The organism is Pseudoalteromonas arabiensis, assembly GCF_001550155.1.
In the GTDB taxonomy this organism is placed as follows: domain Bacteria; phylum Pseudomonadota; class Gammaproteobacteria; order Enterobacterales; family Alteromonadaceae; genus Pseudoalteromonas; species Pseudoalteromonas arabiensis.
Window position 1 is genome coordinate 692,057 of the sequence record NZ_LRUF01000008.1, and the last position, 57,671, is coordinate 749,727.

A 57,671-nucleotide genomic window follows, 5' to 3' on the forward strand; every position below is an offset into this window, starting at 1 on the left:
CAAAACCCGTGTCTTTCACAGCCATATCAGCAAAGAATAAATGATGGTTGATCACCACCACATCGGCTTCCATCGCATTTAAGCGCGCTTTACGAATATAACAATCTTGGAAATCGGGGCACTCTTTACCTAAACAGTTATCAGCGGTTGAGCTAACATAAGGCAGTACTTTGGCGTCTTCTTCAATACCAACACAATCTGCTAAATCGCCAGAACGCGTTTCACTGGCAAACTTTGCCACCATCGCCAGTTGATGCATGACATCTGGATCATCTGTTGGTACATGCGCAACGTGCTGACTTAAGCGATAGGTACATAAATAATTTGCACGGCCTTTTAATAGGGCTACTTTTTTCGTGGCACTGAGTGCTTTTACTAAGTTGGGTAAATCACGATGAAACAACTGTTCTTGCAGCGCTTTTGAACCCGTTGAGATGATAGTTTTGCCTTTTGATTTTAACGCAGGCGCTAAGTAAGCATAAGTTTTACCTGTACCTGTTCCCGCCTCAACCACTAATTGGTGACGTTTTTTCAAGGCATCATCAACCGCAACAGCCATGTCAATTTGTGGCTGTCTTGGGGTGTATCCATCAAGAGAAAGTGCAAGCGGACCCGTGGCACTGAAAAGTTGTTTGATAAACTTCGCCAATAAGATTAAAAGTGATGGGCAGATTTTACGTAACTGGTTAACCTAGGGCAAGACTAAATGAGGAAGCAAGGCTTCCTCATTATTAAAAACATGGCTTATTGTGCTTCTATAGTGAGTGTCACACCCAATGCAGAACTATAACCTTGCAAGTCTATATACCAAGTACCCGCTTGTGGATTACTAATCTGACATGTCTCTTCGTTGCCATTCTTATAAGGTCGACATTGATAATTTGAACTCGTCGAAGGTGAGCCGTAATTAACATATAAATCAGCATCACCACTGCCCCCTGACATAGTCACTGTTAGATTACTCATACCGCTTGGGATCGCTTGAGTAAACCTCTGCCAAGTACCACTGGGTACATTAACATTCGTTTCTGTGCGGTCTATAGGTGTACTGCCAGAGCCTTGGCTATAACTTCCCGTTAATGCAACACCGGCAATTTCATTCCATGCTTCAACCATAACGTGATAAGTCCCCGCTTGTATTGATGAAATCGCACAGCTTTCGTTACTTGAAGATGTTGTACTTTTACAATCAAAATCTTGTAAAGTCGGCTTGCTGGCAAATTTGACATATAAATCGGCATCACCTGTACCGCCCTGTGTCGTAAACTCAAGGTTGCTGCTCATTGCTGGCACTTCAAGGGTAAAAAATAGTTGCTGTTTTGCAGTCGCAGATAAACCGGTTTTTGCTACACCATTTTCAAGTTCATTACTTGGTTCGCTCACAACATCACCGGCATTTTTTGCCATTTCAGCAAGGTAGCTCACAGCCAGTTTGGCGAATTTGCTGGCATGTTGCGCGTCGAACTGTGAATCGTTTGAAGTATGGATGAGAGGGTTAATATCGCTCATTCTTGATTCAAATGGCATTGATGCAGCAAAACCTTGCTGATACCAAGATGCATGATCTGAACAGCCATAACCACATTGGTCAAACCCGTAGCTAACACTTGGTTGATAAGCATCAAGTAATTGCGATAAATACTGGTTTTGTGGTGAATTAGTGTAATCTGTCATCATCACAATGTCTGTGCTACTGCCGTTATTACCTGTCATATCAAATTGCACCATACCAACCACATTTTTAGCCTGTGATTTATAACTCTGGGCAATATCTTTAGAGCCCCGAAGGCCGACTTCTTCTGCAGCAAAGCCCATAATTTGGATACTCCGTTGAGGTTGATAGTTATTATCAACAATTGCTTTTAGGGCTTGGGTAAGCACAGCAATGCCTGATGCATTATCGTCTGCACCAGGCGCACGCCCATTACTTGGATTTGATTGATTTATTGAATCTAGGTGACCCCCAATCACGACAATTTCATCGGCTTTTTCGGCACCTGGAATAGTCACAACAACCGACGACTGTGAAAAACTATGATTGAAGTATTCGACGCTAATATCGCTACGGCTACTTGCTATTTGTTGCCAGTGATTTTTTAACCACTGAGCTGCATCTACACCGCTTTGCACTGAATAGTATCGATTATGGAAATTCATCATACTATTCACTGTATCAGTAAGCTCACTTGCATTAATTGATGAAAGCAACGCATTGACTGTCGTAGCGTTATCAATAGTGTAGCTTGCAAAGCTGCTCGTCGAAGCAAGGTGTGAAACACTATTTAGCTTTTGAGTATACAGTTCGGCATCGGCTAGAGATTCATGAGCCACAAAACCACCACAGCGATGGTAATTATCGTGCATAAATTCGCTTAACCCTGCTATATCTTGTTTATTGACACGCATAAAGTTTACATCATTTATAACTGACGATTGCAAAGCGAGGTTACGTGTTTGTTTTTGTTTACTTAGCGCATCTTGTTGAAAATGTTTTGCGGCTAGAGCATCAATTGTCACCCAGACTGTTTCATCATCTTGAGCGAAACACATTTGGCTTAACGACAGTGAGGCTACACCGACTAAGCACTGCTTAAGAAGGGTTGTCATAATGGGTCCTTTTCTTTGTAAGGGAAAGTAAAGGGAGCAAATGCTCCCTTTTTATGATTGGCTAATTAGCCGAGATGGAGAGTGTTACGCCACTCGCTGCGTTGTAACCACGTAAGTCAATATACCAAGTGCCTGCTTGAGGGTTGGTAAAGGTACACGTTTCGCTGTTACCATTTTTATACGGACGGCAATCATAGCTAGAAGTTGTTGATTGCGAACCAAACTTAACGTAAAGATCTGCATCGCCAGTGCCACCTGAAATAGTGACATCCAGTGATGAATAACCCGCCGTTAAATCTTGTGTGAAGCGTGTCCAGCTACCTGATGCAACACTTACATTTGATTCTGTACGATTGATGGGTGTCACTCCACCTGAACCATTATCAAAACTACCTGTTAAAGACACACCTGAGATTTGGTTCCATGCTTCTACCATCACATAGTATGTGCCTGCTTGTACATTACTGATTGCACAGCTTTCAGTGCTAGTAGATGACGTACTTTTACAATCAAAGTTGTTAAGTGTTGGTCTAGAGCCATACATTACATACAGATCGGCATCGCCACTTCCACCTGTGGTATTGAATTGCAGGTTTGTAGCACCACTCGGAACATCTAAAGTGAAGAACAGCTGTTCTTTGGCTGCGCCACTAATCCCTGTGCGCGCAACACCATTTGTTAACGCTTCGTCAGTCGGTGGCTCAGTTGTACCGCCACAGCTACTACCTGCGCTTAAGTTTGAACTAACACCTACCGCAGCAAGCGCTGCTTGAACATCGGCAGGATCGTAGTTTAAGTCACATGCCGCATCCATCACGCCATTACCTGCAAGGTCCCAGTTAGTGCTTGCTGTCCAATAAAGTTGGTTAGCGCGTGCCATAACCACAAATGCCTTTTGCGTATCCCAACCCGATGTGGTTGCAAGATTATAAAATGCTTTATTGAATACGCCTGAGCTGTAGTGAACATCCATACCAGAGTAGTAGTCATTTTGATGATCAATTGAGCTACCATCTTGGGTTGGATTATTCATGTAGCGAAGTGCACCATTACCTTTGAAGATCTCCTGACCAACTAACCAGTCGTTTGAGCCTTTCATGTAAAACTCAGCGGCTTCACCAGCCATATCAGAGAAAGCTTCGTTTAAACCACCCGATTTACCAGAATAAACAAGTCCTGAGTTTTGCTCTGTAAAGCCGTGGCTCACCTCATGAGCTGATACGTCTAGACTTACTAGAGGGTAAAACGTATTTTGGCCATCACCAAAGGTCATAGCACTGCCATCCCAAAATGCATTTTCGTAATTGTTACCATAGTGAACACGCATTTTTAATTGGAAAGTTAAAGGTGCAGTACCTAACCAATCGTTATACATATTAAAGATAACGTTACCAAAATAATGTGCATCATTGAGTGGCGAATATGCACCATTAATTTCTTTAAAGGTATTTTCAGGGCAAGTAAACGAATAAGCCGTAGAACCACTCGTACCGCCATTGAGGTTAATCGTTCTTACGTTGGCGTTATTCATCGTACATGTGTTGCCCGACTGAGAAACATCAAGACTACTGAAGTCACTGCCATAGAGGTACTTACCCGTTTTTAAATTGCCGCCAGGGCCTGTTGCACTTGCATGCTGGAGGTTATCCATACTAAAAAGTACTTCACCAGAATTGGCATCAATAATTTGATAAGGGCGAGACGGGTTTTCACCATAAGTAACGTATGACACTTCATAAACCAAATGCGCAACGCTATTCTCATCAAGCCAAATAGCTAAACGAGACTGCTCATTATGTCTCTCTAGGCCTGACGATTTTTTTGCAGCGGCTGAATTAGCAAGGCCATGCGCTAACGCTTTTTGCTTTGGTAAAGCAGGTGAAACAGAACCAATATCTGATGCAATGTCATAGACCGCGGCACCGTGTGCTGTTTTTAACTGTCCCGCATCATCAAAGGTAAGAATAACCGTATCGCCAATAACTGGAATATTCTTATACATTTGCTGGTAACGGCGGGTTGTCGTACCGTTATTGCTTTTTATTTCTTTTAAAACAGTTAGTTCATTTCCAGCTTCCAAACCAATTAAATGTTTCGGATTAGACATTAATACTGATGCAGCATTAGTCTGTAATGCCTTATTAATACCTGTTTGCTTGTTTAGGTATTTTTTATTTGCAGCTTCTGCATTTGTTGCTTGAGCTAATGCCAAAGCAGCAAGAGTAGCTATTGTGAGTTTTGATAAATTCACGTTTACGCTCCGTTAGATTGTTATTTAATATTTTCCTAATAATCGGGTTACACACCTTCCCGATTGCTAATCAGCCTAGCGCGATCAAAAAGAAAACAAAAATTAAACAATAAATTAACATTTAGAATGGCGGGATTTTCCTAAAATGCTTATTTTTTAGTAGGTTAAGAAAATAGTATGATAGATAAAGCTTAAAGATGGCGTGAAATTGTAAAAAATTAATTACAGATCATTAACAAATTTACTACATTAGTCCCTTTTTTATTGATTATTTCTTAGCGTTGTTTAATTAGCTCCCCATTCATCTCCTGTCCGTTGAGCACTTTAAAGCTGGGTACATAAATTGCAACGTCGACAAAGACTTTAGCTTATAGGATTAACTATGTTTAGCGAGCTGTCGCAGAGCGAATGGGTAAACAAACCATGGTTGCTAATAATTGGTGGCACTACCCTAGCTGCTATTATCTTGTATATAATAAGGTTTTTAATTGTTTACTGTTTAAAGAAGTGGACTAGACGAACAGACTTTGTATTCGACTCACTACTTGTTGACTCACTTATTACTCCGCTTACCTTGTGCACAATGATGGTGCTTGTGATCATATTTGGGCAGTTATTAAGCATCACCGGATTTATGACAAAACACCCCCTGCCTATTTCAGCCACTGCTAAAACAATATGCATTATTGCGTTTGTACTGTTTCTAGATCATTTTTTATTTGGCACAGTTGATTATTATAGTGCGCGTTCCGCAATGATATCGAATAGCCATAGCATTATTAAAGGACTCATACGCTGTGTGATTGTATGTGTTGGCCAGCTGGTTTTAATGGGTACTTTGGGTATATCAATCACACCTATTATTGCATCACTCGGTATTACGTCTCTTGCTGTTGCACTCGCTTTGCAGCCTACACTTGAAAACTTCTTCTCTGGCGTTCAATTGGTGATTGATAAACCGATTCGGGTGGGTGACTTTATAGAGCTTGAAAGTGGCGACCAAGGCTTTGTCGAGAAAATTGGTTGGCGCTCAACTTGGGTAAAAATGTTGCCAAATAACATGATAGTCATCCCCAACAGTCAGCTGTCTAAATCACGCATCATTAATTACTTTTACCCCGAAAAAGAGCTCAGTGTAGCTGTTGAAGTGGGTGTTCATTATGGCTCAGATCTAGAAAAAGTTGAACAAGTGACACTGGATGTAGCAAGGCAGGTTTTAAAAAGTCACAAATGGGGCGTAGCTGACTATGATACATTTGTGGTATTTCATACCTTCGATCAATCAAGCATCAATTTTACCGTGATGCTAAGAGCAAAAGAATACTTCAATCGATTTTGGGTAAAATCTGCGTTTATTAAGGCACTGCACACGCGTTACGCTGAAGAAGGAATTGTAATCCCTTATCCGATAAGGGCTATTAATACGAGTCAGGAATCGGCACAATTAAAAAAAGCGGATTGACCTAACTAAACTAATCCTCAGCGCACTTCTAGTCAGGTTTATTTTGTCTCTTTTGAGACATTTTTAACAGCAATTATACAATTGCAATCAGCCACCTGAATTTTTACTCTAAAATATCATAAAAATCGCATAAACACTGTGACATACATGAGATAGAGGCGTACCATATGCGGCCAGAAAGTGACAACTTTCTGCGTCTTGTTATACAAATATTTAAGGTCAAACAATGAATGCTTGGTACCTCATTTGTTTTCTTTCAGCATTAGCTATTTTTATTGCTTTTGCTAACCAATATATCCTCAAAATGCAAACCACAATTGCTATAACAACAGGCTCTGTTGTTATTTCTTTACTGCTTATACTTGCCGTTAAAATGCTCGGTGATAGCACCGCCCTCGAAATGACCCAAATAGTCTCTAGTATCAACTTTAATCAGTTGCTATTAAAAGGCATGCTCGGGTTTTTACTGTTCGCAGGTGCACTTGAAATCAACTTAGCAGCCCTTCGTAAACAACGTTGGGAAATAACCGCATTAGTGCTATTTTCAACCATTACCTCCACGGTCATTGTTGGCTACTTAAGTTACTACTTATTTGCTTTTGTTGGCTGGCCAGTGCCATTTATTTACTGCTTATTATTTGGTGCATTAATCAGCCCAACCGACCCAATTGCTGTATTAGCCATTATTAAACAAATGCGAGCCCCAGAAGGTATTTCTGTGCAAGTTGAAGGTGAGTCTTTGTTTAATGATGGTATTGGCTTGGTGATTTTCACTACCATATTTTCAGTTGCATTTTATGGTACCGAAGCTAATTTTACCGACATTGCTGAGCTATTCTTAGTCGATGCTATAGGTGGCATTGCATTTGGTTTAGTGATTGCTTTAGTTGGACATTTTTTAATTATTAATAGCCGCGATGTGAATATTCGCTTGTTATTAACGCTCACCATTCCAACCGCTGGCTTTGCTGCTGCAAATATTTGGGAAATCTCGGGCGCACTGGCGATGGTAACCAGTGGTATTTTACTTGGTAATATCACTCGCTCAAAAGCCACAGAGCGCACGGGTCCTGAAGATACTCGCTACGTAAAAGACTTCTGGCATGCCACCGATAGCTTTTTAAATGCCTTGCTGTTTCTGATCATCGGTATGCTCATTGTCACCATGCCTATCACACTTGAAGAGATTGGCCTTGGTTTACTTATGGTACCTGTGGTGCTATTGGCGCGCTTTGTAAGTGTGGGTGCACCGTTTGTGTTCTTTAAAAAATACCGTCAATACGACAAGCACTCGGTGAAAATCCTCACTTGGGGGGGCTTGAGGGGTGGTTTAGCGTTGGCGATGGCCGCAGCTATTCCACGTGATCAGGTGATGATTGCTGGCTCTGACTTGCACAATTTAATTGTAATTGTCACCTATGTGGTGGTAATCTTTTCGATTATCGTACAAGGCTTAACAATTTCACCGCTGATTCAAAGTAGTATTCAATCAGCACAGGCAAAGTCTTAAACATTGCTTTAAAACCATAAAGGCTCGTTTATCGAGCCTTTTTTACGTTTCTTGCACATACAACCACCAGCAGCTAACTTTTTAGTTACTAAATAAGACCGCAGACGAGAAAAATTCGCTATGCCCACGTATCAAGATGCTGATTGCCTTCTTCATCTTCTTCGGTGGTGTTTTTATTATTTTTATCCGCTTTTTGGGCTGTTTTTTTTCGTAACTCAATCTCTCTTTTTTGTCGCTTTTCAAGCTCAATTCGCTGCACGTTCGCATCTTTTACCCCAGCAATATGAAACGCGCCTTTACTTTCAAGTTGTAGGCGAGTTATACGCCCTAAAAAGGGGATCATGATATCCATATGTGCCTCCAGCTGTACCTGCTACCTATCCATTATATATCGACCGTTATAAGATATACTTTAATTTCGCAAAAAAATGCTTGCCAAAGATTAGCAAAGCATGTTTATCTATATACGTAACTTATTTAAACAGATTTACGCACTGGTTTATACAAACGAGTGCAACACAGGAAAAATTATGCGCTTCAATCTGACAACTATCCATCATCACCATCATTCATCGGAATAGCCTGTCAGGTTTTTCGCTGAGAGGTTATTCCTAAAAGGAACCTCTGGCGAGCAATCAACCAAATTATTTATTTTCGCCCTGAGGTTCCCTCGGGGTTTTTAGTTTTTGAATTAAAGGAAAATGAATAATGAGCAATACCAATCGTTTACGAATCGCCATCCAAAAAGGCGGTCGCTTATCAAAAGACTGCCAAGAGTTACTAAAGCAACTTGGTGTTAAATTAAACCTTCGTGAACAACGTTTAATTGCCCACTCTACCAACATGCCAATTGATGTGCTTCGTGTACGCGATGACGATATTCCGGGTCTTGTCATGGACGGTGTGTGTGACTTAGGTATCGTTGGTGAAAACGTACTTGTTGAAGTACAAGCCGAACGCGAACGCCAAGGCGTGGCATTTGAAGTAAATAAACTTTCTAAACTTGATTTTGGTTACTGCCGCCTAGCACTTGCATGGCCACAAGAACTTGGCCCGCAAGATAAAAGCTGGTTCGAAGGTAAACGCATTGCCACTACTTACCCAGAAATCTTAAGCCAATATCTAAAACGCGAAGGCATTAACGCAAGCACAGTCATGTTAACGGGCTCTGTTGAAGTCGCACCGCGTGCAGGTCTTGCTGATGCTATTTGTGATTTAGTGTCTACTGGTGCAACGTTAGAAGCAAACGGCTTAATGCAAGGCGACACCATCTTAGAATCAAATGCATGTTTAATTCAGAATAAAGACCTCACTGATCAAAGTAAGCTTGATTTAATCAATACGCTAATGCCGCGTTTACGTGGTGTTCGTCAAGCTAAAGAAAGTAAATACATCATGCTACACGCACCAAAAGCAAAGCTTGATGAAGTGTGTGACTTACTACCGGGTACTGGCCAACCAACTTTACTATCGCTTGCAGGTAGCGACGATTATGTTGCGTTGCACATGGTTAGCAGCGAAACTCTATTCTGGGAAACAATGGAACAGTTAAAAGCACTGGGTGCCAACTCAATTCTTGTTATGCCAATTGAAAAAATGATGGAGTAATTATCCATGTTTCGCTGGAATGAGGAAAATCAACAAGCACAGCAGGCGGTACTTACCCGCCCTGCTGTTACTGCCAGTAAAGAGGTTGAAGCAATTTGCATCGACATCTTAAATGCAGTCAAAACAGACGGTGACGCAGCGTTATTAAAGATGGCAAAAGAGTTTGATAAGCGCGAAACACCTCGCTTATTAGTGCCAATTGAAGAAATTAATCAAGCTGAGCAGTTATTATCAAACGAGTTAAAAGCCGCCATCGAAACGGCCTATGCCAATGTAAAACGCTTTCACCAAGCACAATTACCTAAAGACATTAAGTTAACCACGCAACCTGGCGTATTGTGTGAACTTAAATATCAAGCCATTGAAGCGGTGGGTATTTACGTGCCAGGTGGCAGTGCACCATTGCCATCGTCAGTGATCATGCAAGGGGTGCTTGCACAGTTAAGCGGTGCACAAACCGTTGTGCTTACTACACCTGTAAAAGCAGACGAAACAATCAACCCTGCCATTTTATATGCAGCAAAACTATGTGGTATTAAAACTATTGTAGAAAGCGGCGGCGCAGGTGCCATTGCAGCAATGGCATACGGCACAGAGTCAGTGCCTAAAGTGAACAAGATTTTTGGCCCAGGAAATAGTTTTGTCACCATGGCAAAACAACTCGTTGCGCAAACTATTCCGGGCATGGCGATTGATATGCCTGCTGGCCCCTCTGAAGTGTTAGTGATTGCTGATGAGCGTGCAAATCCAGAGTTTATTGCGGCAGATTTATTATCGCAAGCAGAGCACGGTGCAGATTCACAGGTTATTTTACTGTGTAATAGCGAACGCATCATTGAAAAAACACAGCAAGCATTAACTGAGCAGCTAGCAAAGTTAAGTCGTAAAGACACTGCCGAGCAAGCGCTTGCAAACTCAAGCTTGATATTAGTGGACTCGGTTGAGCAAGCCTTTGCAGTGTCTGCACAATATGGTCCTGAGCACCTTATTCTACAACTTGCTGATGCGCAACCTTATTTAAGCTTAGTAAAAAATGCCGGCTCAGTATTTGTCGGTGATTACACTCCGGAGTCTGCCGGTGACTATGCATCTGGCACGAACCACGTACTACCAACGTATGGTTACAGTGCGACCTATTCGAGCTTAAACTTACTGGACTTCTTTAGAACTTACACAGTACAAACCATCAGCAAAAATGGCTTACGTGAATTATCTAAAGCAATTTTACCTTTAGCTGCAGCAGAAGGGCTTGATGCTCACGCGAATGCTGTTTCAATTCGTCTTGAGGCTATGAACAATGAGCGATAATTCAAAAATAACGACACTGTTGCCAGATAACATTGCAGCGCTTACAGCCTACAGTTCGGCGAAAAGTGAAAAGCTGACAGGCACAACGTGGTTAAATGCCAATGAAAGCCCGTATTCACGTACGCCAAATATCAATTTAGCAGATTTAAATCGCTACCCAGATCCGCAGCCTCAGCAAGTGATCACTCGTTACGCTTGCTATGCTAATTTAGAGCCTGAGCAAGTACTAATGACTCGCGGCGCTGACGAAGGTATCGAACTATTAGTACGTACTTTTTGTAGCCCTGCTAAAGATAGCATTGCACTCTTTTTGCCAACTTACGGCATGTACAAAGTGACCGCTGATACCCACAACATTGCAATTAACGGTTTAACTCAAGAGCTGTTATTAAAAGGCACGGTTGATGAGATTGTCACTGCGGTTGCTGACTCAAAACTGGTATTTATTTGTAATCCAAATAACCCAACCGGCAGCATGACAAGCCAAGACAAAATCAGAAAAGTCACCCAACAACTTGCGGGTAAAGCGATTGTCGTGGTGGATGAAGCTTATATAGAATTTTGCCCAGAGCAAACTGCGGCAAGCCTGATCAACGAGTTTAGTAACCTTGTGGTACTAAGAACCTTATCAAAAGCATTTGCACTTGCAGGCTTAAGAACAGGCTTCACCTTAGCCAACAGTGAGCTGCTTGCGCCTATTCGTAAAGTGATTGCGCCTTATCCTGTATCAACGGTGGTTGCGAGCATTGCCGCAGATGCATTAAGTAGTGACAACATCGCTTCAATGCGCCGTCAGGTGACAATTCTAAATAGCTTAAAAGCCAAACTAAAAAGCTGGCTTGAGCAATCACCTGCCGTTATCAAAGTACTGAGCGGTGAAGGTAACTTTGTCACCTTAAAATTAAAAGACAAACAATCATTTAATATCGCACTTGAGCAAGGGCTCGTGATGCGTGCCTTCACCTTATATGGCGAAAATGATTGGTTACGAATTTCTATCGGTAACGAGCAAGAACTAGAACAAGTAAAAGTATGGTTAGATGGTTTATCACTGACCAGCAAAACAGTAGAACAGGAATTATCATGAGTAACCCGTATTTATTTATTGACCGCGATGGCACGATTATCGAAGAGCCTATCACCGACAAACAGGTTGATAGCCTCGAGAAATTAGTATTTTTGCCGAATGTGATCCCTGCTCTATTACAACTTCAAGCGGCAGGTTACCGCCTGGTGATGGTTTCAAACCAAGATGGTTTAGGCACAGATAGCTTCCCTACCGCTGATTTTGATATTGCTCAAGACAAGATGATGGATATCTTAAACAGCCAAGGGATTAAATTTGATGAAGTTCTGATTTGCCCTCACTTTGATGAGCAAAATTGTGACTGCCGTAAACCAAAAACCGGCTTACTTACTGAGCTGATGCGCTCAGGTAAAGTCGATTTAGCGCGCTCTTTTGTGATTGGCGACCGCCAAACTGACATCGGACTTGCCAATAACTTATGTTGTGAAGGCATTTTGTATGACGGCAGCTGGGATGCCATTGTTACCAAGTTGACAACTGCGAACCGTGAAGGTCGTGTCACTCGCAACACCAAAGAAACACAAATCGATGTGCAAGTTAATTTAGACCAAACAAAAAATGGCGAAATTAGCACAGGCCTTGGCTTTTTCGATCACATGCTTGATCAAATTCGCACACACGCCAATATCGGACTTAATATTCAAGCCACTGGCGACTTACATATTGACGAACACCACCTTGTTGAAGATATCGGCATTGCACTTGGCCTTGCCCTTAAACAAGCACTAGGTACAAAAACGCAAATTGGTCGCTATGGTTTTGCACTCCCTATGGATGAATGTAAAGCTGAAGCGCAAATTGACTTATCAGGCCGCGCCTCGTTTGTATTAAATGCTGATTTTAGCCGTGAACAAGTGGGCGACTTAGACGTACAAATGGTTGAGCACTTCTTTAAAAGTTTGAGTGATAATGCCGCCATGAGCCTAATTTTGTCGGTTAGCGATGGTAACTGTCATCACCAAGTTGAAGGCCTATTTAAAGCGTTTGCAAGAGCACTTCGCGCTGCGATTGCAAAAGATGCTTCGCAACAAACTGCCAGCTCTAAGGGGTGTTTATGATTGCTATAATTAATACCGGTTGTGCGAATATTAACTCTGTTCGTTTTGCCTTTGAACGCTTAGGTGAAACACCAGAGGTGATCACCTCCCCTGAGCAACTAAAAGGCTTTGAACGTGCGATTTTACCCGGAGTAGGTCATGCTTCTGTTGCCATAAAACGCCTAAAAGACGGTGGCTGGCAGCAAGCAATTGATGAATATCAGCGCCCGCTGATGGGCATTTGTTTAGGCATGCAATTACTTTGCGACAGCACAGAAGAAGGCAACGTTGATTGCCTTGGTAAAATTCCAGGTATTGTTAAGCACTTAGATGTAGGTGAATTAACTTCACCGCACATGGGCTGGAACGACCTAAGCGTGTTAAAAGAGCATGCCCTTACTAAGGGGTTATCAGCGCAAGATCAAGTGTACTTTGTGCATAGCTTTGCTCATACAGTGAACGATGCCACCCTTGTTAGCGGTGAATACGGGCAAGCTTTTTCAGCAATTGTTGCCAAAGATAACTACGCAGGCATGCAGTTCCACCCAGAACGAAGCGCCAAAGTAGGCACGCGACTTTTACAAAACTTTTTAGATTGGCAGCTGTAAGCGCAGCAAAAAATAAGAGAAATAAACGTGATTATTCCAGCACTCGATGTATTACAAAACCAAATTGTGCGCTTATACCAAGGTAAGTATGATACCGCACAATTTTACCCTTACGAACTTGGCGCACGCTTACAAGAGTACGCAAACAGCGGCGCAGGCAAACTGCACCTAGTTGATTTAGAAGGCGCGCGCGATCCAAATAAAAAACAGTGGCAGCATATTCAAGCCGCAACTAAAGCGCTTAATGTGCCTTATCAAGTGGGCGGCGGTATTCGCTCTGAGCAAGATGTTGCTGACTGGCTTGAAGCCGGAGCTAATCAAGTCGTAATTGGCTCAATGGCCGTTGAAAAGCGCGAGCAAGTACAAGCATGGATTGAAAAGTTTGGCAGCTCTCACTTTGTTATCGCACTGGATGTTAATAAAACTGACAACGGCTGGGCGCCAGCAACACATGGTTGGTTAAGTGAATCTGAGTTTGGTTTGTTCGAACTTGTTGATTTTTACGTGGCACTGGGTGTGGTTGATTTTCTGTGTACTGATATCAGTAAAGACGGCACCATGACCGGCCCTTCATTTGCACTTTATGAAGATTTAACCAACCACAACAGCGAGATTAAAGTTCAAGCATCAGGCGGTGTAAGTTCACTCGATGATATTGCTAAGCTGAAAAAACTGGGCGTTGGCGGTGTTATCTTAGGTAAATCATTACTTGATGGTGCCTTTAATGTTGAGGAGGCGTTAGCATGTTATCAAAACGCATAATCCCTTGTTTAGATGTAAAAGATGGCCAAGTCGTTAAAGGCATTAAATTTAAAGGCCATGAAGTGGTTGGTGATATTTTAACGCTTGCCAAGACTTACAGCGATGCCGGTGCGGATGAACTAGTTTTTTATGAAATCAGTGCCAGCGTCGAAAAACGCCTACTTGATGTTAATTGGGTAGAGAACATTGCGCGCCATATTGATATTCCATTTTGTGTGGCGGGCGGCATTAAATCTGTTGCCGATGCCGCTCGTGTTTTAGAACGTGGTGCAGATAAAATCAGTATTAATAGCCCAGCTATCGCTCGCCCAGAGCTAATCAAAGAGTTACACGATGAGTTCGGTAAACAATGCGTAGTTGTGGGTATTGATAGTTTTTATGATGAAAAAACTGGTGAGTATTTGGTGTACCAGTTAACTGGCGACCCAAATGCAACAAGCCGTACTCGCTACAAAACCGAAGAATGGGTTAAGCGCGTGCAAGACCTAGGTGCTGGCGAAATCGTCCTTAATTGCATGAACCAAGATGGCGTTCGTAAAGGCTACGACAATGTTCAGCTATCAAAAATGCGTGCACTGTGCGATATTCCACTGATTGCTTCAGGTGGTGCAGGGACAATGCAAGACTTTGTTGATGTATTTGGGCAAAGCCACGTTGATGGTGCGCTCGCTGCCAGCGTATTTCACAAGAACGTCATTGATATTGGCGAACTAAAACAATTTTTAATCGATAATAATGTAGCGGCAAGACTATGCAATTAACCAAAGACACTCTTACTCAAGTCGATTTTGCCAAAAGCGAATTGATCCCAGCTATCGTGCAAGACGCACGCACTGGGGTTATTTTAATGCAAGGCTTTATGAATCAAGACGCATTAGCTGCCACTTTCGACAAACAAAAAGTAACTTTTTACTCGCGTTCTAAAGAGCGTTTATGGACCAAAGGCGAAACATCAGAAAACTACCTTGAAGTAGTTTCTGTGCACACCGACTGTGATTACGACTCACTATTAGTGCTAGCAAACCCACTTGGCCCAACATGTCACTTGGGTACACAAAGCTGTTTTGGCAATGATGCAAAACCTAGCTTATCGTTTTTGGGCGAGCTTGAACAAGTGATTGTCTCGCGTAAAAACGATGATCCAAGCAAGAGCTATACTGCGTCTTTATTTGCAAAAGATTTAAGCCGTAGCTGTCAAAAAGTGGGTGAAGAAGGTGTCGAAGTTGCCCTTGCAGCCATGAAACATGATAACGATGAATTAACCAATGAATCGGCAGACTTACTGTATCACTTAACCGTGTTATTACAGCGCCAAGGCTTATCATTGGCCGATGTGGTGAGCTGCTTACAAGGCCGTCATAAGTAAATGAAGTACATTAAGATGCACCTTTTCAGGTGCATCTTAAATCTTATTGCCTAAGTGCTTTTAAAACATCACGGGTAAAGTCATGTTCATTAAAGCCTTTAAGACCCGCAAGATCATACCCTCGCCTAACAATAACTAGCTGCTCACTTGGAATAATCACCAAATATTGACCACGGTTGCCTCGCGCTGCGATGGTATCGTTTGGTAGTTCTGGGAAGCGCTCGTTATAAAGCCACCACTGCGCGCCGTATCCAGGTGCAGTTTCTGGGGGCTGAGCAGGGGCTGGTTTACTAATATAACTTAACCAATCTTTTGGTAATATTTGCTCACCTTGCCAACGACCATTATTTAGATGTAATAGTCCTAAACGAGCAAGATCTCGTGAGGTCGTCCACACTTGCGATGACAAAATAAAATCACTTTGCCAGTCAGATTCTAAAAAAGTATGCTGCATACCAATTTTATCGAGTAAGTTTTCATACGGATAACGTAAGTAACTCGCCTCATCGTTGAACGTTTCTCGTAAGGTCCGTAGCGCTAACATGGTGTCGTTATTGGCATATTTCCAGCGGCTGCCAGGCTTTACTTCAAGCGCAGTATGCGTTGCAGTATCAGACACTAAACCGCCCCCCATATACACACGATCCGTCCGGTTACCCGCTTTATTACTGTCTAAGCCTGATGCCATATGAAGCAAGTTTTCCAAGGTAATTTCACCTCGTGGGTCAAGCGGATGAGACCAATTTTTAAGTCCTGCTGGCTTAGTAACATCAAGTCGTTTTTGCTCTACCGCCACACCAATGATGCTCGCGCCAATACTTTTTGCAACGGACCAAGTACGCTGAGCAGTTTCTGGGGTAAAACCTGCCTTATATTGCTCTGCTAAAATCGCCTGAGGGCTCGCTATTAATATTGCTGAAGTACGTGCTCCTTCGCCATAATGACGTGTAAAAGCCTGAGCAATAACCCCATCAAGCGCCTCATTGCCCGTTGCTTTATTAACACCATTTAGCGTTTGCCAAGGCTTACCCTCATCCTTTTGGTAAGCTAAGTTTTCTTTAAACGGCGCTTGCACAAGTGATGCAGATTCTAGGCTAGCCCCTACCGGCAAATCAACACAGCCTAAACGAGGACGCCACACGGATATGCGCTGCTTATCTTTATCATAATCAACAGTGACTCGCTTATGCTCGGTATCAATGTTCGCTTGCAGTGTTTTTACCGTGGCTGCGATTAAAGGATAAATCCCCGTAAGTTCATCTGTAACGATTTGCTCAGTCGTTTTGCCAGCATTAAACGTGGCACTACAGGAAAAATTGGCGACGTACCCAGCAGCGTACGCGTTTAAGGTTGTTTCTGTTTCTTCACTACAAACAAAAAAGCTGGTGCACAGCAAAGCACTTAGGAAGGTTATTTTTTTCATTATTACTCCTTGGAGGCCAAAAAGTTTAAATTAGCAAAAGAAAAAAATAATGATATATTTTTACGGCAGTATTAACGCTTTTAACGATAAGAAGCTGGATACTAACAAAATAAACAAAGCAGAATTATTTTTTAAAAAGTTTTTAAATTGTTTAAACCTTTTATACCAGCACCTGCGACTAAGCTAATAACACCATACATATGAAAGGGAAGAACCATGTTAAGTACAGTAAAAACACTCTCGCTAATTGCTGCAGGTTTATTGTCAGCACACACATTTGCTTGGGGTGAAATGCCTTTGCAAACAACTAAAAACCTCACCCTTGATGCAGCATCATTAACCGCATTAAAAGTACAAGCTGGCTCTGGTTTTTTACACATTACCGGCACTGACGGTGATGAAGTGAGCGTTAAAGCCGAGATTTATCAAGAAAAGCCTCATGATGAATATTGCCTAACGCTTGAAGCTAAAGATAAGAGTGCTGCGCTTAGTGCAGGTCAATGTGAATATCAAACCAACAAGCAAACTCGCATTGACTTAACCGTTGCGATCCCTCGCTCATTTAATGTCGATGTGCATGATGGCTCTGGTGAGATTATTATTAGCAAAGTCGCTGATACAGTGATCAACGATGGTTCTGGTTCAATTACAGCGAATGACATTGCAGGCAGATTAGAAATCAATGACGGTTCAGGCAGCATAGATGCGCGTAATATCAGCGGTGATATTAAAATTCATGACGGCTCAGGCAATATTGATGTTGTAAAAGCTCAAGGCAATATCGAAGTACACGATGGTTCGGGTGGAATTGATTTAAATGATATTTCGGGTGATGTAGTCGTTTCAGATGGCTCTGGTAGCATCCGCGTTGATAATGCGGCAAACTTTGAGTTATTAACTGATGGTTCTGGCTCAGTAAAAGTAACTAATATTACTGGTAAAACGAAGATTTAGCGCTGTATTACTATTACTTTAAAAAGCGGTGCTAATTTGCAGCACCGCGCTTACTATTTATTCTATCCCGCCAATTTTTTATAGTGGCTAATTATCTTTTTCCGGTCATCCTCAGCAAATATTTTCAGCGGGATCTTACGCGTGATCGTTTTTTCCTTTGCCGCAACTTCTAAGTGCAAAAAATCTTTTATTATTTCAGCGGAGTTTATATCTTTGTTTTTGATAAACCACCTTGGTCTTGCAATAGCTAACTTGACCTCTGAGTAGTCTTTATAAAACCTCACTGCCTCTAACTTACTATGAAAGAAAAATATGGCTATCATAAAAATACCCATGCCGATTAAATGTGGCACAATAAGTAGTCCTATTACCAATGCGGCAATGCCCATATATAACAAAATGTTTTTATGTTTATCAGCAACGCCAAATGTTTCAAGCGGCTCGGCTGTAGCATCATATTCACTCACTACGTAAACTCCTTAAGAAATCACGTTTAATTTCATTATCCATCTCACTTCTCAAAGCAAAAACCCCGAGTGCGCCAATAGGCACAAAAACAACACAACCTAGCATTCCTGTGTAAGCTAACCATTTATTTTTAAAAATAAAATACAACCCCCCAAATAAAGATAACAGGATAGCTGGAGCAAAAATCAGTGCTAATGTCTGATAGTTCGGATCTTGATATAAAATGATAATTGCAAAGGTTTGGATCAATATCGTGAGGGTATATAAGTACTTCATCTAATTCCTTTAGTTTGAAAGTATGCGTCCAGCAATAGGCGGCAATTCTATACACGTTAGTGAAAAAGTAAATATCTGTGTATTAGATCAAGCCTAATTAATTCAAAACTAATATTTTTATGTCTTTCATAGCATTTTTACAAGGGCTTAGGTATCCTTTATAAAACGTTTAAGGAACTGCTATTTAAAAGGATAGCCTGATATGAAAAAGCCACTCGCCGCTTTACTAACCAGCCTTGTTTTAACAGGTTGTACGGGACTGACAACTGAACAACAAGCTGCCATTGATAACTTAACCCCTTGCGAGAAAATTAACGCCCTATTAGGTGCTTACGACAACCGCTTTGAAGGCTTAAAACGTAGCCGTGTAAACACTAAATACATGGAAACATGGACAGCAAAATACAACCTTATTGCTGATAACTGTCAAATTACCGCGCTTGATAAAGACAATGTCACCTACCGCTGTGTAGGCAACTATGAGCAACAGCAGCAAGCTGTGGCCGATCACACTCGTGCGGTTAATTTTACTCAAGCGTGTTTAGCTGGTAATAATTGGCATCAAACACAAAAAGAGTCAGCTGAATCGTTGCGCACGACCTTTGTGCTTGACGAAAACAACCCTGTTATCTCAATTCATTCGGGTAAAACCTTATCACGTAAACAGCCTTGGTCTACCACTCTTGAAATTGGTAAACCCGTTGAAGGCAAATAAAATACCCTTGAAGGCTAATAAAATACCCTTGAAGGCTAATAGACAATAGCCTTCTCATCACTATGACAAATTCAAAAAAACCAACCAGCCAATTCAAAACAGATTGCATCGGCCAATGTCATCGCCTTAATGGCTATTGTACAGGCTGTGGTCGCAGCAATGATGAAATTTTTGATTGGATCATTTTATCCGAGCAAGAAAAACAAACAATTTTAAATACCCCTCGCCCTGACATAAAAAATAAATAGTACTGACATTCAAGCGTCATTGACGATTGCTAGCCTGCTTTAAACGGCTATTTAGGTGATTATCATGACCGCTATTTTTGTAATTAATTTAGCAAGCTCTACTGAACGATTAAACCGTGTTAGCCATGAGCTAAATGCACAAAATTTGGCATTTGAACGCCTTGATGCAATTGATGGAAGAGAGCTGTCTGATACAGAGATAGCTAAGCACTATAGTGCTGATTTAAACCTAAAAAAATACCATAAGCCATTGAGTAAAGGTGAAATTGGTTGTTACCTGAGCCACCGAAAAGCATGGCAAACAATAGTCGATAGACAACTCGACTACGCTATTATTTTAGAAGATGACTTTGTTCTTGACCGCTCCATTCACAGTGCAATTGAAAACATTAATAGGTTACAGCAGCCTTGGCAGTTAATAAAATTGGCTGCTTACAAAGACCGTCAGCGCGACATTGCTTTTACCAAACCCCTAGCTGATGAGCAGCATTTAGTCATTCATAAAAAGCTGATGTCTGGCTGCTGTGCAACAGCTGTTAGCTTGGCCAGTGCAAAAGCGCTGTTAAAAGCCACTGCCACATTTGGCCGTCCCGTTGATTGCGATTTACAGCACGTTTGGGAAACAGGCGTTTATGGTTACTCTTTGCTGCCCTACCCGGTATCGCAACCTGAAAATTCACAAAGCGATATTAGGGATAGATCAGACAAAGTTAAAAAGTCATTTTGGCGACGTAAAAAGCAGCAACTCCACAGTGCATTATTAAACACAAAGTACACTAAGCAGTTTGTGAAAGCGCAGCAAACACCAAACAAAAAGAAAGGAGCCGCAGCTCCTCTCTTACCAGTCAAAAATCATTAAACATTAAATTGGCTGTTATTTTTCTTGGTTTGGGTGATCAACACCCATCCATGCTTTAAACAATGCCATTTGAGCGGGTGTTGCATCTTTTAATGCTTTTACCTTTTTCTCTTTATCAAAGTCTTCGCTCAGTGTCAGCGTCGTGCTTTGCAGGGCATCACGTCTAATGAAATCAACAGTCACGGTGTCGCCTGCTTTAAATGTTTCAAGGCTAGCTGTTAAATCTTTACCAACATGCTTTTTGTTGAATGCAACAATTTTGTCATCTGTCGTTAAACCCGCTTGCCAAGCAGCACCACCACGGCGAACGTGAGTCAAGGTAAGTAACTCACCACTGTTTTTAGCGAACGAATCAATACTCGGTACTGATTTTGCCCCTTCAGGGCGAATTAAACCTAAACCGACTTTTTCAAGCAATGCATCGAAGTCGATAGCTGCTGGTTCATCCACATTCGCTTGCCACCAAGCGCTGTAATCGCGACCTGTAAGCTCTTTTAAAATCGCTTTAACATCATCTGGTGTAAAACCATCTGGTAAACGGTGCTTGTTGTAAAGTGCACGGTGAACATCACGGTAGCTAATTTTGCCATCGCTTTTTTCAAGTAAATCAATATCAAGCGCCATTGAAATCAATGACCCTTCTAGATAGATATTAGTGCTGTAGTTGCGAGCGTGGTCGCCGCCTTGGTTGATCCACTTATCAAAACTGGTTTCGGTTGCGCTTTGTACTTCGCGACCCGGTGTTTGTAAGTGACGATTAATCGTTTTAGTTAGGGTATCAAAAAACTCATCGGTTGTTTCAATACCCGAGCGCACCATTAAGTGATCTTCAAAGTAGCTGGTTGAGCCTTCTGCTATCCACAATGTTTTCGTGTAGTTAATATTTGTGTAATCATAAGGGGCAATCCCCTTTGGACGATACGCTTTAACATTCCACGTATGAATAAATTCGTGGGCAGCAGTGCTAATAAACGCGAGGTAATCTTTACGAGAACCAAAACGGTCACGTGGACGCTGGATAATGGTTGAGTTTAAATGCTCTGTTGCACCGCCTGCACCTGATGTGGCATGTACCATAAATACATAACGTTCATACGGGTAGCTATCCCAAATAACATTGCCAGTTGCCACTAGCTTTTTAAGATCGGTTAGCATTTGGTCTACGTCGTAGTTGCCATCACCCCAAATAACGAGTTCGTATTCACGACCATCAACAGTGAACTTGTGTAGCTCATTGATACCACTTTCAATTGGCGAATCTACTAAGATGTCGTAATCAGCGGCTTTGAAGCTATGTTTAGAACCCGCATTTTCCATACCTGACACTGAACGCCACGCTTTTGGTACGTTTAGATTCACAGTAACAGGGTCTTGGCGAAATGATTCACTGAACATGAAGAAGCCCGAGGCATCAATAAATGCATGGCTATCATCAATGTGACGAGCACGCTTACCAAGCTCATTGGCATAGACTTGGTAATCAACATTTACTTGCGTTGGCTCATTTAGGTGAACACGCCAAGTGCTGTGGTCAATTTTTTCCCACTTTAACGCTTTACCGTCATCATCTTTTGCATCGAAAAAGCGTACGCCATTGGCAAGATTTAAAATTTCGTAACGACCTGTCCGCCAAGCGGGAAGTTTAATATCCAAATGTGCTTGTGCAGTTTCAGGAAACTCAACACGCACATTACCTAAATGGTGTTCAGGTTCAGTAATAGACAGTGAATAATTAACATCAGCAAATGCACTGCTTGAGCACGCCGCTAATATTGACATGGCCAACAACTTTTTCATAATAACTCTTTTTTCTTAGTATCAAAATTACAAGCTAGCCTACCAACTGAGTAAAAAAATGTGAATTAAAAACCGATAAAGTCCCAATGCAATAAGCTTGATAAACAAATTCGCTAAGTTTTTGACTTCGCGCCTACATTTCGCATTAATTTGTTGTAAACTTAGGGTATTGAAATTTGAATCTAAATGGCGGTATTACTCGGTGCAACAGCAGCATGATGTTCTTAATAAAAAGTTAAAACAAGCGATCGACGCACGCATGGTCGTCGAAGACGCTCGTAAGCATCAAGTTGAATTGCTCTCACAGTTTGCGGCAAAATTATCGCTCAGCTGTAAAGGGCTAGACATTGAACTAGACAACCGTCTTGCCAAATACCGTAATGCATTAAGAAAAGGGGTAGACTTTCAGCTACTCGAACCCTTCATCAACGATATTCTTGGGCTGTTAAAAAATCAAGAAACGAAACAAATGGCGCTACAACGCGAGTTGAACGACACTGTCCTTGATGCCGGTAAGCAACTTCAAAAAGTAAAAGGTTTACCAGACGATGCGCGCAGAACACTTCGTCATTTACTCGATCATGAATTAAATAATATCCAGTCAAATCATGACTTTGTTCCATTACTTTCAAAGTTGATTGTAATCTACCATCAAGCATTGCAAGCGAAACTCTCCACAGCAAATGAAGCTGAGGCACTCATAAAGCCAGAACTTGCCAAGCAATTAATGCTACTTGCTAATGACCTTGTGCTAGAAGATGAAAGCGCTGAACAAATAAAGAGTATAAAAAACAAAATTACCTACAATGACAGTGTTGATGATCTGCTAGATACAGCAATCGATATTATCACTATCATTACACGTAATATGAGCAAAGAGCGCCAATCTGCGCAAAGCTTTTTAATCTCATTAAACCAAACAATCGAAGACCTACATCACTCGATTGTATCAACCAGCAAGCACTCAGAATCACTCAGTGCTGAATATGAAACGCTCAATAAGCAAATAGAAAGTAAAATTAAAAACTTACATAAAAAAACACAAGATGCGACATCTATTTCAGTGCTTAAAGAGTTGGTAGAAGAAGAGCTAAAATCACTAAGTGATGACTTAATTGCAAAAGAAAAGCTTGAACACTCTGAACGTGAAAACTTATTAGCTAGTTTCAACGATATAAATAGTCGAATTGGTCATTTAGAATCTAAACTGACCACTTACAAGCAGCGTTTGAATGAACAAAGGTTCAAAAGCTTGCTTGATGGGTTGACTAAGTTACCTAACCGCGCTGCATTTGATGAGCGCTTTAATCATGAATTTCATTTATTTGATGCCCATGAATCCGACCTGACTTTGGTTGTGATTGATGTCGACCATTTTAAATCAATTAATGATAAATATGGTCATAGTGCAGGCGATAAAACCTTGCAAGTTATTGCTAAAGCTTTGCAAAAATCAATTCGTAAATCTGACTTTATTGCCCGTTATGGCGGTGAAGAGTTTGTCATGTTAATGACAGGAGTGTCTCTTGAAAATGCATCATTACCGCTTGAAAAACTGCGTAAAACGATTCAAGCCATTCCATTTAAATTTAAAGATACTCAAGTTGAAATAACCATTTCAATTGGTGCTACACAACTTAAAAAAGGTGACACACCTATTATCGCATTCGACCGTGCTGACGATGCACTCTATAGTGCCAAGAACGAAGGGCGTAATAGAGTGTGCGTCAGTCGATAAATGAATTATACCAATTTACTTAATTAATTGGGCAACCTACCCCTCAAAATGATTAAGTATTATTGCGAAAGGTATTAGTTTAAGTCTTGTACATACACAATGATATAGGCTCATAGATGAGCTAGGAGAGTGCTTATGTTAAAACAATTGAATCCTACAGGCGTACTGGATTTATTATCACAACTAGAAGTAGACTTACTCGAACAATCATCCACCAGCGAGCGTTATAAACTTTTTAGAAACTGTGTGCTTGCCGTCCTAAATGTGGGCAGTCATACCGACTCAAGCTCTGAGATATACGATAAATTTGAAGATTTTGATATTCGCCTTCTAAGCCGTGAACGTGGTATTAAAATAGAACTTGAAAACCCTCCTGAATCGGCGTTTGTCGATGGCGAAATTATCACCGGTATTCATGAACATATTTTCTCAGTTATCCGCGATATTTTGTTTATCTGCCAAAAATATGAAAAAAACCTGACCGAACAAAAAGCCATCACGCATATGGTGTTTGACATGCTAAGAAATGCGGGTGCGCTCCGCGTCAACAGTGATCCTAGTATGATTGTTTGCTGGGGCGGTCATTCAATTAACGAAGTTGAATATAAATACACCAAGCAGGTGGGTTATGAGCTTGGCCTACGTGGTTTAAACATTTGTACTGGTTGTGGCCCTGGCGCAATGAAAGGGCCAATGAAAGGGGCAACTATCGGGCATGCTAAACAACGTATTTCAGATAACCGTTATTTAGGGTTAACAGAACCTAGCATTATTGCTGCTGAGCCACCGAACCCGATTGTAAATGAATTAGTTATTTTACCCGATATCGAAAAGCGCCTAGAAGCTTTTGTAAGAACGGCACATGGCATTATTATTTTCCCTGGCGGTGCAGGAACAGCTGAAGAGCTATTGTATTTGCTGGGTATTTTGCTCCATCCTGATAACGAAAAACAACGTTTACCTGTGATACTCACGGGCCCTAAAGAGAGTGAAAATTACTTTATCGAGCTTTGCAAGTTTGTTGAGAAAACACTCGGTAAAGTCGCTCTTGAAAAGTTCGAAGTCATTATTGATGACCCTGCCCGTGTCGGTAAATCGCTAAAAACCCAAATGGCCGAAGTTCGCGATTACCGTAAGAGCCAAGGTGATGCCTACTACTTCAATTGGACATTGAAAATTGATAATGATTTCCAGCAGCCTTTTGTTCCAACACACGAAAACATGGCCAGTTTGGACTTACATTTAAATCAACCTACACAACAATTAGCAGCAAACTTACGCCGTGCCTTTTCGGGTATTGTGGCAGGTAACGTTAAAGATGAAGGTATCCAAGCCATAAAACAACATGGTCGATTTATACTCAGCGGTGAGCCTACATTAATGACCGACATGGATAAGTTGCTTGCAGCCTTTGTTGCACAAGGTCGAATGAAACTCCCTGGCAGCAAGTATATTCCTTGTTATGAGATTAAAGCGTAACAAGGAGACTGTGTGAGCACCCAGTTACTTTTAATCGATGCGCTTAATCTAATCAGGCGCATCTATGCTGTTGATAGTAATCAAAGTCACCATAGTGAAGAGCATATGATCAAAGCAAGTTGTGCCCGTGTGGCTCATGCTTGCAAAAAGTTACGTGCGCAATGTAACGCCACCCATGGCGTTGCTGTGTTTGATGGTGACAGAAGCTGGCGCTATCACTACTTTAAAGATTACAAATCTTCTCGGGCTCCAATGCCTGATTTACTTAAGAAGAACCTTGCATTATTTAAGCAAGCGATAGAACACACTGGCATTGTTGTTTTCTCCCCTGATAACGACGAAGCAGATGACATTATTGCGACTCTCGCCTACAAGGCCGCCTCAAATAAAGTGCCCTCAACCATCGTTTCAACTGATAAAGGGTTTTTACCATTTTTATCTGAATACATAAGCGTTTTTGACTACTTTAAAAAACACTTTATCAGCCAAGATGATATTCATAAGCGTTTTTCAGTGCCACAGCACAGGCTAATTGATTTTTGGGCTTTAGCAGGTGATAAAACCAATGATATCCCAGGCGTTAAAGGTATTGGCAACAAATCAGCACAACAATTGATAAATCAATATAATGTGATTGATGATGCCATAGACGATAAAACGCTTAACGCGACTTTAAAGCGAAAGCTCATTGCCGAGATGGATTTGTTTGTCATTTCCAAAAACTTGGTTACCTTGCGAACAGATATAAACTTAGGCTTTAGTTTAAAGCAGTTAAGGCTCAATTAGTCGCAATCCATTAGCACTGTAAAGCAACTGATCGTATACTGAAAGCAGCGTTCGTATTGAAGAGTGACACATGTTTAAAAAGGTTTTCCAATATCTGATACTAGGATTGGGTGTTTACGCACTTATAGCGGCCCTAGTTATCACTTTTTATAAAGATGATCCTCAAGCAATGATTTGGCAAGATCGTGAAGCGTTCAATAAACGTTATATTGCCAAGCTTTCAATCGATAAACCTGAAAACCTTAATGCCGTACTTGATTATTTAGGTAGTCCAGACCTAACCTATGCGAAACGAGCAGAAGATGTTGTATGGCAAATTGTTTTTTATCGCACGCAACATGTTAAATCTGATGGCATTACAACAATTGATGAGTGTACAGGTCTATTATTTAAAAACGGTCAACTTGTTTTATGGGGCCCCAGTGCCTATGAAAGCTATCAACAAGAAGGCTAACACGCTATGATGGATCCAGTCACGCCACGAGAATTAGCGCGTTTGTTTGATAGCACTCACCAACTATTAAAGCTTTATCATCACAAAAACAAATGGCCACAGATATACCCTCTATTAACTAACCTTGCTGAACGTTACTACCTCATTTATCAAGCTTGTCCTAAAGGCCTGCAAGCGCAACTAAGCTTATATGTTCCAGATCATGGTTATACAACTAATTTAGTCGTTAACCAATGTGTACTCGCCTGTGTGTTATGTCGAGCCCTTAACTACAACCAAGCAATCAGCGAACAAATTATTGCAACCTGCTTGGCTAATTATTTATGTGTGCAATCACAAAGTAATAAGTTAGCGTGTGCACAGACTCTCACCACACAAGATAAAAAACTGTGGCAATGTCGCCATCAGCTCGCAGTAAAGTTATTGCATGCCTCTGGGCCTATGACATTAAGTGTGCAGCATATACTTGCACGCCTTAATAAATACAAACAAGCCTTACTGAGTGCGCCAAAAACAATGATTTACGATGGTGCGACGACCCTTGTTGCCCTCGCTAATATCATTGCGATGAATATAACTTATCGTCAAACAGGCGAGCACATTAGTTTACACAAAGCACTGGCTGACATTTACTTACGAACCCCAAATGAATTTGCTCAAAAAGCGATTAAAAGCTTTATTGCTCACACCGGCTCATACCTACCTGCCAGTGAAGTAAATTATGCCGAGCAGTCACTCGTTTATTTAGCAACGGATGATCGTGCACGGCATATACTTGTCGATGTTTCTCGCCCTGAAAAGGTGCGTTGGCATAGAGTGAAAGCAACGCTTAGCACGTTTGAGAAACAACGAGCATGTGATGATAACCGCTTACTCTATACAGTTTGGTTCAGCGACAATATAAATTTTGCGCACCCTGAAGACATTGCTAAATCTCAGCGACAAAAATACCTCAATCTCATTAGCCAATTAAAAATATCGAAAGAATACTGTTTTAGCGCTCTTAATAAGTTACTGAGTCCATTTCCAGAGCTCATTTTGCAATTAACTTTAGCCGTTAAACCCTATAACAAAGAGCATCAACGTGCTAAAGACTTACGCCATTGTTTATCAATGGTGGGCTACGACAATGCCCCTGCTATTATTCAAAAAGTACTTTTTCAGCGTTTAGTCGCAACCATTTCACACCCATTAGAACAGCATCTAGTTAAGCGACTAGAAAATATTGCTGTTATTATTCAAGCTTTTTTTAAGCACTCAACTATTCAACAATTTGAACAAGTTACCCTGCCCTTATACGCGTACTGTGTATTCTTGTGTGAAAAGCATGCTACGGCTTTATCCCGAAAAACATTATTTGAACCAGCAGAATTAAACAATGTTAGTGCCCCTTTAGCTTGTTTATTTGGCGTAAGTGCAATTGATCAAATACCACTTAGTGAATACCTTATGCAATTACTCGGTGATAACCCATGGACTGGATACTTACTTAACAGTGAGCAAAAGGAAAAGCAACAATTAGGTAGTGAGGAAAAACACTGGATTGCGATAAAATTATTCGCTTACTATGTTTTTCAACCCAACGCGGTTTTCAGCAGTTGGCAAGAACAAATCATGGCACAAAGCCTCAATCTAGTTGGCTGGCAATCAAAAGCGGATTTTTATTCATATCTAGAAACCTGTGAGTTTGCCGATAATTTTTAGATTGTGTTGTTAAAACGTGCAAGATCGTTAAATAATTATGAACTTTCGCCTATTTATAGTCAGTATTCACAGGATAAACTGGCAAAAAGCTGAATAAATTGCTATAAAAGCCGCTTAAATTTTCAAACACATCCACGTAAGTTTCTAACAAGTAAAGTCGTGCTCAATTTCGCGATATATTTACGTGTATATCTACTCATAAATAGGAAAAGTAAATGGCTAAACAAACCATCACAGTGATCAAAGGCGACGGCATTGGTCCTAGCATTATTGATTCAGCACTTGAGATCCTTAAAGCTGCAGGTTGCGATTTTGATTATGAATTCGTTGATGCTGGCCTTGCTGCCCTAGAAAAAACTGGTGAGTTACTTCCGCAAGAAACCATTGATACGATTGCGCGTAACAAGATCACTTTAAAAGGTCCTTTAACTACACCAGTGGGTGAAGGTTTCACATCTATCAACGTTACATTACGTAAAAAGTTTGGCCTATACGCAAACGTACGTCCAGTTAAATCTTTTGCAGGTACGAAAGCTCGTTACGATGATATCGATATCATCACTGTTCGCGAAAACACACAAGGTATGTACTCAGGTCTTGGTCAAGTTGTATCTGAAGACGGTAACGAAGCTGAAGCGATGTCGAAAATCACACGTGAAGGTGCAGAAAAAATCGTTACTTTTGCATACGAATTAGCAGTACGCGAAGGCCGTAAAAAAGTAACAGCAGTACACAAAGCTAACATCCTTAAATCAACGTCTGGTTTATTCTTAAAAGTTGCACGTGAAGTCGCTGAGCGTTACCCGCAAATCGAATCAACTGAGATGATCGTTGATGCAACATGTATGAAGCTAGTAATGACGCCAGACGAGTTTGATGTAATTGTTACAACGAACTTGTTCGGTGACATTCTATCTGACCTATGTGCTGGTCTTGTTGGTGGTTTAGGTATGGCACCAGGTGCAAACATCGGTGAAGATGCAGCTATCTTTGAAGCTGTTCACGGTAGTGCTCCTGATATCGCAGGTAAGAACCTTGCTAACCCAACTTCAGTTATCTTAGCGTCAATTCAAATGCTAGAGCACCTTGAAATGGGTGAAACAGCTGAGCGTATTCGTAACGCTGTAGCAGACGTTATTAAGACAGGTGACCGTACTACACGCGACCTAGGTGGTAGCCATGGTACAACTGATTTCACTCAAGCAGTAATCGACCGCCTATAATTTTAGTCTCAAACTAATTTTTAAGAAGCCAGTCATTCGACTGGCTTTTTTTATGGCTAGATTATGCATAGCTAAGCAATAGTTATATTATTTATTACTGTTAAGCCATAAACCAACACAATCAAATTAATGCATAGTTATTCCTAAAAAACCGCCAATAAAAACAAACAAAAGAACAAAAACAACTATAAAAACAAAAATAAGAAAAAATAATGCAAAAAAAACCTTTTACAGTTGACATCCCCTGCTAAAAAGCTTAAAAATAAGTCAATCATTTTTTAGGCAGCAACTCTATTTAGGAGTTGTCCTTTTATAAGAATTTAAAAACTATGAATATTCGCAGTCACCTTTTAGTCGTCAACGTTCTCGTACTGGTCTTTTTAACAAGCCCAGCGGGGAGCTATTAAAAGGTGAAAGCATGCTTTTAAAAAACCCCCGCCCTATGCGGGGGTTTTTTTATGCTCTCGCAGCTAGCACACAGAGGAATGAGGATGAGTAAAACACAATACAATGGGTCAGAACTAGTCGTTCGGGCGTTAAAAGAATTAAAGGTTAAATATATTTTTGGCTACCCAGGTGGGTCTGTACTAGACCTATATGATGCACTTTTTCAACAAGATGATATTGAGCATATCTTAGTGCGTCATGAACAAGCTGCTACACATATGGCAGATGGTTATGCCCGCGCCACGGGAGAGGTCGGTGTTGTGCTTGCAACTTCAGGCCCAGGGGCTACAAACTGCATTACCGGTATTGCTACCGCTTATATGGATTCTATTCCTATGGTGGTTCTATCTGGCCAAGTGCCTACAGGCCTAATTGGTGACGACGCTTTCCAAGAAACGGATATAGTTGGCTGCTCAAGGCCCATAGTAAAGCACAGCTTTAACTGTCGTAGCGCTAAAGACATCCCAGCCATTCTTGCAAAAGCTTTCTATATAGCTAGCACAGGTCGCCCTGGTCCTGTTGTCGTTGAACTACCAAAGGATATGCTAAACCCAGCACTTACTTTCGAATTTGAGTTTCCTAAATCAACTGAGCTAAGAACCTATAACCCCAATACTAAAGGGCATTCAAAACAAATAAGAAAAGCCGTTACTGCGATTCTAGAAGCAAAGAAATTAGTTATCTACTCTGGTGGTGGTATTGTGCTATCTAATACCTCTGAGCAGTTAACCCGACTTGTTGAGTCACTCAATGCGCCTATCACGAATACACTAATGGGTTTAGGTGGCATTAGTGGTACACACCCGAACTTTATTGGAATGCTTGGTATGCATGGCAGCTTAGAAGCCAATAAAGCAATGGCCAACGCAGATGTTATTTTAGCGCTTGGCGCCCGTTTCGATGATCGGGTAACTAATAACGTTAAAAAGTTTTGCCCAAATGCAACTATTGTCCATGTAGACGTAGATCCAACATCAATCTCTAAAACCATTAAAGCCCACATCCCAGTTGTTGGTTGCTTAAACACGGTTCTTGAACAACTTCAAACAGCGATTGATAAAAGTGCTATTGCGATAGACCGCTCAGCACAAGAAGATTGGTGGCGACAAATCATTAGCTGGCGCGAACAAAAGTGTTTAAGCTACAGCACAGATGGCGATAAAATTAAGCCGCAAGCTGTAATAGAAGCCATTTATAAAGCAACCAATGGTGATGCTTATGTTAGCTCTGATGTAGGCCAACACCAAATGTTTGCAGCTCAGTATTACCCGTTCAAACATCCACGCCAATGGATTAATTCAGGTGGCTTAGGCACCATGGGCTTTGGGTTGCCAGCTGCTATGGGCGTTAAACTTGCTTTCCCTGATAAAGAATCTATCTGTGTGACAGGTGATGGTTCAATTCAAATGAACATTCAAGAGCTATCAACCTGTTTACAATACAACTTAGCTGTAAAAGTAGTCTCACTTAATAACCGTTCACTTGGCATGGTGCGCCAATGGCAAGATATGATGTATTCAGGACGTCACTCATCTTCTTATATGGAATCATTACCTGACTTTGTAAAACTAGTAGAAAGCTACGGCCATGTGGGTATTCGCGTCGACCATATCGATGAACTAGAACCAGCAATCGAGAAGGCTATGTCAATCAATGACAGGCTCGTTTTTTTAGATATTTGTGTTGACGAGAAAGAACATGTTTACCCTATGCAAATCAAGCTAGGAGCTGTAGACGACATGTGGTTACGTAAAGGAGTAAAAGCATAATGCGCCGTATTTTATCAATCTTATTAGAAAATGAACCAGGCTCGTTATCACGCATTGTTGGCTTGTTTTCACAACGAGCTTACAACATTGACAGCCTAACCGTTGGCACAACGGATGATCATTCATTATCAAGAATTACCATCACAACCATGGGTGATGACCGTATCGTTGAGCAAATCACGAAGCAAGTTAATAAACTTGTTGATGTACTTAAGATCATTGATCTAACTGAGATGGCACATATTGAGCGCGAATTGTTACTTGTGAAAGTGTTTGCCCAAGACGAAAACACCCGCGCAGCGGTCACTCGTGTGGTTGATGTATTTCAAGGCGCGATTCTTGATATGGGTCGCCATAGCTACACGTTACAACTAGTGGCTAGTACTGAAAAAATAGAATCTTTCCTTGATACACTACGTCACGAGACAGATCTTATTGAAGTTGTACGTTCTGGTGCGGTTGGCATTGGTCGAGGAGACAAGGCGCTAAAAGCGTAACCATTTTTTGAGCTAAAGCAAAGAAACAAAAAAAGGGCTAGTAAGCCCTTTTTTTAATAATAAGCAATTAGTCTTATTAAGGATTAACTTGATCTTTAAGACCTTTACCCGCTTTAAAGCTTGGGATAGTTGCTGCTGCGATTTGAATTTCTGCACCAGTTTGTGGGTTACGGCCAGTACGCGCTGCACGTTCTTTTACTGAGAATGTACCGAAACCAACTAATGCTACTGAGTTACCTTCTTTAAGAGAGTTAGTAACCGCGCCAGTGAACGCATCAAGCGCACGTGTTGCTGCCGCTTTTGAGATTTCTGCATCAGTAGCAATTTTTTCAACTAATTGAGCTTTATTCATTGTTAGATTCCTATTCGTTATTATTTTGCCTTCGCAAAACCTATCTTTATGTATTTTTGAAAAGTTAGCAACAGCAAATTGCTATTTTTACGTAAATTCTTCAAAAATGACTACATTTTAACTATCTGTCACTAATCTAGTGACTTCAGGGTTAATAAAGACTGAATTTAACCATCTTTCAAATGGTTTAGAGACAATTAAACTATCGTTCGATTTTCTCGATAACCAAGGTCACTTCCCCGACCTCGATGCCAAACTTATCAATAGCAGTACGGTTAATCAAGCGTGATTGTGTTACCAAATACATCCAATCATCAAAATTCACTACTAAAGTACTACCATCATAAGGTAATTCTACCGAGTAGGTCCAATGAAAAACACTGCCATTGCTGTCACCGTAGGCTGTACCAACAACATCTGATGCCGTTCCCTCAATGCTGCCATCCTCTTTTAGGGTGATATTCCAAGTGCGAGTTTGCGTTTCACCGTCATCATAGACGAACTGTTCATCAATAATGCCCTGATTGCCTTGCCAGCTCGCTTGCATATCCACCACTAACTTACGTGTTAGCTCGCCTTTATGGTCTTGGACAACACCATAGGCTTTCAATTCGCCATTAAAGAAGCGTTTAAAATCAAACTGTGGCTCTGTTCCTTGGTAATAATCAACATCAGGCGCAGAACAACTGGTGACTAACATTACCATGGCAAAAATAAAGATTACTTTGAGCTTAATCATGTTTCCCTCCAATAAGCTGTTTTCGAAGTGAAGGCTCTGAGGTATCGCTACTGAGCCAAATTGCTAAAAAATGGTCTGCAAACTGCTTATCTTCAACAACACCAAGCTTGTCGTTATTGAAGTAAAAAGTACCTATCCCTTGTGTATTCGTTTCGAATGACAAAGAGTCGTTTTTTTTGATATTTGGCCAAAGCGCTAACAATTGTTCGTCATACGCATTAACCATATCCACCAAACCTAGATGCTGCCATTGCTCGTTGGTCGCTTTTACGATGTCTTTTGCGTCAAAATTGCGCAGATAAGTAAGTGTTAATTTCACCGGATGTTCACCAAACTCATAGCTTCCTGTTGGAGTTTCTAGTTTCGCGTTGTAAACATCCCAGAATAAATATTCCATTTTTGCTTCGCCAACGGTCTTAAATCCGTTAGCACTGGCATATGCTGACAAAGTCAACGAGATGGAAAAAAGCATCAAATGTATTAACTTCATAATTGCTTGCCTAAAAGTCAGTTTGTAGACACTACGATTTAAGCGTAAAAGTTGATCATTTCTTGGCAAGCATTCTGTTATTTAAGATCAGAATAGCTAGAAACATTGACGCCCAACCTGCGCCATACATAATCCAAAACTGCCACAAGGGTAACTCGATGTTTAATACTTCAAAACGTGCCCCTGCAAAGTAACTAGCAGGTGCAAATACAGCGCAAAGTAACCATGCTAAGTACCAAGGAAGCTTTTGCAAAAATTGCATTGAAGTATTGACGGTAAGCAGTAACGCAGACCAAAGTACCACCAGCCAAAAAGGAAATGGAGCCTCTTTAAAACTCAGCAAATTAAGTGCTGTAGCCAGCCATTCAAAAGTCAGCGCAATAGGTAGAGCAAAAACCAGTAAAAAAACATCTTGTCTTCGTTGCAATGACAGATACATCATCAACGCAACACAAACGAGGGCCGGTAAAATAGACTTTTGTTCAAGGAGTAAGGCCATAAACCAAACCCCTTGGAACAAGGCAAAATTAATAATTGAGCGCAATGTCATCGCCAGAATGCACAAATCGCGGTCTGCGGGCAACAAGATGAACCGTGCTTATTGCACGCGTTCTAAAAGCCCCCTCGCAGTAAGCAAGATAAAATAACCACAAACGATAGAAGCGTTGATCGAACTTTACTTTATCGATTTCAGGCCAACTAGCAATAAAACGTTCACGCCAATCGGCAAGGGTTCTAGCATAATGCACACCTATATCTTTTACACTGTGTACGACCATGTCCGTTTTCAGTTTTATTTGTTTGTTCATCTCGTCTAAACACGGCAAACAGCCACCTGGGAAGATGTACTGCTGAATGAAGTCAGAATTTTTTAGGTAATGTTTATAACGCTGGTCGGCAATGGTAATCGCTTGAATTAACATAGCGCCATTTTCTTTTAACAGCGACTGACACTTAGCAAAAAAGCCAGGTAAATACTCATGACCCACTGCTTCAATCATTTCTATGGAGACAAGCTTATCGTAACGCCCTTCAAGCAAACGGTAATCTTGTTTGAGCAAGGTTATTTTACTTTCTAAGTTTAGCTGTCGAATTTTCTCAGCTACATAAGCGTGTTGTTCATCAGAAATCGTCGTAGTTGTAACATGGCAATCATAATGAGTGGCAGCGTATATTGCGAAAGCCCCCCACCCTGTACCAATTTCAATTACCTTGTCGCCCGCCTGCAAATCAACTTGCTCGCAAATAAGCGCTAGCTTGTGCGACTGAGCTTGCTCTAGTGTTGCTGTTTGCGATGGATAGACTGCACAAGAATATAGCATTTCGTCACTTAGAAAAGAGCTATACAAATCATTGCCTAAGTCATAATGAGCAGCAATGTTCTTTTTAGAACCTCGTGACGAGTTTTTATTTTTTAAATGATTAATGCGATGCGCTAAGCCACTTAAAAAGGCAAATTTTTTCTCAAACGCGTCAAGCTGATCTTGATTTAATGCAAATATTTCAATCAGCTGCGTTAGATTATCGCACTCCCAATAACCTAGAATATACGCTTCTCCGGCCCCCACACTACCAGATAATGCAAACAGCTTATACATTGCAGGGTCTTTGACAGTCACTGTCACGTTTAAAGAGCTACTTGGGTTGCCGAATTGAATACGTTCATTTTCTTCAACAAGTGTGATGCAACCAATATTGATGCTATTAAAAGCACCGGTTACAAGCTTTTTGTAGATTTTTGTTAACCAACTCGTTGTATGAGTCTGTGTTAAGTTTGATACCTTTTCCATCACATCACCTAGTTTGTTTCTCTTGCTTGCCCGAGTGACCAATAAAAGGCACACGTTTACAGAACAACTTCAGCGCATGAAAATAAATCCCCTTGAAAATACTGAGGGTCATCGCTGGGAAACGTTTAAGTACAGCACTTACTTGTTGTTTAGTAAGCGGCTGCCTTTGCAGTCTCAATGTTGCGTCAAACAAGAGTTTTTCGTCTTTTTTATTTTCAATATGAATCATAGTGTTATCAGAATTTTGTCTGACACTCCAATAATAGTTCATATCTAAGTTCATGAAAGGTGATACGGAGAAAACCTTTTTAAAGTTCACTTTTTTTTGCAGGGGTACGACATAATAATGACGTTCATTCCAAGGGGTATTACTCACCTCAGCAAGCATGTGGCTAAATTCGCCATTCGGTGTCTGATAAAAGAAAAAGTTTACAGGGCTAAAATAAATGCCGAAACAGCGCATTTGTCCAAGCATGAAAACATGACTGAATGTTTGCGTGACGCCGAGCTGTGCGATTTTATCGAGTGCGCGCTGTTTTACAGGTAATTGCATGTCAGTTTGATAGTTAAAATAGTCGCTTTGATTGAACTTCAGCGCTTTAAAACCATCACAGCCAAGCCAAGGATGAATACCGTTCAATTCTTCAGGCCGTGATAAATCAACCCACATCATATAAAGTGGGTATTTGAAGTGGTGCTCCTTCACCGCAAATCGTCGGTGGCGAATATCACCGACATAAATTGCGCTATTCAAACTCAACCCCGAGTTGCTGTGCGACATTAACAGCACTTCTAACACCATCTTCATGGAAGCCGTTATACCAATAAGCACCACAAAAATAACTGTTATTTTTTCCGTCTATGAGTGACTTTTGCTTTTGAGCCGCAATAGATTGTTTATTAAAAACAGGGTGATGATATGTAAACTCTCTGAGAATTTTATCTTTACTGATCCCTTCCCGGTGGTTCAACGTGACACAAAATTGCGTATCACTTTTGATACCCTGTAAAATATTCATTTGATATGTTACTACAGCCGCTTTATCCGTGTTGTCATTCAGTAAGTAATTCCAACTGGCCCAAGCAGCTTTACGTTTAGGTAAGAGCGCAGTGTCGGTATGTAGCACCACTGAATTGGCTGTGTATGGCATTGCAGCTAGCACTGCTTTTTCATCTTCACTTGGGTCTAGTAATAATTTGAGGGCTTGATCTGAATGACAGGCAAACACCACTTTATCAAAGGTTTCAGTATGACCATCGTCAAAATGAATATGAGCACAGTCTTCAGTACGTGAAACCGAGCTAATGTTGCTATTCAGACGAATTTTATCCGCAAAACCTTGTATCATAGGTTTAATGTACTCGCGCGATCCACCTGGTATTACGTACCACTGTGGGCGATTAGTAATGTCCAATAAACCATGGTTATAGAAGAACTTAACAAAAAACTCAACGCCGACTTGGGTCATCTCTTTTATGCTAGTCGACCAAATAGCCGCGCCCATCGGTAAAATATAATGGAAGCGGAAAAACTCATTAAAATTGTGCTCGTCTAACAGCTCGCCCAGCGTTTGATTTTCTGTATACGTTTGTTTTGCATGCAGCGCTTTACAGACATCATTGAAGCGCACAATATCTTTCAATAACTTCCAAAATTTAGGGCGGAAAATGTTGCGCTTTTGAGCAAATAAACTGAAAAAGGTATGACCATTATATTCAAAACCTGTGCCTTCATTATGTACACTAAAGCTCATTTGCGTTTTTTGGCGGTCGACACCTAAACGGTCTAATAACTTCTCAAAATACGGGTATGTTCTATCGTTAAATACAATAAACCCCGTATCAACAGCATATTCAACGCCACCAAGATTAACGTCAATGGTTGCAGTATGGCCGCCTATGTAATCGTTTTTTTCAAATACAGTTACATCATAATGTTTGTGCAGTAGGTGTGCGCAGCTTAATCCTGCTATGCCAGACCCAATTACAGCCACTTTTTTCAACGTGATAATCCTTTTGCAAGCTTCAACCATAATGGCATAGGAAGCATTCTTAAAAATTTTAAAATGAAGGTAAAACGATGGGGGAAGTGCACTTCTTTGCGCCTTTTCTTAACCCCTTTGTAAATATAGTTCGCAGCCTGTTCAGCCGTTACAGCCATAGGCATCGGGAAGTCGTTTTTATCTGTTAATGGTGTTTTCACAAACCCAGGGTGAACAAGAGTGACATCCACATCAGTTAAATCCACCGCGAGGCTATTTGCCAGATAACTCACTCCGGCTTTAGAAGCTCCATATGCTTGACTTCGTGGCAAAGGAAGATATGTCACACTGGAACTTACAATAACAAGCTGACCACCAGATTTAATTCTTGGCAGCAATGCCTCTAAACAATACCCCATGCTAAGTAAGTTGGTGGTAACAACACGCTCAAACAAGCTGCTGTCGAAGTTACGTGCATCATCAATATATTCACAATTACCTGCGTTTAAAATAACGCGGTCAAACTCATTGTAAGCAACTGTACTGGAACGTATATCCTGTAAGTTTGTGGCATCAAATTGACAGCTTTCGATGTGGCTATGTTTACTCAGCTCAGCAAGCTTCTCTGTATTTCTACCACAGGCAATAACGTTTTCACCCTGCTCTGCATATAGCCTAGCAAGTGCTTCACCAATCCCTGAGGTTGCTCCTGTAATTAAAGTAGTCATTATGCACTTGTCCTTTTATCAATATAACGTATTGCCGTACCAAGAAGCGGAATATGCCTATACAGAAGTGCGCCTACATCAAAGTAGTCCTGATGATGAACTATTTTATCTCCCTCAAAAACTAAACGGCTGTGCCCCTCAACGGCAATGCTTTTGCCATTATTTAGTTTTGGGTGGCGATAATGCATCGTCCAATAGATAAAGGCTTTGTTGTTGCTACTTTCAGTGTCTTTTATCGAAAACTGGCAAGACAACACATTAGCGTATAAGTTTTCAAAGTAATGATGAAGTGACTCAAGACCGTTCACGGTATGCAGTGGATCAATAAATTGGATACTTGGGTGATAAATATCATCAAGTAGCTGCAAGTTGTTTTTGTTCAGTGATTGGTAAATTTCAATAAACCTATCGAGAGTCACCTTGTCCATATCACACCTTAAATGCGTTTAGTGCACGTTCTCGTGCTGCTTTATGATCAACAATTGCTGGCCAATAACTGCTAGACTTTCCTTGCTTAGCTAAATAATCATGAGGAAAGTGGATTTGTTTCGCAGGTATTTTTTCCAGCTCTGGTAAATATTTACGGATAAATTCACCATCTGGATCAAAACGCTCACTTTGAGTAATGGGATTAAAAATACGGAAATAAGGTTGTGCGTCACACCCTGTGCTTGCTGCCCACTGCCAGCCGCCATTATTTGAAGCCAAATCACCATCAATCAAGTGCTTCATGAAAAAGCGCTCACCCTTTCGCCAATCAATAAGTAGGTGCTTTGTTAAAAAGCTTGCAACCACCATACGTAAGCGGTTATGCATCCAACCTGTTTGCACTAACTGGCGCATTGCAGCATCAACAAGAGGATAACCCGTTTTCCCCTCGCACCATGCTTTAAAGTCACTGTCGTCGTTACGCCACTTAACCGCATTATATTTGTCGTTAAAGTTTGCGTACTTGCTTAGGCGTGGAAAAACCGATATGAGGTGTCGGTAAAATTCTCGCCAAATTAACTCATTGACCCAGCAAAACAAATTGCTTTTCGCACTTTTTAATATATCAGGGTGACGCTGTTGAATCAGCGCAAGAAGCTGATGAACACTAATAATACCTAACGCTAAATAAGGACTCAGACCTGATGTACCTTTAATGCTTGGGATATCTCGCTGCTCTTGATAAGAGGCAAGCTTTTCATCTATGAAGCGGGCACAGACATGACTTAAGGTCTCATCATCAACGGGCCACTTTTGTGAGCTTCCATCTGATGTGAGTAATTTACTTTCTTGCCACTCGATTTTGTCATGCATCTTAGGCAGCTCAGCAAAGTAGAAGTGTCTGTCTTGATACTCTTTGAGCCATGCATTTTTAAATGGAGTAAAGACCTTAAACATCTCACCACTTTGATTTTTGATACTACCTGGGGGGGCAATAACATCACCATCGTAAGTGTAAAATGAAACTCCTAGGCTATCGGCTTTATCTACAAAGGCACGATCGCGCTCAACTTCATTTAGCTCATACTCGTTATTAACGTAAACATTTTTTACTGCATTTTCTTCGCAAAAATCGGCTAGTTTGTCAACGCAACCGGTATAGTCTCCAGCATCAATGAGATGCAACTTTATACCTTTACTTGCTAATAACTGGCCTAAAAAAGCAAGCCTGCGTTTTAATAAATCTAGCTGAATATCTGCGACATCATGAGCCTGCCACTGCTTTTCAGTTATAAAAAATACAGCATGTTGGCAGCCATTCTCGATCGCTTGATACAGAGCGTCGTTATTAAAAAGGCGCAAATCGCGCCTAAACCAGAATAGTGTGTTCATTAAATTCCGTAGCGTAGTTTAAGTTCGTTCGGATAAGGGTCTAAGTACACTTGTTGACTTAGGTATTCATTTGGATGAACTTTGAGGTGATGCTTTATCAGCGTTAATGGCACATACAGTGGCACCAACCCTTGCCGATATTCGTCTATCGCATCGCGTAACTCTTGCTTTTCAATCTTAGAGAGTGACTTTTTAAAATAACCTTGCAAGTGCATAAGCGTGTTCGCATTATTTTTGCGAGAAGCAGGCTTTTTCAAAGCAGTCATCAAACCAAAAATATAATCACTTGCTAATGCTTGAATATCATGACCATCAAATGTACCCAGTAAATTGCCTAAATTACGGTATGCTTCGTAGTTGTGAGCCATCAAAAGATACTTATACTGAGCATGAAATTGGGTCAAACGATGCACGGTTAAAGGTTGTTCATTAAGGGTTTGCCAATGTTTGTAAGTGTATACACGCATAACGAAATTCTCTCGTAAATGCATGTCGTTCAAGCGCCCGTTCTCTTCACATGGCAATAGTGGATTATGGGCCATTATTTGCTCAGCAAAAAAGCCCACACCTTCAGAGGTGTTACCTGTGCCTTGTTCGTTGTAAATTTTGATACGCTCCATACCACAGCTGGGGCTTTTGGCGCAAAAAACAAAACCGCTTAACTCAGCTGTTTGCTCCGTAGCAACTCGCTTTCCGTATTCTGTAAGTTTTGGTCCTACATCCCCCGTGCCGTCAGGGCGACAAACTTTAATTGTGTCACCCACTCTCACTTGGCGGATGGTTGGTCGTGGGATTGGTAGTCCCACAGCAACTTCAGGACAAAACTTCTTATACTCAACATGGTTAGCGAGCTCGTCCATACAGAAGTTAGATTTTTTATGACCACTATCAAAACGAACTTTATCGCCAGCAAGACAGGCACTAATACCTATTTTAATTGTTGATTGCAGCATAGGATCCCTAATAAATTAAATTACCAATTGGGTTAAGTAATTTGCTAATACCTTTGTTAAAATGCAGCGCACTACTAACCACTGTAAAACACAAACACCCTTCAGTTGTTTTTGGTGTATGGTTATGGCGTCCATCCAGCATCATAAAATCCCCTGGGACATAACTGCCATCTTCATCACTAAACTCACCATCAAGTAATAAGGTTAGCTCAAAACCTGTGTGAGTGTGGTCCGGAATTTCACCACCGGCATCGATATGTAAAAGACTGGCTCTGAGCGCCCCATCATCCAATGCAATTCGTGAACGTGCTAGTTTACCTATTTGCATAAAGCTACTGTGCCCAATGCGAGTTAGCGCCCTTGGTAAGGTGTACTCTTTTCCCTTAACCTCTACTTTGATAGCCGGTTGATCATATACTTCATCAATACTCTCATCCGAGGTGATGTTGTCGAACATAAGCTGGTCAAAGCAAATATCATCGTCGTTAACTACGTCTTCAAATGCAGTGTTTGCATTTTTAGCTTCAAGTGTAGCGAGTTGCTTTTGACATACAGGACACATCTCAACATGAATAGCAACCGCGACACTTAGCGTAGCCGGCAAATTGCCCTCACTAAATTGCACTAATAATTCGTTGCTCGGGTGATGCTTAATCATGTTGCTCTCCCATTTCGTTGCGTAACTTCTGCAAGGCTAGACGAAGTCGAGACTTCACTGTACCTACGGGAATGTTTAAATGCTCTGCAAGTTGCTCTTGTGACATATCTTGAAAATAAACGCCGCGTACCACTTCACGTTGGGCTTGTGGTAAACGGTCTAGATATTGTTTAATTTGCTTATCTTCAAGATGATCGCTGAACTCGTGCTGCCCAGGCTCAGCTTCATCAATGAGCGGCCAGATATCTTCACTTATACACTCTTCTTTGCTGCTTTTCATTTTTCTGAGCATATCGAAAGATGCATTTCGCATCACAGTGTATACCCATGTTGTCGCAGCACCTTTTTCAGGATGGTATAAGTGTGCCTTTCTCCAAACCGAAGTGAGCGTTTCCTGTACCAATTCCATTGCTTGAGCCTCAGAACCAAACTGTTTGATTCCAAAACGCTTTATTTTGGGCGAAAAATATTGGAAAAGAAAAGCAAATGCACGCTTGTCACGGGAAGTGGCAACAGCGAATAGCGAATTAGCAAGCTCTTTGCTCGGTGTCTCTGGCATGGCAGTAAATTGACCTGTTTTAGGTTTACAACCTGTTTGAAGTTGTTGACTTACCATTTTAATGTCATCCAATTATTGTCGTAAGATGCAATACGCATTCAGACATGGTTCGGATCATATTAATCAGTAAATTCTGTGTTAATTAGAGTATGGAGGAAAGTGAGTAAGTTTTCAAAGTTAGATTCAAAGGCAAGTTGTTGTTTTTTAACTAGTGAAATAGGTAGAATTTCGAGCCAACGCGCAGCAACCCACGCCAAATCATCGTATTGCGGTGTTGGATAAAGTGCAGACAAGTCAGGCTGACTAGCAAACACTGAACGAAGCGTCTCGCTTAATAAAGCATTGTTCTGATCCAAAGGTATTTTTTTATACCAAACAGGCTCAATTACTGCTTCTACATCAGCGTAACGCAGCATATTTTTGTCTTGAAATGGATTGTGGATTGTGACAGCAGCTTGTGCATAAACATCTATCAAGAGCTGACCGCTGTCGTCTTGATTAAAGTCATTTATTTGCATCAAGCAACCTAGATTAGGCAAGTTGAACTCAGTGTCGTGCTGGTAAGTACATAGCACAAATCCCGTATTATCTTTCGCGGCTTCTTTAACCATATCAAGATAACGTTGCTCAAATATTCTAAGTTTAGTCGCCCCTTCTGGAAGAATAAAAACCGGTAGGGGAAAAATCGCACGCTTCATAAAGTCTACTATTTAAAATACCACATGCCTCTAATTACGTGCGCTTTTCATTTGCCGATCAATATTTCATGAAATCTTCATTTATGCCCAGTAAATTAAAAGTTGAACCATTGTGCAACGTTTCTAAATAATTCGATTGACGCGTACGCACTCAGTAAACTCAAAACGGGTGCAACCATAAGTAAAAATAAACTGATTTCACTACTCATTAGATGTTTCCTTACTGCTTATTTTCTACAACAGGTGCTTTAGCAATAACGGTTGATTTGTCATTTTCCTTAACAACCTCTTCGCTCATGTATTCATTGAGTAATTGCTGAGCATCAAATTCAATACTGTTTGTCACATTTTGTTTAAGCTCATTACTCGCTTGTTGAACATAACTTTTTAGCGATTGAGTAATTGTGTTACTAATATCTAATTCAAAGTCAGTCGCACTTGCTTGAGTAGACCCTAATACAAGTAACGCAGCTGTTGTAAGTTTAAGTGAGTTATTCATAATGATATTCCTTGTCTCTTTAAGTAATTAGTCGTAACTACTTAATCAAAGGTTGTGCCAGCATGGAAATATTTTTCAACCCATTAATTTTTAATGATTTTTTGTAAATTTTAATTTTTCACCCTATTCAGCAATGGTTAATAAAACCAATCAATTTAATATTTTTGACTAACTATTAGCGAAAAAATAAACGTTGATATTTTCAGCGTACACTTGTACACTGAAACTGTTTTTACAATCACTTTTAGAGAGTTTATGACTGCTCAGTTACCTTACTCGCGTCAAGAAGAACAACTCAATGTACTCACTCATAGCATGGGCGTGTTATTTGCTTTTTACGTACTGTGGGATTTGATTTCGCAATCAAAAGCTGTGTCAGCAACAGTCAGTGCGATTGTTTATGGTTCGAGTTTACTGGTGCTTTTTATGGCATCAACACTTTACCATGCAAGTACCAAAGCGCGTTTGCGTGCCATCTATAAAAAATGTGATCATTGCGCTATTTATTTGCTAATTGCTGGTACTTACACACCATATCTCGTCATATCATTATCGGGAATGTGGGCAATTTCAGCGCTGGTATTTATTTGGAGCTTAGCAATAGGCGGGGTCATTTATAAATTAGCGGTAAAAAATGGCAATAAAAAAGTATCACTTGCAACCTACTTATTAATGGGCTGGTTTGCCCTTGCCCTTGTCTACCCTCTGTACTTAAATTTAGATCACAGTGCTTTGTGGTGGTTATTAGCAGGAGGCGTTGCTTACAGTCTTGGTACTTTTTTCTACAGTGCTAAAACACGCCACTATAGTCATGCTATTTGGCACGTATTTGTACTTGTTGGGTGTGTATGTCACTACTTATCAATCAGTTTATATGTTTTTTAATGCCATTGGTGTAAACGCATATTGATTTTAGCTTTATTAAAGCTCACCCCTTCACTGATTAATTTTTGCCGTTGTTCAAGGTGTTTACTTGTCCCTTCTGGAAAAGAGATTTTACCTTGGCTATTTACAACACGATGCCATGGAATAATTGAATCACTGGGCATTTCTTTTAATAAGCGGCCAACCAATCTGGCATTTTGCGGGTAACCCGCAAGCGTAGCAACTTGCCCATAACTTGCTACTTTACCTGAAGGGATAGAGGCTATTATTGTAAAAATTAATTCTTCTTTAGTTGCCTGTTGCATGGGCTTGCTCCGTATATTCTTTACTTACCTCACTAAAGGCTTGCCAAATTGATCTTGCAACTGGACCATGATGCACTGAATGTTGCCTAAACACGCGAATTTCTGCGCCAAACTGGTGCTCTCTATCCGTAATTTTTATTTGCTGTAACAAACCTGATTCTATTTCAGCCTGACAGTGTTGCAGACTTATCATTGCCCAACCAGCACCCGAGAGTAAAAACGACTTAACACTGGTAATATCATCTATTTTCATTAAAGCTGAGCCAAGGTTGTAAGATAGCCTGTCAGAGTCAAAACTCAGATCACTTTCAAACATAGCCAGACATGGGTAATTTTGTATCTCGGCAAAACTAATCTCTCTTGGCACGACATGAGGAGCACTCACTATACCAATATCAAACTTACCTATCGGTAAACTTTCGAGGTCCCCTGTTGCATGAAACAAATCAAACCATGGCCCAATGCCTAAATCTGCCTGCAAGCTATTAACTTGTTCTAAAGACACAAATCGTTTTCCTGAAGAAATACTAAACTCAGTACTTGCAAAGCACTTAAAGGTTTCGCTTATCACTTGATTATAACTATGCTGATGACACAGCTGCTCGTAGCAAATTCTGTAACTGGCTTCATTACCCAGCGCAAGTTCTTTTGCTAAAGAAGCCAACTCACTGTTTGCATTGAGTAATTGACGTGCTTCACGATAAAAAATGCGCCCTTTCTCTGTTAAACATAAGCGATACTGATTTCGGTCTAACAATTCAAAACCAAGCTCTGACTCAAGCTTCTTTATAGCAAGCGTCAATGCAGGTTGTGTTTTGTGTAATGTCACAGCTGCTTGGCTTAAACTAGAGCTTTGCACGATTGCATCTAAAATTGTTAATTGATTTAAATTCATTAATCACCAAAACCATTAAAAAAACTAATGATGTTTCTAAAATTTAATAATTTTTATTTTATATCTTTGCAGCGTATCCTGCATCAAATTTATGCTTTCATATCTATGGAGAAGACAATGAGATTGGCATCCGCCGTATTAATGAGCAGCGTGTTTTTGTTACTTACGGCATGTACAGAGCAAGCAGCACAAAGTGACGTTGAACAAGTTGTTCGCCCTGTTAAACTTTTCAATATAAACAGTAACTCAGATCAAGCAATCCGCAGCTTCCCCGCTGAAGTTGTGGCTAACCAAGGCTCTTATCTTGCTTTTAGAGTTAACGGAGAGTTACTTGAGTTCCCAGCACTTGCAGGTCAACATGTTGAAAAAGGAGAGCTTTTAGCCAAACTCGATCCAGAAGATTTCGAACTTCAGTATGAAGAGCGTAAAGCACGTTTTGAACTTGCTGAATCGCAACTTGAACGTGTACAGAAATTATTTGACCGCTCCATTGCCAGCCAGTCAGAGTTAGATCAAGCCACTGCCAATAAACAAGTGGCAGAATCTGCAATGAAAATTGCCAAAACCAACCTAGATAACAGTGAATTACGCGCTCCGTTTGCAGGCACTGTCGCAAAAGTATTTGTGAAAAACTTTGAGAATATCCAAGCTAAACAAAATATTCTACGACTTGAAACCCGCGACTTAATGGATGTGGTCATTCAAATACCTGAAAAGCTCATCGCTCGTATAGATAAAGACGTGCAATACCAGCCAGAAGTCGTCTTTGATGGTTATCCAGATAAATCTTATCAGCTGACAATAAAAGAGTTTGATACCCAAGCCGACCCGACTACGCTAACCTATAAAGTAGTATTTTCGTTACCTGTGCCAGAAGATTTTAACCTACTTGCGGGTATGACAGGTCGTGTAGATATTGATTTAAGCAAAATCACTAGCTCACAATCAGCCTACACATTACTGCCAGTTGAAGCGGTATTCTCTGAGCCTACAGAGCCTGAAGGAAAGAATAGTTATGTATGGGTTTTTGATGAAAATAGCGGCCAAGTACATAAACGAGCTGTAAAAGTCGGGCAATTACACCGCGATGGAATTGAAGTACTTTCAGGCATTGAAAAAGGCCAAACAGTTGTCGCGGCAGGCGTTCACTTTTTAGAAGAAGGTATGAAAGTTCGTCCATGGCAAAAAGAGCGAGGCTTATAATGAGTTTTGCAGCACTGGCCATTGAACGTAAAGTCGTAAGCTGGATGTTTGCCCTGTTTCTGCTAATTGGTGGCACAGTGGCCTATTTTGGCTTAGGACAACTTGAAGACCCTGAGTTCACTTTAAAAAAAGCGATGGTGATCACCGTATACCCAGGCGCATCTCCCCAGCAAGTTGAAGAAGAGGTCACCTTTCCTATAGAAAATGCCATTCAACAACTCCCCTATGTTGATTATGTAACAAGTATTTCATCTCCTGGTAAGTCGCAAATAACCGTTGAGATGAAAAGTAGTTATCGCAAACAAGACCTACGTCAAATTTGGGATGAACTGCGCCGAAAAATTAATGATCAAGCATCGTCAATGCCTTCTGGGGTATACCCTAGCAAGATCATGGATGATTTTGGGGATGTATACGGTGTAATGTACGCCGTAACCGGTGACGGCTATTCTTATGATGAACTCAAAGATTACGTTGATTATTTAAAGCGCGAACTGGTACTGGTCGAGGGTGTGAGCAAAGTCACCATAGGCGGTGAGCAACAAGCCCAAGTAATGGTTGAAATCTCTACGCGTAAACTTGCCCAGCTGGGTATTTCACCAAACCGTATTTACCAACTGTTACAGACTCAAAATAGCGTCTCTAATGCGGGTAAAGTACGTGTGGGTGATGAATCAATTCGTTTACACCCGACGGGTGAATTCAAGGATGTTAAAGAGCTTGAAAGCCTGCTTATTTCAAAGCCAGGTGAAAACGAACTTATTTACCTAGGTGATGTAGCAACCGTGTTTCGTGAATATGCCGAAGTCCCCACCAACATCATTCGCTACAATCAACAACAGGCTTTATTGGTAGGCGTGTCTTTCAGCTCAGGCGTTAACGTTGTTGATGTAGGCATGAACATTGATGAGCACTTAGCTTCTCTAGAATACCAACGCCCCCATGGTATGGAAATTAACAGTGTATATAATCAACCTGCTGAAGTTGAAAAGTCTGTCAGTGGCTTTATTATCAGCTTACTTGAAGCTGTTGCCATTGTAATTGTCGTGCTGCTGCTCTTTATGGGCTTTAAAAGTGGTGTGTTAATTGGCGTTATTTTGCTTTTGACCGTACTGGGTACTTTCATATTCATGAAGTTATTTGCCATCGATTTGCAGCGTATTTCACTGGGTGCGTTAATCATTGCGCTCGGTATGTTGGTTGATAATGCAATTGTTGTCACCGAAGGCATACTCATCAACCTAAAGCGCGGGCAAACAAAACTACAAGCCGCAACCAATATTGTTAATCAAACAAAATGGCCTTTGTTAGGTGCAACGGTTATTGCGATTACTGCATTTGCTCCGATTGGTTTAAGCTCAGATGCAAGTGGTGAATTTGCCGGAAGCCTTTTCTGGGTACTCTTTATTTCATTATTACTTAGTTGGATTACCGCAATTACACTTACTCCTTTCTTTGCTGATTTAATGTTTAAACAAGCGAAAGAGAAAGAACCGCACCATGACGAAGACCCCTACCAAGGCGTGATTTTTAATGTGTATGAAAGTGTTCTTCACACCTCTATGCGTTATAGGAAAACCACCCTTCTGGTTATGGTTGTGATGTTAGTCAGTGCGGTGTTTGGTTTTAAGTTTATAAAGCAATCATTCTTCCCAGCATCAAACACACCGATGTTTTATGTTGATTACTGGCAAACACAAGGTACTGATATACGCAGTACGATAGACGGTGTTGCTAAGCTTGAAAAATTCTTACAAGCAGACCCGCTAGTTGAGGAAATCACCACCACGGTAGGCCAAGGCGCACCGCGCTTTATGTTGACCTACGCACCTGAAAAATCATACCCAGCCTATGGGCAATTGATTATTCGCGTAACAGATCGAGAAGCCGTTACAACCATGATCGAGAAGGTGCGAGATTATCAACACAAACATGTGCTTGACGCCCAACTAAAAGTTAAGCGTATGGAAATTGGCCCGTCGACTGACGCTAAGATTGAAGCGCGTTTTTCGGGTGCTGATCCTGTCATACTTCGTCAATTGGCTAAGCAGGCTAAAGATATACTGCATCAAGATGCAGGTGCATTTAATATTCGTGATGATTGGCGAGCACGTTCGAAACTTATCCGCCCACAGTTTAACGAGCAAAAAGCGCGTCGCTTGGGTATTGCCAAATCTGATCTAGACCAGCTACTACTCACCAGCTTATCAGGCAAGCAAGTTGGTGTTTATAAAGATGGCACACAAATGCTACCTATCATTGCTCGCTCACCTGCGGAAGAGCGTTTAAACGTTGAGAGCTTACGTGACTTACAAATTTACAGCCCTGTACTAGGTGTATTTGTGCCAGTGACACAGGTGGTTGATGACTTTGTGGTTGAGTGGGAAGACAGCCTCATCATGCGTCGCGATCGCAAACGCACTATTACAGTCATGGCTGATCATGATGTTATTGGCGATGAAACCCCAGCCAAGCTGTTCGCCCGTGTCCGTAAAGATATTGAAGCTATTGATTTACCACGTGGTTATGAGCTGCAATGGGGCGGTGAATATGAATCATCAACAGACGCCCAAAAAGCAATTTTTGGCTCATTGCCTCTTGGCTACCTAGCTATGTTTGCCATTACTGTATTGTTATTCAACTCAGTGAAGCAGCCTCTCGTCATTTGGGCAACCGTGCCGCTTGCCATTGTTGGTGTCAGCGCAGGCTTATTGCTAATGAATGCGGCTTTTAGCTTTATGGCTCTACTGGGCTTACTCAGCTTAAGCGGTATGTTAATTAAAAATGGTATCGTCTTGGTTGATCAAATAAATATTGAACTAGATAGTGGCAAAGAACCATACAAAGCGGTATTCGATTCAGGCGTGAGTCGTGTTCGTCCTGTTGCTATGGCTGCAATCACCACCATTTTAGGGATGATCCCACTGTTATTTGATGTGTTCTTCCAATCAATGGCTGTAACCATTATGTTTGGTCTAGGTTTTGCGACAATACTCACGCTTATCGTCGTGCCTGTTCTGTACACTATGCTGTTCAAAATCAAGGTGCCTAAACAGCGTCATAGCAGCTAGATACGCTCGCTTTAAGTATCCCTTGAAAAGTCGTTTTCAAGGGATACTCTACTCTACAAACTAATAGTATTTATAACCAATTAACTGCTCTATACGATAAGCAATCGCTATTAATTCTTTCTCACTTAATGAGCCACCTGTAACTGATAGCCCAACAGGCATATGATGCACTTTCCCCATGGGCAGAGTTAAGTGAGGGTACCCCGAAACAGCAGGATAACTAGAAAAGCTGCCAGTAAAGTGATCGCCATTAATGCGATCTATTGACCAAGCAGGGGTTAGAGTAACGGTAATAATGGCATCAAGGTCATGCTCCTTGAGCATTTTATCTAGACCGTCTTCTCTGGTCGCTTGGTGAACATTTTGCAATGCCTTTATGTAACTTGGGTCAGTTAACTTGGCTTTTTTCTGAGACTTCTCAAAGATCTCTTGTTGGAAATAAGGCATTTCGTGGGCTGCGTGTGTTTGATTAAATTCGATTAATTTTTTCAGTGTCAGTGTATTGTACTCATTTGGTAATTGAGCGAGGTAGTCGTTTAACGTCGCTTTGAATTCATACAGCAATACATCATAGCTATCTTGATAAAAATTAGCATAAGGCTCTGTCGATAAGCCTTCGACTAATACAGCTCCCTCTTTTTCAAGTACCTTTTTAGTCTTATTGAAAAGTAACTCAACGTGCTCATGAGCGAGTGGCGCAGCATAAAGCACGCCTAAGCGTTTTCCTTTTAGAGAATGTTTTGAAGTTTCAGGCATATAGTCATCGTTCATGCGCTCTTTGGCTATTTTTGTTGCAGCGTCTTTATCATCAACACCTTGCATCACTGAAAGTAAAATAGCTGCATCAATAACCGAACGCGTCATAGGGCCTGCGGTATCTTGCGTATGTGAAATTGGCACAATACCAGTGCGACTTAACAAACCCACTGTGGGCTTGATGCCAACGATCCCATTTGCAGAAGACGGACAAGTAATTGAGCCATTGGTTTCAGTGCCAATCGCTGCCACGCTTAAAAATGCTGCAACAGCTGCACCAGAGCCAGAACTAGAGCCACATGTAGAGCGATTTAAATCATGAGGATTACGTGTTTGGCCACCAATCGCACTCCACCCAGACGATGAACGCTCAGAACGCATATTAGCCCATTCGCTTAAGTTTGTTTTACCTAAAATAATGGCACCTGCATTTCTAAGCTTGGCGATAATCGGCGCATCTCTATGTGTAAAGTTATCTTTTAATGCCAACGAGCCTGCCGTTGTCGCCATCTCTTTAGTTTCAATGTTATCTTTTATTAACAGAGGTATGCCGTGTAGAGGACCACGTGTTTTCCCTTTGCTTAACTTTTCATCCAGTTGCTTTGCAATAGCTAAAGCGTTTGGATTCATTGCAATCACTGCATTGAGTTGCGGATTAAGTGTCTCTACTTGCTGAATAAAAAACTGTGTTAATTCAGTTGAAGTTAGCTGATTAGCTTTCATCGCTTGAATGAGTTGTGGAATAGTACTTTGTTGAACAATTTCTTTTATCGCTTGAGACTTTTGCTCTGTAACGGATGTGTTTTCGTTTGCTGATAATTTAAAACTCAAACACATTGTCATTAAAGATACGCCCAATGTTAACTTTACGAGCATGCGCCTAAACGTGTTTTTTCCTGTGTACATTTTTTGCCCCTTTTTTATAATTTTTATAGGGTTGTTCTGGCAATTACTGCTGCATTGTTCTACTTCTACGCAAGAGCAATCTACAACTTTTAACGCAGTGAGCGTCAAATTAACCCTCTAAAATGATTAAGTATTTTTGCAGATTAGTATCAGTACCGATTTATAGTCTACCCTGATTAGAATGAAGGGCGCTAGTTTTAAGGCTTTAAATATCGAAAAGTAAATAACGAATGGGTGTGGGCTGTTATGCTAAAATATGCTGAATTGGGGCAATGCTAGAGACACCCAGCATTGCTCCATTTTTAGTAGGCTTAAACCTTAAAGAAACTTATAAGTTTAACCATAGCTTGTGTTTGATTTTCAAGTAGTCGCGTTTGTTTGCTGATATCACTTAAGCTCGATGCGTTATCATCCGCAAGCGCCTTTATTTTCACAACATTCGCATCGACTTCTGCGGCAACAGATGACTGCTCTTCAGCCCCTACCGCAACTTGATTGTTGGCCTCAACGATATCGTTAATCGAATACACAATTTTCTCAAGTGATGCGGTCGAATCATTTGTTAAAGCTGCAACCATTTGCCCTTTTTCATTTGATGTTTTCATAACATCAACGACATTGTCAGCACCAAGCTTGATTGCTTCGATAATGTTGGTGATCTCGCTAATAGAGTCTTGAGTGCGCTGTGCCAGCGTGCGTACCTCGTCAGCAACCACGGCAAAACCACGCCCCTGCTCACCGGCACGGGCCGCTTCAATGGCTGCATTCAAGGCAAGTAGATTGGTTTGATCTGCTATATTGCGGATCACATCTAATATCCCTTCAATGTTAGCTGTATTTGAGCTTAAGCTTGTGACTACTTCCATCGCATTTAATAACGCATCCGCAAGCTCACTCATTGCAACATCGGTTTGACCCACCACTGCTTTAGACTGTTCTACGCCCTCTTCTGCATTGTGGCTTGTTTGTGAGGCGCCACTTGCACTTTGTGCAATTTGTAACGCGGCTGCAGCCATTTCGTTTATAGCAGTTGCGACCATGTCTGTTTCGAGTTGCTGTTGAGAAACAGAATCTGTTGCGCCCGATACTGAATTCGTTATTTGACAACTTGATGCTTCTATTTCTTTGGTGACTTGAACAACTTGATCTACAACATTACGTAACGCATTCGCCGATTCGCTTAACGCGCTATTTAACTGGCTAAACTCATCGCTGCCTGTAACCTGAATAGTTTGGCTCAAATCACCCTTCGCTATATGAGATGCAAAATCAATAGACAGATTTAACGGCCCCATAATACTGCGAATAATCCACCAGCCAACGGAAATCGCAATGGCAAACGCAATCATCACAACTATAGCCATTATTAACTGCACGGCGTTTTCTCGCTCACTGGCAATCACTTGTTCTTCTTCAACAAGTTTTGATGCTGCCTCTGAAGCGCTGTTAGCAACACGTAACATCTCAGCTTGAATAGCATTTAATTCATCGTAAGTAGCAACCGTCGATTTAAACACTTGATAATAGTGAGTTATATCATCTAATAAGTCATTGAGTAAGGCTTGTGTACTGGCAGCAAGCATTATTTTCTTTAAACTATTAACATTACTTTTAAGTTGGCTAATTTGATTAGAAATATCACTCTCTAGTTGCTGAGTAGGCGCAGTATTATAACGCCACACATTGACACGAATTTCCGCAAAATCGTCCCGTACTTGCTTGGCTTTTAAAAAACGACCAAACTCCGAAAAATCGGATTGATTGGTTGAAAAGTATTGCTCAATGCTGTTTAGCGTCTCGTCTATGCCATTGATGACAGAATGAGCTGCTTGATTAACCTCATCGCGCGCATTGATTTGTTTTTTCTTAGCAGATACGAAACGTTCAAACAATTGCGTGAAATCGTTAATTCCCTGTTTTATTGTATTGACTTGAGTCACACTCTGCTCAACTGCCATTTGGCTTTTAGCCGCATTCAATGTGCTAATTGCTTCTTGCGCTTCGCTCAATACTTTTTTGGTGAAATCAGGGTTTTCCTGAATCATATAATCAGCTTGAGCCAATCGTGATGTATATAAACTTGCATCAGCAAATGTGAGATTTAACATGATGTCTGTTTGTGTTGCTTGAGATTTTAATGAAAATGAAGCGTACACCCCCAACCCCAACATTAAAAACAACACAGCGGCAAACATTGCATAAAGTTTTTGTTTAATAGTCAATTTTTCGTATCCATCAATAAATTCAGTACGAAAATATTATAAACAAAGATTGATAAAAAAATGACAAGAATTTCAATAAAACTATGTTTTCATTAGAAAATAGCCCAAAAAAGGAACTCGCATATTAACCAGCAGCAGACCCTTTATTTATAAAAACCATATAGTCATTTCCAGCTATATTCATCCCATAAAACTAAGCAACTGATAACAATGCTCTTTTAAATGATCTCGCTCTGAGAAGTTTATTTTTTATTCGAAAATCGAGTGCCTAATAAGAAATTACGACCACAACATTTACTTTTTTGAAATTTATGTTAAAAATTAACAGGTGAATATAAAAAAAATGTTACTTAGTATCGCATTTTTTTTCACAGACAGGCATAGTCTGTAGTTATGCCTAAAATCGTTACCGTGCAACAAAGTAAATATAATAAAAATCAAAGGACTATAAACATGTCGGCATTTCAGAATAACATAACTACTTACTGTAATAAGCGCACCAAGCTTAGCCTTGCCGTTTCTACCGCTCTATTGAGCCTGAGCTCATTGTCTGTTTTTGCGCAAAACGCGCCACAAAATGACAGCGATGTCATTAATGAAAAAGATGAGCAAATGGAAGTAATAGAGGTTTCTGGTATCAAGGGAAGCATTTTTAGTGCGCAAAACCTTAAACGTTACGCAGATACAGTTAAAGATGTCATAACCGCGTCGGATATTGGCGCGCTACCTGACAAATCGGTTACAGAAGCATTACAGCGTGTTCCTGGGGTAACCATCGAACGATTTGCGTCTTCAGACGATCCTAAACATTATGCTGATGAAGGAACTGGCGTACTTGTTCGTGGCCTAGACCGTGTTCGTTCTGAGGTCAATGGCAGAGATGCATTTAGCGCGAACTCTTCTGGCGGGCTAAGCTATGAAGACTTTCCTGCGGAGTTATTAGGCGCAGTGGAAGTTGTAAAAAATCAAACCGCCGACCTAACAGCAGGTGGCGTTGCGGGTACCGTAAACCTCATTACCAGAAAACCTTTTGATTCTACAGATCAGTTAATATCATTTAATGCCAAAGCAAATTATGGCGATTTTAGAGAAGAAACCACGCCCTCTTTCTCTGCGCTATTTTCAGATAACTGGGAAACACAGGCAGGTAAATTTGGTTTCTTAATTGCGGCTTCATCGAGTGAATATAAAACCCGTGGTGACGGTGTTGGCTTAGGAAACTACCACTCTCGTGGTGACTCATTTGTACCTACTCTTGACCAGTGGGGTGGTATTACGGGGGTTGATCCAAATTCACCCGTAGATGGCCCTGCACTGCCAGGACAACCTGCTGCTAGCACGTGGCATGTACCGGTAGCTATTCATATGAGCACAGCAGAAAATGATCGCAAAAGAAAAGGCTTAACAACCTCCTTTCAATGGGCAAATAGTGATGACACGATTATTGCAACCGTTGAGCATATTCGTTCAAAAGCTTCTTTAGAATGGAATGAAAGACAATTGGGTCAGGCCGCACAAGGTTTTAAAGGCTTCATGGGATCTTCTCAAAACTGGCAAGATGATAGCGAGAATGGCTACCCACTCACGGTAGACGATAACTTTGTTACGTCGGGAGTTGTACTTGGTGTTAGCCCTGAAACCCCATTCTTTTACCGTAGTCGCTGGAACCATAATGAAAATACCGTTGAAGATACTTCATTTAATTTAAAGCTCAAACCAACAGACAGATTAAGCATGGAGTTTGATTACCAGCACGTCGATTCTGAAAAAGTAGTTCATAACTACAGTATGTCGGCACAAACTCGCGGTAATCATGTTCATGCGGTACTTCCTTATTACCTTGATACACGAGGCTCAAGACCAAGCGTTGAATTTTTAAGTAATAATATTTTAACTGCGGGCTGGTCACCCAATGAAGATTGGGACGGACCCGTTCCGAATACTTTTCTAGGAAGTGGTATGGAGCAAGAAGAGCACAATACCGCTAAAGCAAACAGCTATAAATTAGATTTTAAATACGAACTTGATGGTAGCTTTACCAGTGTGCAAGCTGGTGCCTATTACTCAGATAAAGACCTAACGGTACGCGATACTGCTTATGAAGGCTGGTCGGCAATCGGCACGCCATGGATACAAGCAGACCGAAATGCTGCAGCAGCTATTAACCGCCCCGAACTGTTCGAGCGTGTTGATTTCTCTGACTATTATCATGGCCAAGTACTGCAAGGCGATGTGAATAGCTTCCTTTTCCCTAGTATGGATCTGGTAAAAAATTACGCTGACTCACTTCGTCAAGGCTGCCAAGATGGTTGGCATAATGCTACCAATAGCGCAGCCAATAACGGTGTTTGCAGTGGCACCTATGTGCCTTATGAAGACAAACCTAACCGTGTTGAAGGTCCGTTTGCAGCTCATAATATTAGCTCAACCAATGAAAAACGTAGCGAGTTTTATGTGCGTGCAGACTTTGATTTTCTCGTTCAAGACCTACCTGTTGTAGGTAATGTAGGCCTGCGTTACGTGAACTACCAATTAGAGTCAACCGGTGCATTTGTACAACCCATGGAAATAAAGCGTGGCGAGCCTGGCACCTCACTAAATGAAGTAATGCAACAACCTGAATATAAACGCTACTACGATATTGCAACTGGGGAGTCTACTTTAAATACAGTCGAAGGCACTGATTACAGTACCGTTCTACCAAGTTTTAACTTTAGCGTGGCATTAACAGATGATGTGGTTATTCGTTTTGGTGCCTCTAAAGCACTTTACTTTCCCAACCTGATTGATACCCGAAATATAAACATCGTAAACCTTGATTATACTCGCCGCTTACAAACCCCTGGCGCTGATTATGACGAAGTTAATAATCCTGTTGTAGCTTTGGATGATATTGAACTGACAGCCCTATCTGGCAATCCCAATTTAAAACCTGAAAAGTCAATCAATACAGACCTTTCTGCTGAGTGGTATTTTGCCCCTGCCGGTTACGTTACTGTTGGTTTATTCCATAAACGACTCGACGACATAATTCGCAGCCGTGCATTTGATTTAAATGCAAACTTCAATGGTGAAGACTATGCAATTTCGGCCTACGGACCAGCCAATACAGGTTCAGGTACTATTCGTGGTGCTGAATTCGCTTACTCTCAATTTTACGATATGCTGCCAGGTGCATGGAGCGGACTTGGTTTACAATTTAACTACACCTACATCGACCAAAACGGCTTAGAAGATCCCAATGAAGTATCGACCGGCACACTCGGGTTTGATGAAAGCGGTAACCCAATCACTGACAACCGAAATACATTCCGTGTATTTAGTGGTTTGCCACTTCAAGGCTATTCAGACCAAAACATGAATATTGTCGGTATGTACGAGTACGAAAACATTTCGTTTCGTTTAGCTTATACTTGGCGCTCAGAATACCTGTTGACCTTAAGAGAGTCAGAAGAGTACGTGCCAGCCTATGTAAAACCAGCAGGCATGATGGATGCGAGTATTTACTACACGCTGAATGAACATTGGAAAATTGGTTTCGAAGCAAGTAATTTACTCGACACAGAAACTAAAACAGAATATCAAATGGACCAAGCAGGCACCCGCACAGATGCCCTAAGCTTTACGACTGACCGTATGTACGCACTTAGCGTACGAGCTACTTTTTAATTAATGTTAGCCCATCTGGTATTGATTAGATGGGCTTTTAAATTATA

Annotated in this window: 53 protein-coding genes (1 of these 53 cut by a window edge); 26 read left to right on the top strand and 27 right to left on the bottom strand. The window is 41.0% G+C overall.

Annotated elements, in window-relative coordinates:
• The 3 genes from PAARA_RS05685 to PAARA_RS05695 all read right to left on the bottom strand — a co-directional run.
• Positions 1-649: the 5' portion of a DNA repair helicase YoaA gene (locus PAARA_RS05685; RefSeq protein WP_062568084.1), read on the bottom strand. Its footprint begins 1,268 nt before the window's first position; only the first 649 of its 1,917 coding nucleotides appear in the window; it begins with the start codon at positions 647-649; its stop codon lies beyond the left edge, outside the window.
• Between the two features lie 95 nt (positions 650-744).
• The gene (locus PAARA_RS05690; RefSeq protein ID WP_062568085.1) at positions 745-2,607 is read right to left on the bottom strand and encodes a M20/M25/M40 family metallo-hydrolase; all 1,863 of its coding nucleotides are present in this window, start codon (positions 2,605-2,607) and stop codon (positions 745-747) included.
• A gap of 61 nt (positions 2,608-2,668) precedes the next feature.
• Positions 2,669-4,858 (bottom strand): M4 family metallopeptidase, encoded by a 2,190-nt coding sequence (locus tag PAARA_RS05695; protein WP_062568086.1) that lies wholly within the window; start codon positions 4,856-4,858, stop codon positions 2,669-2,671.
• 382 nt (positions 4,859-5,240) lie between these two features.
• Between PAARA_RS05695 and PAARA_RS05700 the strand changes: the two genes are divergently transcribed.
• Positions 5,241-6,320, top strand: a complete 1,080-nt coding sequence (locus PAARA_RS05700; RefSeq protein WP_083515263.1) for a mechanosensitive ion channel family protein — start codon at positions 5,241-5,243, stop codon at positions 6,318-6,320.
• Between the two features lie 226 nt (positions 6,321-6,546).
• Complete coding sequence (locus PAARA_RS05705; protein WP_062568087.1) at positions 6,547-7,830, top strand: cation:proton antiporter; 1,284 nt, start codon at positions 6,547-6,549, stop codon at positions 7,828-7,830.
• Between the two features lie 118 nt (positions 7,831-7,948).
• Here PAARA_RS05705 and PAARA_RS05710 read toward each other — a convergent pair whose 3' ends face one another.
• The gene (locus tag PAARA_RS05710) at positions 7,949-8,182 is read right to left on the bottom strand and encodes a hypothetical protein (protein WP_062568088.1); all 234 of its coding nucleotides are present in this window, start codon (positions 8,180-8,182) and stop codon (positions 7,949-7,951) included.
• 356 nt (positions 8,183-8,538) lie between these two features.
• On the opposite strand from PAARA_RS05710, the gene hisG reads away from it, so the two are divergent.
• The 8 genes from hisG to hisIE are packed head-to-tail and all read left to right on the top strand — an operon-like array spanning position 8,539 to position 15,606.
• Positions 8,539-9,438 carry an ATP phosphoribosyltransferase gene (hisG, locus tag PAARA_RS05715; protein WP_054563881.1) on the top strand — a complete coding sequence of 300 codons (900 nt, stop codon included), beginning with the start codon at positions 8,539-8,541 and terminating at the stop codon, positions 9,436-9,438.
• Between the two features lie 6 nt (positions 9,439-9,444).
• Positions 9,445-10,746: a histidinol dehydrogenase gene (hisD, locus tag PAARA_RS05720; RefSeq protein WP_062568089.1), complete on the top strand. Its 1,302-nt coding sequence runs from the start codon at positions 9,445-9,447 to the stop codon at positions 10,744-10,746.
• Positions 10,736-11,833, top strand: coding sequence for a histidinol-phosphate transaminase (gene hisC / locus PAARA_RS05725; RefSeq protein ID WP_062568090.1), 1,098 nt, complete (start codon positions 10,736-10,738; stop codon positions 11,831-11,833). Before hisD ends, hisC begins: the two co-directional genes overlap by 11 nt.
• Positions 11,830-12,891 (top strand): bifunctional histidinol-phosphatase/imidazoleglycerol-phosphate dehydratase HisB, encoded by a 1,062-nt coding sequence (gene hisB / locus PAARA_RS05730; protein ID WP_062568091.1) that lies wholly within the window; start codon positions 11,830-11,832, stop codon positions 12,889-12,891. The genes hisC and hisB overlap by 4 nt, the downstream gene beginning before the upstream one ends.
• Positions 12,888-13,478, top strand: a complete 591-nt coding sequence (gene hisH / locus PAARA_RS05735) for an imidazole glycerol phosphate synthase subunit HisH (protein ID WP_062568092.1) — start codon at positions 12,888-12,890, stop codon at positions 13,476-13,478. The genes hisB and hisH overlap by 4 nt, the downstream gene beginning before the upstream one ends.
• 27 nt (positions 13,479-13,505) lie before the next feature.
• Positions 13,506-14,240 carry a 1-(5-phosphoribosyl)-5-[(5-phosphoribosylamino)methylideneamino] imidazole-4-carboxamide isomerase gene (locus PAARA_RS05740; protein WP_062568093.1) on the top strand — a complete coding sequence of 245 codons (735 nt, stop codon included), beginning with the start codon at positions 13,506-13,508 and terminating at the stop codon, positions 14,238-14,240.
• Positions 14,222-15,001 carry an imidazole glycerol phosphate synthase subunit HisF gene (gene hisF / locus PAARA_RS05745; RefSeq protein ID WP_062568094.1) on the top strand — a complete coding sequence of 260 codons (780 nt, stop codon included), beginning with the start codon at positions 14,222-14,224 and terminating at the stop codon, positions 14,999-15,001. Before PAARA_RS05740 ends, hisF begins: the two co-directional genes overlap by 19 nt.
• A complete protein-coding gene (gene hisIE / locus PAARA_RS05750; protein ID WP_062568095.1) occupies positions 14,992-15,606 on the top strand; it encodes a bifunctional phosphoribosyl-AMP cyclohydrolase/phosphoribosyl-ATP diphosphatase HisIE in 615 nt (204 codons plus the stop codon). The genes hisF and hisIE overlap by 10 nt, the downstream gene beginning before the upstream one ends.
• A gap of 43 nt (positions 15,607-15,649) precedes the next feature.
• Here hisIE and PAARA_RS05755 read toward each other — a convergent pair whose 3' ends face one another.
• Positions 15,650-17,029 (bottom strand): serine hydrolase domain-containing protein, encoded by a 1,380-nt coding sequence (locus tag PAARA_RS05755; protein ID WP_157066168.1) that lies wholly within the window; start codon positions 17,027-17,029, stop codon positions 15,650-15,652.
• 216 nt (positions 17,030-17,245) lie between these two features.
• Here PAARA_RS05755 and PAARA_RS05760 point away from each other — a divergent pair, with 216 nt between their 5' ends.
• A complete protein-coding gene (locus tag PAARA_RS05760) occupies positions 17,246-17,983 on the top strand; it encodes a DUF4097 family beta strand repeat-containing protein (RefSeq protein WP_062568097.1) in 738 nt (245 codons plus the stop codon).
• 62 nt (positions 17,984-18,045) lie between these two features.
• Here PAARA_RS05760 and PAARA_RS05765 read toward each other — a convergent pair whose 3' ends face one another.
• The gene (locus PAARA_RS05765) at positions 18,046-18,450 is read right to left on the bottom strand and encodes a hypothetical protein (protein ID WP_062568098.1); all 405 of its coding nucleotides are present in this window, start codon (positions 18,448-18,450) and stop codon (positions 18,046-18,048) included.
• Positions 18,443-18,727 (bottom strand): hypothetical protein, encoded by a 285-nt coding sequence (locus PAARA_RS05770; RefSeq protein WP_062568099.1) that lies wholly within the window; start codon positions 18,725-18,727, stop codon positions 18,443-18,445. Before PAARA_RS05770 ends, PAARA_RS05765 begins: the two co-directional genes overlap by 8 nt.
• Positions 18,728-18,929: 202 nt before the next feature.
• Here PAARA_RS05770 and PAARA_RS05775 point away from each other — a divergent pair, with 202 nt between their 5' ends.
• From PAARA_RS05775 to PAARA_RS05785, 3 genes are all read left to right on the top strand, one after another.
• Positions 18,930-19,442 carry a hypothetical protein gene (locus PAARA_RS05775; RefSeq protein ID WP_062568100.1) on the top strand — a complete coding sequence of 171 codons (513 nt, stop codon included), beginning with the start codon at positions 18,930-18,932 and terminating at the stop codon, positions 19,440-19,442.
• A 62-nt stretch (positions 19,443-19,504) separates the two neighbouring features.
• Positions 19,505-19,690: a DUF1289 domain-containing protein gene (locus PAARA_RS05780; RefSeq protein WP_062568101.1), complete on the top strand. Its 186-nt coding sequence runs from the start codon at positions 19,505-19,507 to the stop codon at positions 19,688-19,690.
• Between the two features lie 64 nt (positions 19,691-19,754).
• Positions 19,755-20,549 carry a glycosyltransferase family 25 protein gene (locus tag PAARA_RS05785; protein ID WP_062568102.1) on the top strand — a complete coding sequence of 265 codons (795 nt, stop codon included), beginning with the start codon at positions 19,755-19,757 and terminating at the stop codon, positions 20,547-20,549.
• A gap of 15 nt (positions 20,550-20,564) precedes the next feature.
• On the opposite strand, the gene PAARA_RS05790 is transcribed toward PAARA_RS05785, so the two are convergent.
• Complete coding sequence (locus PAARA_RS05790; protein WP_062568103.1) at positions 20,565-22,346, bottom strand: M61 family metallopeptidase; 1,782 nt, start codon at positions 22,344-22,346, stop codon at positions 20,565-20,567.
• A gap of 202 nt (positions 22,347-22,548) precedes the next feature.
• Here PAARA_RS05790 and PAARA_RS05795 point away from each other — a divergent pair, with 202 nt between their 5' ends.
• The 8 genes from PAARA_RS05795 (at position 22,549) to ilvN (ending at position 32,443) form a co-directional block, all read left to right on the top strand.
• Positions 22,549-24,084, top strand: a complete 1,536-nt coding sequence (locus PAARA_RS05795; protein WP_338053560.1) for a GGDEF domain-containing protein — start codon at positions 22,549-22,551, stop codon at positions 24,082-24,084.
• 135 nt (positions 24,085-24,219) lie between these two features.
• A complete protein-coding gene (ppnN, locus tag PAARA_RS05800; RefSeq protein WP_062568104.1) occupies positions 24,220-25,563 on the top strand; it encodes a nucleotide 5'-monophosphate nucleosidase PpnN in 1,344 nt (447 codons plus the stop codon).
• A 12-nt stretch (positions 25,564-25,575) separates the two neighbouring features.
• Complete coding sequence (xni, locus tag PAARA_RS05805) at positions 25,576-26,349, top strand: flap endonuclease Xni (RefSeq protein WP_062568105.1); 774 nt, start codon at positions 25,576-25,578, stop codon at positions 26,347-26,349.
• Positions 26,350-26,419: 70 nt separating this feature from the next.
• Positions 26,420-26,803, top strand: coding sequence for a DUF3192 domain-containing protein (locus PAARA_RS05810; RefSeq protein WP_062568106.1), 384 nt, complete (start codon positions 26,420-26,422; stop codon positions 26,801-26,803).
• A gap of 6 nt (positions 26,804-26,809) precedes the next feature.
• Positions 26,810-28,507, top strand: a complete 1,698-nt coding sequence (locus PAARA_RS05815) for a hypothetical protein (protein ID WP_062568107.1) — start codon at positions 26,810-26,812, stop codon at positions 28,505-28,507.
• 215 nt (positions 28,508-28,722) lie between these two features.
• Positions 28,723-29,730, top strand: coding sequence for an isocitrate dehydrogenase (locus PAARA_RS05820; RefSeq protein ID WP_062568108.1), 1,008 nt, complete (start codon positions 28,723-28,725; stop codon positions 29,728-29,730).
• Between the two features lie 491 nt (positions 29,731-30,221).
• The gene (locus PAARA_RS05825; RefSeq protein WP_062568109.1) at positions 30,222-31,946 is read left to right on the top strand and encodes an acetolactate synthase 3 large subunit; all 1,725 of its coding nucleotides are present in this window, start codon (positions 30,222-30,224) and stop codon (positions 31,944-31,946) included.
• Positions 31,946-32,443: an acetolactate synthase small subunit gene (ilvN, locus tag PAARA_RS05830; protein ID WP_036972002.1), complete on the top strand. Its 498-nt coding sequence runs from the start codon at positions 31,946-31,948 to the stop codon at positions 32,441-32,443. Before PAARA_RS05825 ends, ilvN begins: the two co-directional genes overlap by 1 nt.
• Positions 32,444-32,519: 76 nt before the next feature.
• Here the strand turns inward: ilvN and PAARA_RS05835 are convergent, their stop codons facing one another.
• From PAARA_RS05835 to PAARA_RS05905, 15 genes are all read right to left on the bottom strand, one after another.
• Positions 32,520-32,795, bottom strand: coding sequence for an HU family DNA-binding protein (locus PAARA_RS05835; RefSeq protein ID WP_036972004.1), 276 nt, complete (start codon positions 32,793-32,795; stop codon positions 32,520-32,522).
• A gap of 202 nt (positions 32,796-32,997) precedes the next feature.
• Positions 32,998-33,534 carry a DUF3833 domain-containing protein gene (locus PAARA_RS05840; RefSeq protein WP_062568110.1) on the bottom strand — a complete coding sequence of 179 codons (537 nt, stop codon included), beginning with the start codon at positions 33,532-33,534 and terminating at the stop codon, positions 32,998-33,000.
• Positions 33,527-34,024, bottom strand: coding sequence for a chalcone isomerase family protein (locus tag PAARA_RS05845; protein ID WP_062568111.1), 498 nt, complete (start codon positions 34,022-34,024; stop codon positions 33,527-33,529). Before PAARA_RS05845 ends, PAARA_RS05840 begins: the two co-directional genes overlap by 8 nt.
• A gap of 55 nt (positions 34,025-34,079) precedes the next feature.
• A complete protein-coding gene (locus PAARA_RS05850) occupies positions 34,080-34,523 on the bottom strand; it encodes a DUF2878 domain-containing protein (RefSeq protein WP_405128750.1) in 444 nt (147 codons plus the stop codon).
• 28 nt (positions 34,524-34,551) lie between these two features.
• A complete protein-coding gene (locus PAARA_RS05855; RefSeq protein ID WP_062568113.1) occupies positions 34,552-35,814 on the bottom strand; it encodes an SAM-dependent methyltransferase in 1,263 nt (420 codons plus the stop codon).
• 4 nt (positions 35,815-35,818) lie between these two features.
• Positions 35,819-36,568 carry a DUF1365 domain-containing protein gene (locus PAARA_RS05860; protein WP_062568114.1) on the bottom strand — a complete coding sequence of 250 codons (750 nt, stop codon included), beginning with the start codon at positions 36,566-36,568 and terminating at the stop codon, positions 35,819-35,821.
• Entirely contained in the window at positions 36,561-37,817 is a 1,257-nt protein-coding gene (locus PAARA_RS05865) for an NAD(P)/FAD-dependent oxidoreductase (RefSeq protein WP_062568115.1), read from the bottom strand. The genes PAARA_RS05860 and PAARA_RS05865 overlap by 8 nt, the downstream gene beginning before the upstream one ends.
• A complete protein-coding gene (locus PAARA_RS05870; RefSeq protein ID WP_062568116.1) occupies positions 37,814-38,524 on the bottom strand; it encodes an SDR family NAD(P)-dependent oxidoreductase in 711 nt (236 codons plus the stop codon). Before PAARA_RS05870 ends, PAARA_RS05865 begins: the two co-directional genes overlap by 4 nt.
• Positions 38,524-38,952, bottom strand: a complete 429-nt coding sequence (locus PAARA_RS05875; RefSeq protein WP_062568117.1) for a nuclear transport factor 2 family protein — start codon at positions 38,950-38,952, stop codon at positions 38,524-38,526. The genes PAARA_RS05870 and PAARA_RS05875 overlap by 1 nt, the downstream gene beginning before the upstream one ends.
• A 1-nt stretch (position 38,953) precedes the next feature.
• Entirely contained in the window at positions 38,954-40,345 is a 1,392-nt protein-coding gene (gene phrB, locus PAARA_RS05880) for a deoxyribodipyrimidine photo-lyase (protein WP_062568118.1), read from the bottom strand.
• Positions 40,345-41,298 (bottom strand): YbgA family protein, encoded by a 954-nt coding sequence (locus tag PAARA_RS05885; protein WP_062568119.1) that lies wholly within the window; start codon positions 41,296-41,298, stop codon positions 40,345-40,347. The genes phrB and PAARA_RS05885 overlap by 1 nt, the downstream gene beginning before the upstream one ends.
• Before the next feature lie 7 nt (positions 41,299-41,305).
• Positions 41,306-41,956, bottom strand: a complete 651-nt coding sequence (locus PAARA_RS05890; RefSeq protein WP_062568120.1) for a ChrR family anti-sigma-E factor — start codon at positions 41,954-41,956, stop codon at positions 41,306-41,308.
• Complete coding sequence (locus tag PAARA_RS05895; RefSeq protein ID WP_062568121.1) at positions 41,949-42,572, bottom strand: sigma-70 family RNA polymerase sigma factor; 624 nt, start codon at positions 42,570-42,572, stop codon at positions 41,949-41,951. The genes PAARA_RS05890 and PAARA_RS05895 overlap by 8 nt, the downstream gene beginning before the upstream one ends.
• 62 nt (positions 42,573-42,634) lie before the next feature.
• Positions 42,635-43,213, bottom strand: coding sequence for an LON peptidase substrate-binding domain-containing protein (locus PAARA_RS05900; protein WP_062568122.1), 579 nt, complete (start codon positions 43,211-43,213; stop codon positions 42,635-42,637).
• 220 nt (positions 43,214-43,433) lie between these two features.
• Positions 43,434-43,712, bottom strand: coding sequence for a hypothetical protein (locus PAARA_RS05905; protein WP_062568123.1), 279 nt, complete (start codon positions 43,710-43,712; stop codon positions 43,434-43,436).
• Positions 43,713-43,967: 255 nt separating this feature from the next.
• On the opposite strand from PAARA_RS05905, the gene trhA reads away from it, so the two are divergent.
• Positions 43,968-44,597: a PAQR family membrane homeostasis protein TrhA gene (trhA, locus tag PAARA_RS05910; RefSeq protein ID WP_062568124.1), complete on the top strand. Its 630-nt coding sequence runs from the start codon at positions 43,968-43,970 to the stop codon at positions 44,595-44,597.
• On the opposite strand, the gene PAARA_RS05915 is transcribed toward trhA, so the two are convergent.
• Complete coding sequence (locus PAARA_RS05915) at positions 44,594-44,902, bottom strand: MGMT family protein (RefSeq protein WP_062568125.1); 309 nt, start codon at positions 44,900-44,902, stop codon at positions 44,594-44,596. The genes trhA and PAARA_RS05915 overlap by 4 nt on opposite strands.
• The gene (locus PAARA_RS05920) at positions 44,886-45,797 is read right to left on the bottom strand and encodes a LysR family transcriptional regulator (RefSeq protein ID WP_062568126.1); all 912 of its coding nucleotides are present in this window, start codon (positions 45,795-45,797) and stop codon (positions 44,886-44,888) included. Before PAARA_RS05920 ends, PAARA_RS05915 begins: the two co-directional genes overlap by 17 nt.
• 117 nt (positions 45,798-45,914) lie before the next feature.
• Here PAARA_RS05920 and PAARA_RS05925 point away from each other — a divergent pair, with 117 nt between their 5' ends.
• Together PAARA_RS05925 and PAARA_RS05930 are read left to right on the top strand one after the other, a co-directional pair.
• On the top strand, positions 45,915-47,000 hold the full coding sequence (locus PAARA_RS05925; protein WP_062568127.1) for an efflux RND transporter periplasmic adaptor subunit: 1,086 nt from the start codon (positions 45,915-45,917) through the stop codon (positions 46,998-47,000).
• Positions 47,000-50,071 carry an efflux RND transporter permease subunit gene (locus PAARA_RS05930; RefSeq protein ID WP_062568128.1) on the top strand — a complete coding sequence of 1,024 codons (3,072 nt, stop codon included), beginning with the start codon at positions 47,000-47,002 and terminating at the stop codon, positions 50,069-50,071. The genes PAARA_RS05925 and PAARA_RS05930 overlap by 1 nt, the downstream gene beginning before the upstream one ends.
• 60 nt (positions 50,072-50,131) lie before the next feature.
• On the opposite strand, the gene PAARA_RS05935 is transcribed toward PAARA_RS05930, so the two are convergent.
• Together PAARA_RS05935 and PAARA_RS05940 are read right to left on the bottom strand one after the other, a co-directional pair.
• Complete coding sequence (locus PAARA_RS05935; RefSeq protein ID WP_062568129.1) at positions 50,132-51,733, bottom strand: amidase; 1,602 nt, start codon at positions 51,731-51,733, stop codon at positions 50,132-50,134.
• 311 nt (positions 51,734-52,044) lie between these two features.
• Positions 52,045-53,955: a methyl-accepting chemotaxis protein gene (locus tag PAARA_RS05940; protein ID WP_062568130.1), complete on the bottom strand. Its 1,911-nt coding sequence runs from the start codon at positions 53,953-53,955 to the stop codon at positions 52,045-52,047.
• Between the two features lie 453 nt (positions 53,956-54,408).
• Between PAARA_RS05940 and PAARA_RS05945 the strand changes: the two genes are divergently transcribed.
• Positions 54,409-57,624 (top strand): TonB-dependent receptor, encoded by a 3,216-nt coding sequence (locus PAARA_RS05945; protein WP_062568131.1) that lies wholly within the window; start codon positions 54,409-54,411, stop codon positions 57,622-57,624.
• Positions 57,625-57,671 lie beyond the last annotated feature (47 nt).

Excerpts from the sequence above, each read along its gene's own strand:
- PAARA_RS05690 (WP_062568085.1), bottom strand. The coding sequence starts at position 2,607 with ATGACAACCCTTCTTAAGCAGTGCTTAGTCGGTGTAGCCTCACTGTCG.
- PAARA_RS05700 (WP_083515263.1), top strand. The coding sequence starts at position 5,241 with ATGTTTAGCGAGCTGTCGCAGAGCGAATGGGTAAACAAACCATGGTTG.
- PAARA_RS05705 (WP_062568087.1), top strand. The coding sequence starts at position 6,547 with ATGAATGCTTGGTACCTCATTTGTTTTCTTTCAGCATTAGCTATTTTT.
- PAARA_RS05710 (WP_062568088.1), bottom strand. The coding sequence starts at position 8,182 with ATGGATATCATGATCCCCTTTTTAGGGCGTATAACTCGCCTACAACTT.
- hisG (WP_054563881.1), top strand. The coding sequence starts at position 8,539 with ATGAGCAATACCAATCGTTTACGAATCGCCATCCAAAAAGGCGGTCGC.
- hisD (WP_062568089.1), top strand. The coding sequence starts at position 9,445 with ATGTTTCGCTGGAATGAGGAAAATCAACAAGCACAGCAGGCGGTACTT.
- hisC (WP_062568090.1), top strand. The coding sequence starts at position 10,736 with ATGAGCGATAATTCAAAAATAACGACACTGTTGCCAGATAACATTGCA.
- hisB (WP_062568091.1), top strand. The coding sequence starts at position 11,830 with ATGAGTAACCCGTATTTATTTATTGACCGCGATGGCACGATTATCGAA.
- hisH (WP_062568092.1), top strand. The coding sequence starts at position 12,888 with ATGATTGCTATAATTAATACCGGTTGTGCGAATATTAACTCTGTTCGT.
- hisF (WP_062568094.1), top strand. The coding sequence starts at position 14,222 with ATGTTATCAAAACGCATAATCCCTTGTTTAGATGTAAAAGATGGCCAA.
- hisIE (WP_062568095.1), top strand. The coding sequence starts at position 14,992 with ATGCAATTAACCAAAGACACTCTTACTCAAGTCGATTTTGCCAAAAGC.
- PAARA_RS05755 (WP_157066168.1), bottom strand. The coding sequence starts at position 17,029 with ATGAAAAAAATAACCTTCCTAAGTGCTTTGCTGTGCACCAGCTTTTTT.
- PAARA_RS05760 (WP_062568097.1), top strand. The coding sequence starts at position 17,246 with ATGTTAAGTACAGTAAAAACACTCTCGCTAATTGCTGCAGGTTTATTG.
- PAARA_RS05770 (WP_062568099.1), bottom strand. The coding sequence starts at position 18,727 with ATGAAGTACTTATATACCCTCACGATATTGATCCAAACCTTTGCAATT.
- PAARA_RS05775 (WP_062568100.1), top strand. The coding sequence starts at position 18,930 with ATGAAAAAGCCACTCGCCGCTTTACTAACCAGCCTTGTTTTAACAGGT.
- PAARA_RS05780 (WP_062568101.1), top strand. The coding sequence starts at position 19,505 with ATGACAAATTCAAAAAAACCAACCAGCCAATTCAAAACAGATTGCATC.
- PAARA_RS05785 (WP_062568102.1), top strand. The coding sequence starts at position 19,755 with ATGACCGCTATTTTTGTAATTAATTTAGCAAGCTCTACTGAACGATTA.
- PAARA_RS05790 (WP_062568103.1), bottom strand. The coding sequence starts at position 22,346 with ATGAAAAAGTTGTTGGCCATGTCAATATTAGCGGCGTGCTCAAGCAGT.
- ppnN (WP_062568104.1), top strand. The coding sequence starts at position 24,220 with ATGTTAAAACAATTGAATCCTACAGGCGTACTGGATTTATTATCACAA.
- PAARA_RS05810 (WP_062568106.1), top strand. The coding sequence starts at position 26,420 with ATGTTTAAAAAGGTTTTCCAATATCTGATACTAGGATTGGGTGTTTAC.
- PAARA_RS05815 (WP_062568107.1), top strand. The coding sequence starts at position 26,810 with ATGATGGATCCAGTCACGCCACGAGAATTAGCGCGTTTGTTTGATAGC.
- PAARA_RS05820 (WP_062568108.1), top strand. The coding sequence starts at position 28,723 with ATGGCTAAACAAACCATCACAGTGATCAAAGGCGACGGCATTGGTCCT.
- PAARA_RS05825 (WP_062568109.1), top strand. The coding sequence starts at position 30,222 with ATGAGTAAAACACAATACAATGGGTCAGAACTAGTCGTTCGGGCGTTA.
- ilvN (WP_036972002.1), top strand. The coding sequence starts at position 31,946 with ATGCGCCGTATTTTATCAATCTTATTAGAAAATGAACCAGGCTCGTTA.
- PAARA_RS05835 (WP_036972004.1), bottom strand. The coding sequence starts at position 32,795 with ATGAATAAAGCTCAATTAGTTGAAAAAATTGCTACTGATGCAGAAATC.
- PAARA_RS05840 (WP_062568110.1), bottom strand. The coding sequence starts at position 33,534 with ATGATTAAGCTCAAAGTAATCTTTATTTTTGCCATGGTAATGTTAGTC.
- PAARA_RS05845 (WP_062568111.1), bottom strand. The coding sequence starts at position 34,024 with ATGAAGTTAATACATTTGATGCTTTTTTCCATCTCGTTGACTTTGTCA.
- PAARA_RS05850 (WP_405128750.1), bottom strand. The coding sequence starts at position 34,523 with ATGGCCTTACTCCTTGAACAAAAGTCTATTTTACCGGCCCTCGTTTGT.
- PAARA_RS05855 (WP_062568113.1), bottom strand. The coding sequence starts at position 35,814 with ATGGAAAAGGTATCAAACTTAACACAGACTCATACAACGAGTTGGTTA.
- PAARA_RS05870 (WP_062568116.1), bottom strand. The coding sequence starts at position 38,524 with ATGACTACTTTAATTACAGGAGCAACCTCAGGGATTGGTGAAGCACTT.
- PAARA_RS05875 (WP_062568117.1), bottom strand. The coding sequence starts at position 38,952 with ATGGACAAGGTGACTCTCGATAGGTTTATTGAAATTTACCAATCACTG.
- phrB (WP_062568118.1), bottom strand. The coding sequence starts at position 40,345 with ATGAACACACTATTCTGGTTTAGGCGCGATTTGCGCCTTTTTAATAAC.
- PAARA_RS05885 (WP_062568119.1), bottom strand. The coding sequence starts at position 41,298 with ATGCTGCAATCAACAATTAAAATAGGTATTAGTGCCTGTCTTGCTGGC.
- PAARA_RS05890 (WP_062568120.1), bottom strand. The coding sequence starts at position 41,956 with ATGATTAAGCATCACCCGAGCAACGAATTATTAGTGCAATTTAGTGAG.
- PAARA_RS05895 (WP_062568121.1), bottom strand. The coding sequence starts at position 42,572 with ATGGTAAGTCAACAACTTCAAACAGGTTGTAAACCTAAAACAGGTCAA.
- PAARA_RS05900 (WP_062568122.1), bottom strand. The coding sequence starts at position 43,213 with ATGAAGCGTGCGATTTTTCCCCTACCGGTTTTTATTCTTCCAGAAGGG.
- PAARA_RS05905 (WP_062568123.1), bottom strand. The coding sequence starts at position 43,712 with ATGAATAACTCACTTAAACTTACAACAGCTGCGTTACTTGTATTAGGG.
- trhA (WP_062568124.1), top strand. The coding sequence starts at position 43,968 with ATGACTGCTCAGTTACCTTACTCGCGTCAAGAAGAACAACTCAATGTA.
- PAARA_RS05915 (WP_062568125.1), bottom strand. The coding sequence starts at position 44,902 with ATGCAACAGGCAACTAAAGAAGAATTAATTTTTACAATAATAGCCTCT.
- PAARA_RS05920 (WP_062568126.1), bottom strand. The coding sequence starts at position 45,797 with ATGAATTTAAATCAATTAACAATTTTAGATGCAATCGTGCAAAGCTCT.
- PAARA_RS05925 (WP_062568127.1), top strand. The coding sequence starts at position 45,915 with ATGAGATTGGCATCCGCCGTATTAATGAGCAGCGTGTTTTTGTTACTT.
- PAARA_RS05930 (WP_062568128.1), top strand. The coding sequence starts at position 47,000 with ATGAGTTTTGCAGCACTGGCCATTGAACGTAAAGTCGTAAGCTGGATG.
- PAARA_RS05935 (WP_062568129.1), bottom strand. The coding sequence starts at position 51,733 with ATGTACACAGGAAAAAACACGTTTAGGCGCATGCTCGTAAAGTTAACA.
- PAARA_RS05945 (WP_062568131.1), top strand. The coding sequence starts at position 54,409 with ATGTCGGCATTTCAGAATAACATAACTACTTACTGTAATAAGCGCACC.